Raw genomic sequence first — 56,145 nt, 5'->3', positions numbered from 1 at the left:
GAAGTCCGAGCCGTAGGCGGTGGCGCAGTCGGCCGCGGAGGTCACCGGAACCGACGCCTTGAGCAGCGTGTCGGAGGCGGAACCGCCCTCGGAGGTGGTGCCCCAGCCGAGCACGGTGGTGTCGGTGCCCGCCGCGTAGAGGTCCTCGTCACCGGGACCCGCCACGGCGATCGGGGGAGCGGACAGGTCGCTGCCCAGGGTCAGCACGGCGACGTCCGCGCTGATCGCCGGGTCGCTGTAGTCCGGGTGCACCCAGACGTCGGTCACCTCGGCGGTCTCGCCACCGGCGGCGGTCAGGTCGGTCAGCCCGGAGACGACCTCGATCTCCGACGGCGAGGTGCCCTCAACACAGTGCGCGGCGGTCACCACCTTGTCGGCCGCGGCGAGCGAGCCTCCGCAGAACTGGAAGCCGTCGGGCGTGGTGAGCGCGACGGTGTACGGGAAGTCGGCGATGTCGGCGGCCTCGCCGCCGACGACGTAGGGCGTGATGGGATCGGCCTGCGCGGTCGACACCGTCGCGGCGGCAGCCGCCGCGAGCACCGCTGCGGCAACCCCGATCAGGCGGGTGAACCGCCTTGCCTCAGCCATGGTCCTTCTCCTTCGTGCCGGTCGACCGGGAGGGCGTTCCCGGGCGTCCACCCATGGCTACCGGCCGGTCACGGTCAGACGACACCCGCGAAAGAACTGAGCCGATCGGGTGAAGGGGATGCCGAGGTGGCTGTCGACCTGGGCATCGAGGGTTCTGGACCGACCCGACTTTCGGATGGACTTCGCCGGGGAGGGGTCGATCGGCTGGGCACGGGCAGATCCCGCCGCGTTCTCAGGCGCGCGTGCCCCACAGCAGGAAAGTCGCCGTAGACGGCTGCAAACCGGTGGTGTCGTCGGGCAGCGCGAGGAGTTCGGCCACAGAGAGCTGGCACCCGCGCACCGCGTACCCGGCGTCGGCCAGCGCGCGCCGCGTGCCGCCCAGCCGGTCCGGTTCGGGCACCAGCACGACCACCCGCTCCGCGCCCGCCGCGGCGCAGGCGCGCACCACCTCCGGCTGCGAGGAGCCGACGAACACCGAGTCCGGCCGCGGCAGCGAGCCGAGGACCCTGGTGGGCTCCCCGTCGGCCAGCCGCACGTCCACCCCGTGCGCCCCGGCGTTGGCCACGATCCGCACGCACAGCCCGGAGTCGCGCTCCACCGCGATCACCGCCGCGCCCAGCCGGGCGGCCTCGATGCCCACCGCGCCCGACCCCGCGCACACGTCCCACACCAGCGCCCCCGGTCGGGGCGCGAGCCGGGCCAGCACCAGCGCCCGCACCTCCGGCGCCAGGCCGACCCCGGTCCGGGTGGCGAACGCGCTGTCCTCCAGCGCCCAGCCGCCCACCGGGGGCACCGGGTCGCCGCCCGCGATCCAGCCGTCCTGGCCGATGCTGTCCAGCGAGGCCAGGCACAGCACCAGGTTCGGCTCCCGCCAGACCCGCCGCTCGGCCTCGCTGACGTCCAAGATGGACAGTCGTTCGCCCGGGCTGCCGACGTGTTCGAGCACCGCGATGTTGCGCCGCCAGCCGTCCAGTTCGCGGGCCAGCTCGGCCGGACCGGCGCCCGGGGCGGTGAGCACGGCGACGGCCTTGCGGGCCCGGCAGACGTTGACCGCGTGCCGGAAGTCGCGGCCCCGGGCGCTGACCACGGCGATGTCGTCCCACGGCCGCTTCACCAGCGCGGCCATCCGCTGCACGTCGGTGACCGACGGCCAGGCGACCACGTCGAGCTTGCGCGCCCGCAGCGCCCGCAGGTCGCCGAAGTACCCGGCGTCGCCCGCCACCAGGACGGCGGTGGGGCCCTCGGCCACGGCGATGTCGTCGACCGGCAGGCCACCGCTGCTGTCGAGCGTCGCCCGGTCCGGCGGCACGTGCCGCTCCAGCAGGTGCCGGGGGCCGACCACCAGGCGCGCCTGCGCCAACACCGAACCGGCCCCCGGCGGCAGTCCCTGCCGGTCGAGTCCGATCACCGTCACCGTCATGCGCGGTATTCGACCACGCCGCCCCCGGGGTCGGGAACGCGCGGGCGGTCAGGCCTTCTTCGCCCCGCGCCGGGCCGGGGTGCGCGGGCTGCGGGCGGTGGGCTTCTTCGCCGCCGCCTTGGTGCCGCGCTTGACCGCGACCGCCTTCTCCTCCGCCTGCACCGCTTCCGCACCCTGCTGCTCGACCACCGGCTCCGCCTGCTGCGCCTCGGGTTCGGCGGTGGACCCGCCGCGGCGGGTCCAGGTCTGCCGGGCCTCGCCCGCCACCTTCGGCCTGCGGGCGCGGGCGGTCCAGCGGGCGGGCTGGTCGCCCTCGACGACCCGGTAACCCGGGCGGGGGCGGGCGCGGGTGGTGTCGCCGACGAGGAAGTGCGCGTGCCGCCAGAGGTTGGCCTTCTTCACCTCCGCCGCCAGCTCGGCGACGGTCGTGCGCAGCACCGCCTCCGACGGCCAGGTGACCTTGTAGGCCACCGTCACCGGCACGTCGCCCTCCAGGCCCGCGGCGAGCAGCGCCTCGGCCAGGTCGGCGGCGCGGGCGGCGGGGGCGTGCACGACCAGGGTCCGCCCCGGCGACGCCAGCTCGCGCACCGACTCGACGCCCTCGACGCTCACCACGGTGTCGGCCCCGGGTTCGACCAGGGTGGTGCCGGTGGACGCGGCGGCGGCCGAGACCGGGGAGACCCCGGGGACGACCTCGACGTCGAGCCCGAGCTTCTCGCAGGTCTCGCGCTGCTCGCGCAGGTCCGGCACCAGGGCCGGGTCACCGGCCAGCAGGCGCACCACGCGGCCGAGCCTGCTGCCCACCGTGCGGTAGACCTCCAGCAGCTCGTCGGCGCCGAGGCGGGTCACGTCGACCAGCTCCGCGTCGGCGCGCGCCTGCTCGCGCAACCAGGTCGGGTCGACCGCCGCGGGGGAGAACAGCACCACGTCGGCGGCACCGATCCGGGCCGCCCCGCGCAGGGTGATCAGGTCGGCCGCTCCGGGCCCGGCTCCCACGAAACTCACCACGGCACGCATGCGGTGACCGTATCGCCTGCCCGGGTGCCCGCCCGCCACCGGCCCGGTGCCAGACTCGCACGCGTGAACCCCGACGGACCCATCCCGGGCGAGCAGGCGCTGTCCTGGCTCGACGCGCACGCCGAGGACCGCAAGCGCGCGGGCCTGAGCAGGCAGCTCCGGCCGCGGCGGCCGGACTCGGACCTGCTGGACCTCGCGGGCAACGACTACCTGGGGCTGGCCAGGGACAAGCGGGTCGGCGGGGCCGCCGCGGCGGCGGCGCTGCGCTGGGGCACCGGGTCGACCGGGTCGCGGCTGGTCACCGGCAGCACCGAGCTGCACAGCGAGCTGGAGTTCGAGCTGGCCCGGTTCTGCGGCACCCAGGCGGCGCTGGTGTTCTCCTCCGGGTTCACCGCCAACCTCGCCGCGGTGACCGCGCTGACGGGCAAGAACTGCTCGATCGTGACCGACGCCAACATCCACGCGTCCCTGATCGACGGGTGCAGGCTCTCCCACGCCCAGGTGGCCGTGGTGGGCCACTGCGACGTGGCCGCCGCGACGCGGGCGCTGGCGACCAAGCAGACCGAGCGCGCGGTGTACGTGACCGACTCGGTGTTCAGCGTGGACGGCGACCTGGCCCCGTTGGCGGAGCTGGCGGGCGCCTGCCGTGAGCACGGCGCGGCGCTGCTGGTCGACGACGCGCACGGCCTCGGGGTGCTCGGCGAGGGCGGTCGCGGCGCGGTGCACGCCGCCGGGCTGGCAGGCGCGCCGGACGTGGTGACCACGGTGACGCTGTCGAAGGCGCTGGGCTCGCAGGGCGGTGCGGTGCTGGGGCCGCGCAAGGTGATCCGGCACCTGGTGGAGAACGCGCGCAGCTTCATCTTCGACACCGGGCTGGCCCCGGGCAGCGCGGCGGCGGCGCTGAGCGCGCTCACGACGCTCAAGGACGAGCCCGAGCGCGCCGAGCGGGTGCTGACCAACGCGATGACGCTGGCGGTGCGGCTGCGCGAGGCCGGGCTCACCGTCAGCGACCCGGCCTCGGCCGTGGTGTCGGTGCGGGCGCCGTCGGCGGACGCGGCGCTGCGCTGGTCGGAGGACTGCCGCGCGGCCGGGGTGTGGGTCGGCTGCTTCCGGCCGCCGTCGGTGCCGGACTCGGTCTCCCGGCTGCGGCTGACCGCGCGCGCCGACCTGACCGAACCGGAGCTGGAGCGCGCGGTGGACGTGATCACCCGCACGGCGCCGAAGCCCTGAGCGACCTGGAGCGGTTCCCGGGCCACGGGCGTTCCGGCGCGGTCAGGACACCCTGAACGGCTTCGAGCATCGGGACGGTGATTCCCCGGTGTGGACCTCCTACCGCGGCACCGGGGCAGTCCTCCGGGTGCGGGAGCCTGGTGCGGCCGACCAGGGGTCCGCCGAGGCAGGGGAGCCGGTTCCGCCGCTGCACCCGCTCGCTACCGCGGGATCGCGGGGCGGCGCATGTGGACGTGCGTGATGCCGTCTTCGTCGTAGGGCTCGCCCTCGGGCGCGTAGCCGAAGCGCGCGTAGAGGCCCTGGGCGGTGACCTGGGCGTGCAGTTCGCTCTCGTCGCCGCCGATGTGCTCCAGGGCGGCGGCCATCAGCCTGCCGCCCAGACCGGTGCCGCGCGCCGCCTCGGCGGTGCAGACCCGGCCGATCCGGCGGACCGCGCCGGGCGCACCGAGGACCCGCAGGCAGGCCAGTGGTTCCGCGCCGGGCTGCCACCACAGGTGCAGGGTGTCGGGGTCGAGGTCGAGGCCGTCGACCTCGGGGTACGGGCACCGCTGCTCCACGACGAACACGTCGCACCGGAGCCTGAGGAGTCCGTGCAGTTCGGCGGCGGTCAGCTCGGGGCCTGCCGCGACGCGCAGTTCAGTCACCCCGCCTGGGTATCACAACTGCGCGGTGATCACGGGGATGAAGTCGGCGACCCTGGCGTAGACCCCCGGCCTGCCCGGTTCGGCGCAGCCCACACCCCAGGACGAGACGCCCGCGAGCCTGCCCCTGATCACCAGCGGACCGCCCGAGTCGCCCTGGCAGGTGTCGACACCGCCCTCCGGCAGACCCGCGCAGACCATGGTGGCGGCGTCGTAGTCGGTGTAGGCGCCCGCGCAGGTGGTGTCGGAGGTCAGCGGGACCTGCGCGCCCATCAGGTAGCGGGAGGTGGCGCCGCCCTCGGAGGTGCGCCCCCAGCCCAGGACCGTGGCCTTGGTGCCCGCGGCGTAGCCGTCGGGGTCGGTGGCCAGCGGGAGCGGGGTGCTGGGCACCTTCTTCGCCAGGGTGAGCACGGCCACGTCGTTGCCCTCGGTGACCTTGGTGAACTGGGGGTGCACCCAGAGCTTGCTGATCGGGGAGACGACGCCCTCGGTGCTGTTCTTGTCCTCCCGGCCGGACACCACGCGCAGGTTCTCCGCCGAGCGGGCGGCCACGCAGTGCGCGGCGGTGAGCACCTTGTCCTGGGCGACGAGGGTGCCGCCGCAGAACTGGAAGCCGTCGGCGGTGGTCAGGTAGACGGCGTACTGGTGGTCGGCGATGCCGACCCGCTGGCCGCCGACGATCTGCTGGCCCGCGTCGGCCGTGAACGGCCCGAGCAGGGCGGCGGCGGCGGTGGCCAGGACGGCGACCGCGGCGACGACGCCGAACACCCGGCGCGTGGAGGATCGCATCTCGACTCCTGTGCGTGAGAGTGGGCGACTTTGCGTGACAGCCTAGGCCGTCGCGCCCCCGAATGGTTCCTCCGCGCTGTCACCCGACCGGGTGGACTCGGCAGGTGGTGCATCCTGGTCCCGTGTTCCGCCGATCGCTCGACCGCCTGATCACCGCCCTGTCGGTCGCCCTGGTCCTGGGCGCCTGCACCACACCGGAGGAGCAGGGGCGAGCGGCCGCGGCTTCCCCCGACCCACCCGCTCCGACCGCCGCGGCAGCGCCGACCACCGCCGCGCCGCCGTCGGCGACCGGCGCGCCCCGGACTTCGGCTCCCCCACCGCCGACCACCACCGCCGCGCCGGCGTGGGTGGTCGGTGCGACACCGCTGCCGTTGCGGCCGGACGGCTTCGGCCAGGTGCTGCCGACCCCCGCCGTGCTGGCCGACCGGGCGCTGCCGACCGCCGACCTGCTCCCACCGCCCGTGGACGGCCGGTTCGCGGTGACGGTGGCGCCGGTTCCGGAGGCGGTGGTGGCGCGCAGCACCTGGCAGCCGGGGTGCCCGGTGGCACTGGCGCAGCTTCGGTACCTGACGATGTCGTTCTGGGGGTTCGACGGCAAGGCGCACACCGGGGAGATGATCGTGAACGCCTCGGCCGCCGAGGGGGTGGCGGGGGTGTTCCGGGCGCTGTACGCGGAGCGCTTCCCGATCGAGGAGATGCGGGTGACGGCCGCGCCGGAGCTGGACCTGGCGCCGACCGGGGACGGGAACAACACCGGGGCGTTCGTCTGCCGCAAGGGCAGGAAGCTGTCGTCGTGGTCGGCGCACGCCTACGGGTTGGCGTTGGACGTCAACCCGTTCTGCAACCCCTACATCCAGGGGGACCTGGTGCTGCCGGAACTGGCATCGTCCTATGTGGACCGAAAGAACCGCCGACCCGGCATGGTGTTCGCCGGGGACACGGCCGTGCGGGCCTTCGCCGCGATCGGGTGGTCGTGGGGCGGGGAGTGGTCGTCGCCGAAGGACATCCAGCACTTCTCCGCACTGGGGCGGTGACAGCGTGACGGTGGTGAAGTCGGTGCTGCTGTTCGTGTTGGCGGCGGTGGCGGAGATCGGCGGGGCGTGGCTGGTGTGGCAGGGCATCCGGGAGAACCGGGGCTGGGTGTGGGTGCTCGGCGGGGTGGTGGCGCTGGGGGCGTACGGGTTCGTGGCGACGTTGCAGCCCGACGCGGCGTTCGGGCGGGTGCTGGCCGCCTACGGCGGGGTCTTCGTGGTGGGGTCGCTGCTGTGGGCGGTGGTGGCGGACGGGTTCCGACCGGATCGGTGGGACGTGCTGGGGGCGTCGGTGTGCCTGGTGGGGGTCGTGCTGATCATGTACGCGCCGCGCTGACGCGGCGCGGGCCACGACGACGCCGTGCCCGCACCGCGCGGCAGCGGCGGGCCCGCGGTCCTGCGGGCCCGCCCCCACAACCCGGTCAGCTCTTCGGGGTCGGCTCCTGCTCGGCGGTGGTGTCGCCGTTGCCGCCGTTGCCGCCGAAGCCGCGGAAGACCTTGCCCGCGGCGTTGGAGAGGGTGCCGCCCACGTCGTTGAGGATCTTCACCAGGGGGTCGGTGGAGTTGTTGAAGGAATCCTTGTAGGACTTGGCCGCCGACTTCATGTCGTCGCCCAGGTTGCTGGTGGGGGCGTCGTCGTCGCGGCGGGGGTACTCGCCCGCGAGGATGGCCCGGTACTCCGCCGAGGCGGCCCAGCGCTGGAGCTGGGCGGCGCGGACGACGGCGAACGGGTGGCTCATGCCCTCGACGTTGCGCAGCTTGTGGATGCTGTCGCGGATGTCGTCGACCTCCTCGTACTCGCGCGCCTGCTGAAGGAACGAGGGGATGTCGATCTGGGTCAGGTCGGTGCCGCCCGCGAGGTAGACGTGCGTGCGGAGGGCGGCGGCCGGGTCCTGGGCGCACAGCAGGCCCGCGCGGTCGCAGGTCAGCTCCGCCTTGCGGAACCACTCGCGCAGGGCGGCGATGACCGCGCGCAGCGCGAGGGCGCCCGCGGGCAGGAAGGCGATGGTCAACTGCAGGTGCAGCAGGCGCATCAGCAGGGTGCGCAGCACCGCGTGCCCGGAGAGGACGTGGCCCATCTCGTGGCCGATGACGAACCGCAGGCTCTCGGTGTCCAGCGCCTCGACCAGGCCGGTGGTGAGCACGATGAACGGCTCGTCGATGCCCACCGTCATGGCGTTGGCCACCGGGTTGCGCTCGACGAAGAGCTTGGGGACGACGTCGAGGTCGAGGGTTTCCGCGCACTCGTTGCGCAGGCGGTCGAGCTTCGGGTACTGGTTCTCCCCCACCCGGATCGCCGAGGCCAGGGCCATCAGCCGCTCGCCGCGCTCGGAGAACAGGCCCGCGGCGCCCTTGAGCACCTCGGAGACACCGGGGACCGCGCGCAGCGTGGCCATCGCGCCCCGGTCCACCGGGTGCTCGTACGCGCGCGGGCTGATGCGCGCGAAGCGCACCCGCGTCGACGACTGCGAGACCTCGTTCACGTCGTTGACACCGTTGTCCGGACTGTCGGTCACTGTGTTCCCCGTTTCTCCCCTTGGATTCGCCACCACAGTAGGCCGGTTCGGGGAATCGGGGGGCGATTTGTCCACAACCCCGGGGGGATATCGGGGATGACCCTGAGCCCCGGCCGAGTTGTCCACAGGCGGCGGTCGCGACCACGCGGGCGTCGCCCGGCGCGACTAGATTCGCGGTCGGCGGGTCAGCCGGACCCGCCGACCGGACCAGCCAGGAAGAAGGAGCGCATGAGCCTCGACCGCCCGGTCGCGCCCGACCCGTACGAGCTGCTGCCCGCCGTGGCCTCGTTCACCGTCACCTCCGACGACGTGGCCGACGGCGCGAAGCTCGACCTCGCGCACGTGCACGACTCCGCGAACGGCGCGAACACCTCCCCCGCGCTGTCGTGGAGCGGCGCCCCCGAGGGCACCAGGAGCTACGTCGTCACCTGCTTCGACCCGGACGCCCCGATCCCCGGCGGGTTCTGGCACTGGGTCGCGGTGAACATCCCCGCCGAGACCACCTCCCTGCCGCGGGGCGCGGGCGCCGACGACGCGTCGCTGCCCGGGGACGCGTTCCACGTGGCCAACGACATGGGCGCGCACGGGTACGCGGGGGCCGCGCCGCCGCAGGGCGACCAGGACCACCGCTACTACTTCGTGGTGCACGCGGTCGACGTGGACGCCCTGGAGGTCGACGGCTCGACCAGCCCGGCGGTGGTCAGCTTCAACCTGGCCTTCCACACCCTGGGGCGGGCCGTGCTGACCCCGACCTACCGGCACTGACGGCGGGGAATGCCGGAGCCGGTCGATGGGGTTGGATGAGGCGTGCGCTTCGATCTGGTGATCATCGGGACCGGCTCCGGCAACTCGCTCCTCGACCCGCGGTTCGCGGGTCTGAAGGTGGCGTTGGTGGAACGCGGGGTGTTCGGCGGGACCTGCCTCAACGTGGGCTGCATCCCGACCAAGATGTTCGTCCACACCGCGGACATCGCGCTGATGCCGTCGTCGTCGTCGAAGCTGGGGGTCGACGAGACGCTGGACGCGGTGCACTGGCCGCAGATCCGCGACCGGGTCTTCGGCCGGATCGACCCGATCGCCGCGGGCGGCCGGGAGTACCGGACCGACCACCCGGACAACGCCAACGTGACGGTGTTCGCGGGTGAGGCCCGGTTCACCGGTGACCGCACGCTGGAGATCACCCCGAACGACGGGTCGGACCCGGTGACCATCTCCGGTGAGCGCGTGGTGCTCGCCGCGGGCGGGCGGGCGGTGGTCCCGGACATCCCCGGCATCGACGAGGTCGAGTACCACACCAGCGACACGGTGATGCGCCTGGAGAAGCTGCCCGCTCGGATGGTCGTGATTGGGGGCGGGTTCATCGCCGCCGAGTTCGCGCACGTGTTCTCCGCCTACGGCGTCGAGGTCACCGTGGTCGCCCGCGGCGGGGTGCTGCTGCGCCAAGAGGACCGCGACATCAGCGAGCGGTTCACCGAGCTGGCCCGGCAGCGCTGGGACCTGCGGCTGGGCCGCCAGGTCCGCCGGGTCGCCAAGACCGACACCGGGGTCCTGGTGGAGCTGGACGACGGCACGACCGCAGAGGGCGAGGTGCTGCTGCTGGCCACCGGCCGCACGCCCAACTCCGACCGGCTCGACGTCGACAGGGGCGGCATCGAGGTCACCGGGTCCGGGCACGTGGTGGTCGACGAGTACCAGCGGACCACCGCCGAGGGCGTCTGGGCGCTGGGCGACATCAGCTCCCCGTGGGAGCTCAAGCACGTGGCCAACCACGAGGCGCGGGTCGTGCAGCACAACCTGCTGCACCCCGACGACCTGGTGGCCGCCGACCACCGCTTCGTCCCGCACGCGGTGTTCACCGCACCGCAGATCGCCTCGGTCGGCCTCACCGAGCAGCAGGCGCTCGACCGGGGCGTCCGGTACGTGACCGCGACCCAGGACTACGCGGGCATCGCCTACGGCTGGGCCATGGAGAACACCACCGGCTTCGCCAAGCTCCTGGCCGACCCGGCGACCGGGCAGTTGCTCGGCGCGCACATCCTCGGCCCGCAGGCACCCACCCTGATCCAGCCGCTGATCCAGGCCATGAGCTTCGGCCTGGACGCCAGGTCGATGGCCAGGGGGCAGTACTGGGTCCACCCGGCGATGCCCGAGCTGATCGAGAACGCCCTGCTCAACCTGCCGCTGGACTGATCCCGCCCCGACCGGTCCGGCAGCGGACCGGCCGGGGGCGGTCAGACGGTGCGGGTCCGGCCCGCGGCGTGACCCACCACCGCCTGGACCGCGATGACGGCCAGGATCAGCACCAGTGACGCGGTCCAGCCGCCGGTCAGCGAGTGCAGGGAGCCGAACGCGAACGGGCCGAGGGCGCCGATCAGGTAGCCGAGGCTCTGCGCCATGGCCGAGAGCGTGGCGGTGTCGGCGGCGTTGCCGGTGCGCAGTGAGATGACCATCACCGCCAGCGAGAACACGCTCATGCCCACCCCGACGAGGACCGCCCAGAGCAGCGGCGCCGCGGCGGGCGCCAGCCACAGGCCCAGCACGCCCACCCCGCCGATGAGGGTCATGCCGACGATCCAGGCCGACTGGTCGCGGGCGCGGGCGGCCAGCGGCGGCACCAGCAGGCTCACCGGGACCCCGATGAGGCTGGTGATCGCCAGCATCAGCCCCGCCGTGTCGCGGTGCAGGCCCGCGTCGACGAACAGCTCGGGCATCCACCCCATCACGGTGTAGGCGACGAGGGCCTGCAGGCCGAAGAACGCCGTCACCGTCCACGCCAGCCGGTTGCGCAGCAGCGACCGGCCCACGACCGCCGCCGCGGCGACGTCGGCCTCGGTGTCGGAGTGGCGGGCGCCCGCCGACCACACCAGCAGCGCCCCGGCACCGAGCAGCGCCCACGCCGCCAGCGCGCCGCGCCAGCCGCCCAGGGCGGTCGAGAGCGGGGAGGTCAGGGCCGCTCCGAGGCCGCCGCCCGCGGCCAGCGCCGCCGTGTACACACCGGTCACCACGCCCACCCGCCGCGGGAAAGCGGACTTGATCACGACCGGGATCAGCACGTTGCCCACCGCGATCCCGGCGCAGGCGACCAGCGTGCCCGCCAAGACCACCCACGGGCCATCGAGGACGCGCAGCAGCAGGCCCAGGGTCAGCACCGCCATCGCCGCGCCGATCGCGCGGGCCACGCCCAGCGACCGGCCGACCTTGGGGGCGAGCACGCCCGCGGCGCCGAAGCAGACCGCGGGGACGGCCGTGAGCAGGCCCGCCCAGGTCTCCCCGGCGCCCACCGAGACCCGGACCTCCTCCAGCACCGAGGCCAGGCTGGTGACGGCGGGGCGCAGGTTCGCCGCCGCGCAGGCCACGCCCGCGACCAGCAGCGGAGTGCCGACCAGCGCGGTGTTGCGACGTCCCGCCCCGAGCTTGCGTCCTGATGGCCCACTGTGCGACAGGGTGTCCATGGCACTCTTGACGTTCCCGGCGACCTGGGCACCCGTGGGCGACTGCGGGCAGCGCTGGACCGTCATGGACCGAGTATGACAAACGTAGGATGTTTGACCGAGAGGATGGCGCTGTGCCGCTGGCCACTACCCGGCGATCGGGCCTCGTCGACCAGGTGATCGAACAGATGCGTTCGGCCATCGCAGGCGGGGAGTGGAAGGTCGGGGAGCGCATCCCGACCGAGCCCGAACTCGTCGCCGCCCTCGGCGTGGGCCGCAACACCGTGCGCGAGGCGGTCCGCGCCCTCTCGCACGCCGGTCTCCTGGAGGTCCGCCAGGGCGACGGCACCTTCGTCCGGGCGACCAGCGAGTTCTCCGGCGCGGTGCGCAGGCTCGCGGGCACCGAGCTGCGCGACGTGCTCCAGGTCCGGCGCATCCTGGAGGTCGAGGGCGCCCGGATGGCCGCCGAGCACCGCACCGACGCCGACCTGACCGAGCTGACCGAACTGCTCGCCCGGCGCGACCGGTCGATGGTCGCCAAGGACTACGAGGCGGGCGTCGACCAGGACGCGGCCTTCCACATCGCCGTGGTGCGCTGCTCGCACAACGCCCTGCTCGCCGAGCTGTACTCCGGCCTCACCGAGATCGTCCGCGCCTCGGTCGCCAGCACGGTCGACGCCACCCCGCGCAACGCCGACATCGACCACGGCGGCCTGCTCACCGCCATCCGCGAGCGCGACGCCGACCGCGCGGCCGCTGAGGCGGGCGGCTTCCTCGACGAACTGATCGCGGGCATCGAGGCCGACTGAGCACCCGCCGCCGGGACATCGGTGGCGGTGCCCGGTGGTCTAGGGCGCGCCCGGCGGCACGAACGGCAGCCCGGGGGTCGCTCCCCGGTCGAGCAGGCGCAGCACCGCGTCGGTGTCGAGGTGCTCGGCGACCAGGTCGCCGAGCAGGTCGAGCTGGGCGGCTCGGGCGGCGGTGAAGGAGACGTCGTCGGCCCCGAGGAAACCGTCGCGGCCGGACCAGGCGGCGACGCGGCGCAGCAGGGCGCGGCGCACGCCGTCGTCCTCCAGCAGGCCGTGCCAGTGGGTGCCCAGGACCGCGCCGGACACCGCGCCCTCCCCGGTTCCGTCGGGGAGGGTCAACAGGCCGGGCAGGGTGGTGCGCACGACCCGGCCGTGGTGGATCTCGTAACCGGTCGCCGGGACGCCGAACGCGGTCCCGGTCGGGCGGGTCAGGGTCTTCTCCTCGGCGAACTCGAAGTCGACGTCGAGCAGGCCCAGCCCGTCGACCACGCCCGCGCCGGACTCCACCCGGTCCTCGATGCGCGCGCCGAGCATCTGGAAGCCGCCGCAGATCCCCAGCACCGGCAGCCCCTTGGCGGCGTGCGCAGCGACCGCGTCGGCCAGCCCGGTCGAGCGCAGCCAGGCCAGGTCGGCCACGGTGGACTTCGACCCGGGCAGCACCACCAGGTCGGCGTCGGCCAGCCGCGACGGCTCGGTGACGAACCGCACCGACACCCCCGGCTCGCAGGCCAGCGCCTCGACGTCGGTGGCGTTGGAGATGCGCGGCAGCCGCACCACCGCGACCCGCAGCCACTGCGAGCCCAGCGCGGGCGCGGGCCTGCCGACGACCCCGTCAGCGGTGTAGGACAGCGAGTCCTCCGCGTCGAGCCACAGCTCCTCCCGCCACGGCAGCACCCCCAGCACCGGGCGGCCGGTCAGCCCGCGCAACTGGACCAACCCGGGGTCGAGCAGCGCCGGGTCGCCGCGGAACTTGTTGACCACGAACCCGCTGACCAGCGCCTGGTCGGCGGCGTCGAGCAGGGCCAGGGTGCCGAACAGGTGCGCGAACACCCCGCCGCGGTCGATGTCGCCGACCACCAGCACCGGCAGCCCGGCGGCGCGCGCCAAGCCCATGTTGGCGATGTCGGTGGCGCGCAGGTTGATCTCGGTCGGCGACCCGGCGCCCTCGCACACCACCGCCTCGTAGTCCGCGCGCAACCCGGCGAGGGTGTCCAGCACGGTCGTCATCAGCTCGGCCTTGCGCTCCCGGTAGGACACGGCGCTCGCCACCCCCACCGGCCTGCCCAGCACCACGACCTGCGAGCTGCGGTCGGACCCGGGCTTGAGCAGCACCGGGTTGAACCGCACCGACGGTTCCAGGCCGCACGCGGCGGCCTGCACCGCCTGCGCCCGGCCGATCTCACCGCCGTCCGGGGTGACCATCGAGTTGTTCGACATGTTCTGCGCCTTGAACGGCGCCACCCGCACCCCGCGGCGGGCCAACCAGCGGCAGAGACCGGCGACGAGGACGCTCTTGCCCGCGTCCGACGTCGTGCCCGCGACCAGCAGTGCTCCGACCATCCGCGCGTTGCCTCCCCGCTCGTCGTACCCGGCTGCCATCATCCCGGTCATGCCCGCCGCATCGGTCACCGCCGTCCTGGTGCACAGCCCCTACCTGGGTCCGGCGACCCTGCGCCCGCTCGCGGACGCGCTCGCCGGGTCCGGCCACCCCGCGTTCCTGCTGGACCTGCTGCCCAGCGTGGTGGCGCCGCCGGTGCACCAGCGGCTGATCGGGGCGTTCGCCGACGCGGTGTCCGAGGCCGGGCTGGCCGGGCCGCTGGCCCTGGTCGGGCACGGCGGGGCCGGGCCGCTGCTGCCCGCGTTCGCCGACGAGCTGGCCGACGCCGGGGGGCTGGACGTGGCCGCGCTGGTCTACCTCGACGCCGAGCTGCCCACGCCGGGGCTGAGCCTGCGCGAGCTGGACCCCGCCCGGTACGCGGCGATGCGCGCCGACGAGGGCCGGTGGGGCGAGGGCGCGGCCGGGCTGGTGGCCGAGCCGGGACTGCGGGCGGCGATCGTCGACGAGCTGCCCGAGGTGCCGCACGCCTACCTCAAGGAGGCCCGGCCGAGCGTGCCGTGGACCGGCCCGACCGGGTACGTCGGCCTGTCACACCCGGCCGACCTGGTCGAGGCGCGGGCGAACGGGTGGCCGACCCGGGACCTGGACCTGCACCACCTGGCGTGCGCGACCACACCGGGGCCGGTCGCGCGCGCCGTGCTGGAGGTGTTCGCCGACCTCGGGATCGGCCCGGTCACGGCAGGGTGAGGATCTCCGCGCCGGAGTCGGTGACCAGGACCGTGTGCTCGAACTGGGCGGTCCAGCTCTTATCCTTGGTGGTGACGGTCCAGTTGTCGTCCCACATGTCCCACTCGATGCCGCCGAGGGTGATCATCGGCTCGATGGTGAAGGTCATGCCCGGCTCGATCTCGGTGCGCACGTTCGTGTCCTCGTAGTGCAGGACGACCAGGCCGCTGTGGAACGAGCGGCCGATGCCGTGGCCGGTGAAGTCGCGGACCACGCCGTAGCCGAAGCGGCGGGCGTAGGCCTCGATCACCCGGCCGACCACGTTGAGCTGGCGGCCGGGCCGGACCGCCTTGATCGCGCGCATGGTGGCCTCGTGCGTGCGCTCCACCAGCAGCCGGTTCTCCTCGGCGACCTCGCCCGCGAGGAAGGTGGCGTTCGTGTCGCCGTGCACGCCGCCGATGAACGCGGTGACGTCGATGTTGACGATGTCGCCGTCCTCGATCACCGTCGAGTCCGGGATGCCGTGGCAGATGACCTCGTTGAGCGAGACGCAGCAGGACTTGGGGAAGCGCCGGTAGCCCAGGGTCGAGGGGTAGGCGTGGTGGTCGAGCAGGAACTCGTGCACCACCGCGTCGATGTCGTCGGTGGTCGCCCCCGGCTTGACCGCCTCGCCACCGGCCCGCAGGGCCCGCGCGGCGATCCGCCCGGCCACCCGCATCGCCTCGACGACCTCGGGCGGCTGCACGTGCGGGTCGGTGTTCTTGCGCGGCGCGGGCTTGTCCACGTACTCCGGCCGCACGATCGACGACGGCACGGCACGGCGCGGGGCCTGCACTCCTGGGCTCAACGGGGTACGCACGGACATGGTCACCACATTACGACCACCCCCGATCGGGGTGTCACCCGACGGCGGCGAGGAACCGGCCGGTCGCGGCGACCGCGGTGCCGGACTGGCCGACGTCGGTGAGCAGCACGGCGAACGCCAGGTCACCGCGGTAGCCGACGAACCAGCCGTGCGAGCGCGTGCCGTCGCCGAACTGGGCGGTGCCGGTCTTGCCGCGCACGTCGCCGTAGGGGGCCAGCGCGCCCGCGGTGCCGCCCGCCACGACCTCGCGCATCATGCCGCGCACCTGCTCCAGCACGGCGGCGGGCAGCGGCTCCTGCTGCTCGTCGACCTGGGTCTCGGCCCCGCGCACCAGCACCGGCTTGGGCACCGACCCGGACGCCACGGTGGCGGTGACCACCGCCATGCCGAACGGGCTGGCCACGACCTTGCCCTGGCCGAAGCCGTCCTCGGCGCGCTCGTTGACGTCCGAGGCCGCGGGCACGGAACCGGTGATGGTGGTGATCCCGGGCACCACGTAGTCCAGGCCCAGGCCCAGCTTCTTCGCCATGGCGGTCAGGTCGCCCGCGCCCATCCTGGTGGCCAGGTCGGCGAAGGTGGTGTTGCAGGAGAAGGCGAAGGCGCTGCGCAGCGGGACGACACCCTTGTCGAACCTGCCGCTGTTGGGGATCTCCCGGCCGTTGACCACGATCGCGGGCGGGCAGCCCAGGGGCGTCTCACCGGTGACCGTGCCCGCCGCGATGGCCTGCGCGGCGGTGACGATCTTGAAGGTGGAGCCCGGCGGGTAGCGGCCGGTGAGCGCGAGCTGGCCCGCCGCGTCGGCCGGGGCGTTCTGCGCCACGGCGAGCAGGTCGCCGGTGGAGGGCTGGATGGCCACGAGCATCGACGGGGTGGCCTCGCCCGCGATCGCGGCCTGCGCGGCCTGCTGCACCCGGGTGCTCAGCGCCAGGCTGACCGCCTTGGCAGGCTCGGCGGGCTTGTCGTGCAGCACCTGGCTCTCGTTGCCCGCGCTGTCGACGGTGTAGACCCGCCACCCGGCCTTGCCCTGCACCTGGTCCTCGATCACCTTGCGGACGGCGGGCATCAGGGTGGGCGCGAGGGCGCGGTCGGCGGGCAGCAGCCGCGACTCGGCGGGGAAGCGGACGCCGGGCAGGTCGTAGATGAGCGACTTGACCTTCTGGTAGTCGGCGTCGCGCAGCGCCACCACCTGGTAGCCGCCCGCGCCCGCCGCCTTGGCGCCGTCGAGGATGCTCTGCGCGGTGATCGTCGGGTCGATCCCGGACAACGCCTGCGCCAGTTGACCGGCGATGGCGTTCGCGTCCCCCGCCTCGGCCTGGTCGAACAGCACCGAGACGACCCGCTCCGGGTTCAGCACCGGGGTGCCGTCGCGGTCGAGCACCGGCGCCAGGGTCGCCTCGGAGTCCTCCACGGCGAGGCTCTGCTGCGCGCCCAACTCCGGGTGCAGCACCGTCGGCGCCCACCGGACCTTCCACGCGTCGTCGCCGCCGATGAGGTCGAAGGAGCTGTCGTAGGTCCACCGCCGGTTGCGGCCGAGGTCCCAGGTGATCTCGAAGGCGGCCCTGGCCGTGCCCTGGCCGGTGTCGACCTTGTCCACCCTGGCGATCACGGTCGAGGGCTTGAGCGCGGTCCGCACCTTGTCCATCAGCGCCCGCGCCGACTCCGGCGAGTCGGTCTGCTGCGAGGCCGTCGCCGAGTCACCCCCGGCGAAGGCGGCCAGGAATTGCTGGGCGGCCTGCTCCGGGCCGGTCTCGGAACCGAACACCCCGCACGCGGACAGCGGCAGGGCGACGAGCAGGGCGGTGAGCAGGGCCGCGGGACGGCGGAGGGAGGCGCGCACGGCGACGAGTATGCCCGCACCCACGTCAGGGTCGGGTCAGAACAGCACCGTGGCGTACTGCCCGACCTGGGTGAACCCGACCCGGTCGTAGACGGCGCGGGCCGGGGTGTTGTAGGCGTTGACGTAGAGGCTGGCGGTGCGCCCCATGGTCGTGACCAGCCGGTTGACCACCGCGGCGGTCCCACCACCGGCCAGCCCCTCACCGCGCCGGTCGGGGTGCACCCACACGCCCTGGATCTGCCCGACGGCACCGGACAGCGCCCCGATCTCGGCCTTGAACACCACGTCGCGGCCGTCGAACCTGGCGAACGCCCGCCCGGCCGCGATCAGCTCGGCGACCCGGGCCCGGTAGCCCGCCCCGCCGTCACCGACCCGGGGGTCGATGCCGACCTCCTCGATGAACATGGCGATCGCCGCGGGCAGGTACCGCTCCAGCTCCTCCGGCCGCACCGGCCGCACCAGCGGGTCGGGCGCGACCCGGGGCGGCTCGGAGATGGCCATCAGCGGCTGGTCCGCCCGCACCTCGCGGGCCGGGCCCCAGTCGTTCTCCAACTCCGCCCACAGCCCCAGGACCTGCTCGGCGGGTCCGACCATCGACGAGCACATCCGCCGCCTGCGCACCGCCCGGTCGGCGAACGCCCGCAGCGCCGACCGCTTGCCCCGCAACGGGATCAGGTTCGGCCCGGCGAAGCACAGCGCGTCGAGCCGCCCACCCCCGCGCAGCCCGCGCGGGTCGCACCCCCACACCTCGCCACCGAGGCGCCACGGGTCCAACCCGACCGATTCCACCCGCGACGCGACCATGCAGGACGCCACGGGATCGGCGGTCAGCACGGCGCGCACCGCCTGGTCATCCCGTTCGTCGAGCAGCCTCGCTCCTGCCAGCCGCAACACCCCTCAAGACTGCCAGACAATCCCCGGGTCCGAAATCCGAGGATCACCCAACCCCGGCCGAGCCCCGTCACCGGTGCCCGAACCGGGGCTTCGGCGGGCTAGCCGACGCTGACGACCGGTGCGCCGGTCTCGCCGTCGACCGGTTCGCCCATCTCCTCGGCGATGCGCATTGCCTCTTCGATCAGCGTCTCCACGATCTGGGCCTCCGGCACGGTCTTGATGACCTCGCCGCGCACGAAGATCTGGCCCTTGCCGTTGCCCGAGGCGACGCCGAGGTCGGCCTCGCGGGCCTCGCCGGGGCCGTTGACGACGCAGCCCATGACCGCGACGCGCAGCGGGACCTCCAGGCCCTCCAGCCCGGCGGTGACCTGCTCGGCGAGGGTGTAGACGTCGACCTGGGCCCGCCCGCAGGACGGGCACGACACGATCTCCAGTTTGCGCTGCTTGAGGTTGAGCGATTGCAGGATCTGGATGCCGACCTTGACCTCTTCGACCGGCGGCGCGGACAGCGAGACCCGGATGGTGTCGCCGATGCCCTGGCGCAGCAGCGCGCCGAAGGCCACCGCCGACTTGATCGTGCCCTGGAACGCCGGGCCCGCCTCGGTCACGCCGAGGTGCAGCGGGTAGTCGCACTGCTCGGCCAGCAGCTCGTAGGCCCGGATCATCACGACCGGGTCGTTGTGCTTGACCGAGATCTTGAGGTCGTGGAAGTCGTGCTCGGCGAACAGCGACGCCTCCCACAGCGCCGACTCGGCCAGGGCCTCCGGGGTGGCCTTGCCGTGCTTCTGCAGCAGGCGGGGGTCCAGGGACCCGGCGTTGACGCCGATGCGGATCGGGGTGCCGTGGTCCTTGGCCGCCTGCGCGATCTCCTTGACCTGGTCGTCGAACTTGCGGATGTTGCCCGGGTTGACCCGGACCGCCGCGCACCCGGCCTCGATCGCGGCGAAGACGTACTTGGGCTGGAAGTGGATGTCGGCGATGACCGGGATCTGCGACTTGGCCGCGATCGCGGGCAGGGCCGCCGCGTCGTCCTGCGACGGGCAGGCGACCCGGACGATGTCGCACCCGGCGGCGGTCAGCTCGGCGATCTGCTGCAGCGTCGCGTTGACGTCCGAGGTCAGGGTGGTGGTCATCGACTGCACCGAGATCGGGTGCTCGCTGCCCACGCCCACCGACCCCACCTGCAACTGCCGGGTCTTGCGGCGCTCCGACAACACCGGGGGCGGCATGGGCGGCATGCCGAGCATCACGTCGGACATCGTCTCTTCTGACCTCTCTGCGAACAGCTACTGGGGTAGTCGGATCGGGTTGATCACGTCGGCGGTCACCGTCAGCAGCACGACCGCGCCGCCGAGGATGACGAAGACCATGGTGACCCCCGCGAGCTTGTTGTAGTCGACCGGGCCGCCCGGCGCCTTGCCGCGCAGCTTGCGCAGGGCGTCGCGCACCCGCTCGTAGAGCACCACCGCGATGTGCCCGCCGTCGAGCGGCAGCAGCGGCAGCAGGTTGAACACGCCGACGAAGAAGTTCAGCGCCGCGAGCATCAGCACGAAGATCGACCAGATGCCCTGCTCGGCGGCGTCGGCGCCGATGACGCTGGCGCCGACCACGCTGACCGGCCGCTCCGGGTCGTCCTCGCCGCCGATGGCCCGGACGACCGCGGGGATCTTCTTCGGGAAGTTCATCAGACCTTCCCAGGTCTTGGCGAACATGTCCCCGGTGAACACCAGCGTCCCCCCCAGGGCGGCGCCCCCGCTGTAGGGGACGCTGTCGCTGAGCGAGATACCGACGGCACCGACGCGTTCCAACCTGTTGTCCTGGCTGCCCTTGGTCGCTTCCACCTGGGCCCGCTGGACGGTGGCCACGTCCATCGTCACGGTACGCCGCTCGCCGTCGCGGACGACGTCGAACCGGTTCGGGCCGCTCAGGCCGCGCACCTTGGCGACCATGTCCTTCCAGGTGGAGACGGTCTCGCCGTTGACGGCGACGATCTCGTCACCCTCCTGGATGCCCGCGGCCGCGGCGGGCGAGGGGTCGTTCGGACCGCACTCGGGCAGCGTCAACTCGACCCGGTCCTGAGTCGGCACGGCGCACGCCGTGGCGCCGACGATCGGTCGCAGGTCGGTGTTGGGCAGACCCATGGTGACGGCCATCAAGTACAAGATGATGAAGCCCAGGACGAAGTGCGTCAGCGAACCCGCGGACATCACCACCACGCGCTTCCACGTGGAGTAGCGCCACATCGCCCGGGGCGCCTCTTCGGGTGTCACCGGGTCGAGCGCCGTCATGCCCGCGATGTCACAGAAACCACCACCGGGGATGATCTTCAAGCCGTACTCGGTCTCCCCCCGGCGGAAAGAGAACACCTTCGGGCCGAATCCGATGAAGTACCGGCGCACCTTCATGCCGAAGGCCTTGGCGGTCAGCATGTGACCCGCCTCGTGCAGCGCCACCGACAGCCCGATGCCCAGCGCGAACAGCACCAGCCCCAGCAGCCAAACCACCACGGTCAGTTCCCTCCCTGCCCGGAGACCGGGCCGGCTATCGCGGCGAGCAGTTCGCGCGCCCGGACACGGGCCCAGTGCTCGGCGGCGAGCACCTCGTCCACGTCGCGCGGCGCGCTCGTCCAGGCGCTGGCGTCGTCGAGAACCCTCGACACAGTGTCCACAATTACTGTGAAGGTGGTGTCGCCTCGCAGGAAGGCGGCCACGGCCTCCTCGTTCGCCGCGTTGAACACCGCGGGCAGGCACCCGCCCGCGGTCCCGATCTCGCGGGCGATCCGCACCGCCGGGAAGGTCTCGTCGTCGAGCGGCTCGAAGGTCCACTCGCTCGCGGTGGACCAGTCGCAGGCCCTGGCCGCCCCGGGCACCCGGTCCGGCCAGGCCAGCGCCAGGGCGATCGGCAGCCGCATGTCCGGCGGGCTGGCCTGCGCCAGCGTGGAGCCGTCGGTGAAGGTGACCATGGAGTGCACGATCGACTGCGGGTGCACGACCACGTCGATCCGGTCGTAGGGCACCCCGAACAGCAGGTGCGCCTCGATCAGCTCCAGCGCCTTGTTGACCAGGGTCGCCGAGTTGACCGTGATGACCGGGCCCATCGCCCAGGTCGGGTGCGCCAGCGCCTGCTCGGCGGTGACCCCGGCCAGCTCGGCGCGCTTGCGCCCGCGGAACGGCCCGCCGGATGCGGTGAGCACGAGCCGGTCGACCTCCTCGGCCCGACCGCCGCGCAGCGCCTGCGCCATCGCCGAGTGCTCGGAGTCGACCGGGATGAGCTGCCCGGGCTCGGCCGCGGCCAGCACCAGGGAGCCGCCCGCGATCAGCGACTCCTTGTTCGCCAGGGCCAGCCGGGCGCCGGTGGCCAGCGCCGCCAGCGTGGGGGCCAGGCCGCGGGAGCCGGTGACGCCGTTGAGCACCACGTCCGCGGGCTCGGCGCCGATCAGCTCCAGCAGCGCGTCCGGGCCCGCGTGCACCCGGACGCCGTGCGGTCGGAGCAGGTCGCGCACCTGCTCGGCCGCGCCCGGGTCGGGGACCGCGACGGCGGGGACGCGGTGGCGGACCGCCTGCTCGGCGAGCAGCGCCGGGTCGGAACCACCGGCGGCCAGGCCCGCGACGGTGAACCGGTCGGGGTTGGCCGCGACCACGTCGAGCGCCTGGGTGCCGATGGACCCGGTCGAGCCCAGGAGCAGCACGGAGCGCGGGTCGTCGTCACCGCGCGCGGGGGGAAGTGTCATCCCGGTCATTGTTCCCGACGCCCGGCCTGTCCCCGCACACACGGTCCGCGACCGGGGTGCCCCCGTGCGCGCCCCGGGATACGACCGTTCGGCGCAACCCCGAAAAAAGTTCCCGATCCGCGCTTAGACCGAACGGGATATGGGCATCTCACCGTCAGCACGGAAAGACTTCGGCGAGAACGCCCGAGGTCATGAGGAAGGAGCTTCGATGGGCATCATCGGCTGGATTGTTCTCGGTTTGCTGGCCGGTCTCATCGCCAAGGCCATCATGCCTGGTAAGGACCCGGGTGGCATCATCATCACGATGATCCTCGGCGTTGTCGGCGCCATTATCGGCGGGTTCATCGGGAATGCGATCTTCGGTGGTGGGCTCTCCACCTTCTTCTCGATCCGCACCTGGCTGCTCGCCATTCTCGGCTCGATCATCCTGCTGGGCATCTACCGCCTGGTCACCGGGAACCGGGCACGCGCGTAAGACCCCTGTCACACCCGAGGGCGCCACGGACACCGTGGCGCCCTCGGCGCGTCCCGGTGTGGGACGATTGCGGTGCAGGACGACAGTTCATCGTTGGAGGGTGACGTGGCGGGCACTGGGCTGGAGAAGCGGAAGTCGACCGAGGCCGCGAACACGGTGAGCCCGGTGGACGAGCCGTCCGCCGCGTGGGGCTGGCACGGCGGTTTCCCCAAGGGCACCCTGATCTCGGGGGTGTTCGTCGGCTTGGCCATGTTCGCCATGCTGATCGGCAACCACGAGTCGCACACCGAGGACATCTGGCTGATCGGCACCGGCGTGCTGATCCTCGCGGGCATCGGCTGGAAGATCCACAAGAGCCGCACCGCCTGGCGCCGCTGAGGCTTGTACCGCAGCACCCCCGGCCCGGCCACCGGGCGGGGGCGCCCGACCACGTGCTGGGCACCCGTTGCCACATGCGCATGAGCGCAGTTGTGTCTGACCTGTCACCGCAACGACAGGAAGGCACCCCATGTCCGTCACGGACGAACTGCTCGCCAACAACGCCACCTACGCCGCGTCCTTCTCCGGGCCGCTGCCGCTGCCGCCCGCCAAGGGCGTCGCCGTGCTGGCCTGCATGGACGCCCGGCTCAACGTCTACGGCGCGCTCGGCCTCGCCGAGGGCGAGGCGCACGTGATCCGCAACGCGGGCGGCGTGGTCACCGAGGACGAGATCCGCTCGCTGGCCATCAGCCAGCGGCTGCTGGGCACCCGGGAGATCATCCTCATCCACCACACCGACTGCGGGATGCTCACCTTCACCGACCAGGACTTCCGCGACAGCATCCAGGAGGACACGGGCGTGCGCCCCACCTGGTCGGCGGAGGCGTTCGGCGACCTCGAAGGCGACGTCCGCCAGTCCGTCGCCCGGATCAAGGCCAGCCCGTTCGTCCCGCACACCGACCAGGTCCGCGGCTTCGTCTTCGACGTGGCGACGGGCAAGCTCAACGAGGTCTCCTGACCCCGGTCGGGACCACCAGGGCCCCGCCTGCGGCTGCGGCTCACCGTCAGTGCCGCGGTGAGCCGCCCCGGTCAGCCCGCCACGGCCCGAGCGCCCCGCGCTCCCGCCGCCTGCTCCACAACACCCCGTCGTCGGTCACCGCGTAGTAGTCGACGACGTCCCCCTCCGGGCTCGCCACCGACACGTCCCGGGCCCGACCGGGCAGCTCCAGGTCCACCCACGCCGACCACCGGCCCCCGACCAGGAACGCGGCCAGGACCCCACCGCCCGCGTCGGCCACGACCGCCGCCGTCCCGGTGTCGGTCCGCACGCTCGCCATGGCCCGGGGCCCGCGGTCGCGCAACCGCCCCGCGCCCCGCACCGCCCCGACCACGGCCGCGACCAGGTGCCGGGACACACCCGGCGATGTCCGAAACCCCGACTCGATCAGCACTCCCCCAGCGTCGCACCCACCCGCTGAGGCGTTACTCAGCCCTCGGCGGCGAGCTGGCCGCAGGCGGCGGCGATCTCCTGGCCGCGGGTGTCGCGGACCGTGCAGGACACGCCCTGGGCGTTGACCCGGCGGACGAACTCGCGCTCGACCGGCTTGGGGCTGGCGTCCCACTTGCTGCCCGGGGTCGGGTTGAGCGGGATGACGTTGACGTGCGCCAGCGGGCCGAGGTGCTTGTGCAGCAGCCTGCCCAGCAGGTCGGCGCGCCACGGCTGGTCGTTCACGTCGCGGATGAGGGCGTACTCGATGGACACGCGGCGGCCGGTGCGGTCGGCGTAGAGGCGGGCGGCGTCGAGGACCTCGGCGACCTTCCAGCGGGTGTTGACCGGGACCAGGGTGTCGCGCAGCTCGTCGTCCGGGGTGTGCAGGGAGACGGCGAGGCGGACGCTGAGGCCCTCCTCGGCGAGCTTGCGGATGGCCGGGACCAGGCCGACCGTGGAGACGGTGACCGAGCGCTGGGAGATGCCCAGGCCCGCGGGCGCGGGGTCGCAGATGCGGTGCACGGCGTCGATGACCCGGCGGTAGTTGGCCAGCGGTTCGCCCATGCCCATGAACACGATGTTCGACAGCCGACCCGGTTCGCCCAGTTCGCCGTCGCGCATCGCGGCCGCGGCGGCGCGGACCTGGTCGACGATCTCGGCCGTGGACAGGTTGCGCTGCAGGCCGCCCTGGCCGGTGGCGCAGAACGGGCAGGCCATGCCGCACCCGGCCTGGCTGGACACGCACAGCGTCACCCGGTCCGGGTAGCGCATGAGGACGCTCTCGACCAGCGTGCCGTCGTGCGCGCGCCACAGCGTCTTGCGGGTGGTGTTGTCGTCGCAGGCCACGTGCCGGACGACGCTGAGCAGCGGGGGCAGCAGCTCGTCGGCGAGCCGGTCGCGGCTGGCGGCCGGGATGTCGGTCATCGCGTCGCGGTCGGCGGTGAGCCTGGCGAAGTAGTGGGTGGAGAGCTGGTTCGCCCGGAACGCCTTCTCCCCCAGGTCGGTGACCGCGTCGCGCCGCTGCTCGGTGGACAGGTCGGCGAGGTGGCGCGGCGGCAGGCCGCGCTTGGGGGCGTCGAAGACGAGCGGGAGTGAGGTCATAACCAGTCCATTCTCCCACGCCCGCGGGTGTGCTCTCACCGGGTCGTCGGAGGGACCGCCTCGCCCTGCTCGCAGTTCTCGGTGGCGGCGGCCGCGTCCCTGAGCCGGTCCGGCAGGTCGATGTTGTCCACGGCGGTGAGCGCGGCTTCGAAGCCGCGCAGGCCGGTGCCGAAGCGGTCGATGGCGGAGCCGTACACCTCGGGGGTCAGCGGCTCCGCTGCGGTCACCTCGTCGCGGGCGGTGGCCACGGCGCTGCGGCCCTGGGCCAGGCCGTCGATGAGCTTGCCGAGGTTGGGGTCGATTTCCGGGGCGGGCGAGGGCACCAGCGAGCGGTAGTCGGCCAGCGCCGCGTCGAGCACGCCGATGAACCTGCCGGTCGTGTCGAGGAACTGCTTCTTGAGCACGGCGGGGTCGCTGGAGCTCGTCGGCTGCTGGGTGGTCTCCGCGGCGGTGACCAGCAGCTTGCCGGTGCCGCAGAACTTCTCCATCCAGCGCACGTCGTCCGGGTCGGCCTCGGGCGGGGCCGACGTGGTGGCCGTCGGGTCGGCCTCCCGCACCGCGACCGCGGTCCCCGAGGTCGGCCGGGCGCAGCCTGCGGCCAGCAGCGCGGCGCAGAGCACCGCCGCCATTCCCACCCTCATGCCGCCTCCGACGCGTCCGCCCCGAGCGGGGTTCCCCCGAGTATGACAGCGGTCACCGATACTCATCGTTGCATCACGATAGCTTCCGATATATCGTTGACCTATCGCGAGCTACCGCTGGCGACAACCACAACACACAGCCAGAACCCAGGAGTGAACAATGCGAACCACCGACCACCGGCGCGGACCCTGGCGCCGACACGACCACCACGGCCACCCCTTCGCGGGCCACGGCCCCCACTTCGACCCGGAGGCCGAGATGACCCCGCCGCCCTTCCCCCCGTTCCCGCCCGGTGCCCCCTTCCCGCCCTTCGGCGGGCACGGCGGCCGGGACGGGCGCGGTGGCCCATTTCCCGGCGGCCGAGACGGGCGCGGCGGCCCGTTCCCCGGCAGCCGGGGCGGGCACCGGCGCGGCCGGGGCGACGTGCGCGCCGCCCTGCTGGCGCTGCTGACCGAACGGCCGATGCACGGCTACGAGATGATCCAGGAGATCGCCGCCCGCAGCGGCGGCTACTGGAAGCCCAGCCCCGGCTCCGTCTACCCCACCCTGCAACTGCTCGCCGACGAAGGCCTCGTCCGCGGCGTCGACAGCGAGGGCGGCAAGCGCCTGTTCGAGTTGACCGAGGAGGGCGCCGCCGCCGCGGCCAGGCTCGGCGACACCCCGCCGTGGGAGCAGGTCAACCAGGGCGTCGACCCCGTCGAGCACACCCTGCGCAACTCCCTGGGCCAGATCATGGGCGCGGCGCAAGCCGTGGCGCAGGCCGCCTCGGCGGAGCAGAAGTCCCGCGCGGTCGAGATCCTCGACAACGCCCGCCGAGACCTCTACGCCCTCCTCGGCGAGTCCGATTCGACCCCGACCGCGGAGTGATCACCGGGTCCGCGGGGTCCGGCGGGTGACCGCCGGACCCCGCTGCCGGAGGGCTCAGCGGAGGATGAGACCGGTGGGCTTGCGGCGGGTCAGGACCCGGTAGCCGACCGGGATCTCCAGGCCGGGGGTCTCGGCGATGGCCCGGGCGGCGACCGGCTGGGAGAACTCGATGCGCAGCACCGCCTCCAGGGTCTTGCGGTCCGCGAAGCGCCACGTCGTGCTCACGCGGTAGCGGGTGAACCCCTCGATCTCGAAGAAGCGGTCGACCTCGACCGGGTCGTAGGTGGGCAGGTCCGCGCGCAGCCAGCGCCCGTACGGGGCGTACAGGCCGTCCAGGTCGACGATGACCAGGGTGCCGCCGGGGCGCAGTGCCCGGTCCGCCTCGCGCAGGCCCTGCTCGCAGCCCGGGCCGAAGAAGTACGCCGTGCGCGCGTGCGCGACGTCGAAGGACCCGTCGGCGACCGGCAGGTCCTGGGCGGACCCCAGGACGGCGGCGACGCCGGTCCGGCCCGCGATCCTGGTCACCGCCCGCTCCACGAGCGGGGGGTGCGGCTCCACGCCCAGCACGCTGCGTGCGCGTTCGGCGAACCTGGGCAGGTGGAAACCGTCACCGCAGCCGATGTCGAGAACGTCACCATTCCACGGGCACAGGCTGTCCAGGAGTGACCAAATCGAACCGTCGACGTCCTGGGCGCGGTTCTCGGCCTCGTAGAGGTCCGGCCAGTGCCAGATGTTGGGGCTGGGCAGCACCGACCCCGCCCGCAGCGACGTGACGATGCGTGACATCAACCCCATGGCGACAGCAAAGCACACCGCGTGCTTTCGGCGGCTGACTAGACCACTCGATCGGGTTAACGTCGGCGGCCAGGAGGTCGTCATCATGTCGATGGACGCGATCAGCGCACTCGAAGAGATCCCGGACGGTATGCCCGGCAAGCCCTGCTGGGTGGAGCTGGCCACACCGGACCCGCGCACGGCGTCGGAGTTCTACGCGGGCCTGTTCGGCTGGGCGTTCCGCGTGGGCGAGGACGGCTACGTCATGGCCTACGTCGACGACGTGCCGGTGGCGGGCCTGCACGTGCCGCTGGGCGAGCAGCCGAACCGGTGGACGCTGTACCTGTCCGTCGGCGACACCGCGAACACCGCCGAGCGGGTCGTGCAGCTCGGCGGCGCGGTGCTCAGCGAACCGACCGAGGTCCCCGGCCAGGGCGGGCTGCTGGTGGCCGCCGATCCCAGCGGGGCCGCCATCGGCTTCTGGCGCCGGGACCGCGACCTGCGGCTGGGCACCGGGTTCCCCGGCGCGTTCACCTGGGCCGAGCTGAACACCTGGGACGGGGCGGCGGCGGACGCGTTCTACAGCGCCCTGTTCGACTACGAGGTCGTCCAGATGGGCGACGGGCAGGCCTTCGACTACACGAGCTGGGTCGTGCGCGGCGAGGAGGTGCTCGGCAGGCTGCGGATGGGGTCGGAGTTCCCGCCGGAGCAGGAGCCGCACTGGATGGTCTTCTTCGAGGTCGACCCGCTCTCGGGCACCGACCGGGTGGCGAGCCGGGCCCAGCAGCTCGGCGGCCGGGTCGTGGTGCCGCCGTTCGACTCCCCGTTCGGCCGGGCCGCCGTGCTCGCCGACACCACGGGCGCGGAGTTCACCGTGCTCGACCGCACCGACGCGCTGCCGGTCGTGGTCGAGGACGAGATCGGCGCCCCGGTGGACTACGACGACTGAGGGTCAGGCGGGTACGAAGAGGCCGAGCAGCAGCCAGGACACCACGGCCGAGGGCAGCAGGGAGTCCATCCGGTCCATCAGGCCGCCGTGACCGGGCAGCAGCGTGCCCATGTCCTTCACGCCCAGGTCGCGCTTGATCACCGACTCCACCAGGTCGCCCAGCGTCGCGGTGGGGACCAGCGCCATGCCGAACAGCACGCCCTGCCACCACTGCCCGTCGAGCAGCAGCGTCACCGTCAGCGCGCCCGCGGCGATCCCGGCGACCATGGACCCGGCGAAGCCCTCCCAGGACTTCTTCGGGCTGATCACCGGGGCCATCGGGTGCCTGCCGAACAGCACGCCCGCGATGTAGCCGCCGGTGTCGGAGCTGACCACCAGGATGAGGAAGCACACCACCCGGTAGATGCCGTCATCGGGCAGGACGAGCATCGCCGCGAACGAGGCGAACAGCGGCACGTACGCCAGTGCGAACACCGCCGCGCTGGTGTCGCGCAGGTAGCCGTCGACGCCGCCGCGCAACCGCCACAGCAGGCACACCAGGACGGTGACGGCGAACGCGGCGAACACCCCGGCCCGCCCGAACGGCCAGGCCAGCCACACCATCGCCTGGCCGCCCAGCAGCACCGGCCACAGCGGCACGGCGATGCCCGCGCCGCGCTTGAGCGCGCCCGCCAGCTCCCAGGTCGACACGGCGACGGCGAGCGCCACGACGCCGATGAACACGTGCCGGACCAGGAACAGCGAGAGCAGCACCACCGCCCCGAGCGTCACCCCGACCCCGATCGCGGCGGGCAGGTTGCGCCCCGCCCGCGAGGCCTTCGGCGCCCCCTCGGCGGCCGTCGAGGTCACCGGGACACCCCCCGCGACCTCTTCGAGTGATCCATGCTCCAGCTCTCCCACCGGTCCGGCCATCGCGCTCTCCCCTCCGCACCCCCGAGGGGGTCAGACCTCGAGGAGGTCGGCTTCCTTGCGCTTGACGATCTCGTCGATCTGCGCGACGTACTTGTCGGTGAGGTTCTGCAGTTCCTTCTCGGCCCTGGTGACGTCGTCCTCGCCGGACTCGCCGTCCTTGACCAGGCGGTCGAGTTCGTCCTTGGCCTTGCGCCGCACGCCGCGGATGGAGACCTTGGCGTCCTCGCCCTTGCCGCGGGCGATCTTGACCATGTCCCGGCGGCGCTCCTCGGAGAGCTGCGGGATCACGATCCGGATGATCGTGCCGTCGTTGGACGGGTTCACGCCCAGGTCGGAGTCGCGGATGGCCTTCTCGATCGGTCCGAGCTGGCTGGCGTCGAACGGCTTGACCACGGCCATCCTGGCCTCGGGGATCGCGATGCTCGCGAGCTGGTTGAGCGGGGTCATCGCGCCGTAGTACTCCACCACGATCCGGGAGAACATGTTCGGGTTCGCCCGGCCGGTCCGGATCGAGGCCAGCTCGTTCTGGGCCACGGAGACCGTGGACTCCATCTTCTCCTCGGCTTCGAAGAGTGTGTCGTCGATCAAGGGGGGCTCCTCGTTACTCACGCGGTGGGCGTACTGACCAGCGTGCCGATCCTCTCACCACGCACCGCGCGGGCGATGTTCCCCTCCGTCAGGAGGTTGAACACGATGATCGGCATGTTGTTGTCCATGCACAGGCTGAACGCGGTGGCGTCGGCGACCTTGAGGTCGCGTTCGAGCACCTCGCGGTGGGTGATCTCGGTGAACATCTTCGCGCCGGGGGTGGTCCTGGGGTCGGCGTCGAACACCCCGTCGACGGCCTTGGCCATCAGCACGGCTTCGCAGCCGATCTCCAGGGCGCGCTGGGCGGCGGCGGTGTCGGTGGAGAAGTAGGGCATGCCGACCCCGCAGCCGAAGATCACCACTCGGCCCTTCTCCAGGTGCCGCTCGGCCCGGCGCGGGATGTAGGGCTCGGCGACCTGGCCCATGGTGATGGCGGTCTGCACCCTGGTGTCGATGCCTTCCTTCTCCAGGAAGTCCTGCAGCGCCAGGCAGTTCATCACGGTGCCCAGCATCGCCATGTAGTCGGCCCGGTCGCGGTCCATGCCGCGCTGGCTGAGCTCGGCGCCGCGGAAGAAGTTGCCGCCGCCGATGACGATCGAGGTCTGCACCCCGCCGCGCACCACGTCGGCGATCTGGCGGGCGACGGTGAGGACCACGTCGGGGTCGACCCCGATGCTGCCACCGCCGAACATCTCGCCGCCGAGCTTGAGCAGCACCCGCTTGAAGCCGCCGTCGCGGATCGCGCCGTCGTTGGCAGTCACGTCAACACCCTCCTCGTGACTCTGCCCCGCCCTCGGGGTCCGGGGGCGGGGCAGAGCGTCGGTCACGTCGTGGCCCTCGGTCAGGACTGGCCGACCTCGAACCGGGCGAAGCGGGTCACGGTGACGCCCGCCTCCTCCAGCACGGCCTTGACGGTCTTCTTCGAGTCCAGCACGGAGGACTGCTCCAGCAGGACGACGTCCTTGTAGAAGCCGTTGACCCGACCCTCGACGATCTTGGGCAGGGCCCCCTCGGGCTTGCCCTCCTCGCGGGCGGTCTCCTCGGCGATGCGGCGCTCGCTGGCCACCAGGTCGGCGGGGACCTCGTCGCGGGTGACGAAGCGGGGCTTCATCGCCGCGATCTGCATGGCGGCGGCGCGGGCCGCCTCCTCGCCCCCACCGGTGTACTCGACCAGCACGCCCACGGCGGGCGGCAGGTCGGAGGAGCGGCGGTGCAGGTAGGTGCTGACGGTGCCGGTGAAGGCGGCCGCGCGGCGCAGCTCCAGCTTCTCGCCGATCTTGGCCGAGAGGGCCTGCACGGCCTCCTCGACGGTGCCCTCGCCGAGCGGGGCGGCCTTGAGCGAGTCGAGGTCGGCGGCACCGGCGGTCTTGCCCGCGGCGACGATCCGGTCGGCCAGCTCGATGAACTCGTCGTTCTTGGCGACGAAGTCGGTCTCGCAGTTCAGCTCGACGATGACCCCGTCGGCTGCGGCGACCAGGCCCTGGGCGGTGGCGCGCTCGGCGCGCTTGCCCACGTCCTTGGCGCCCTTGATGCGCAGGATCTCGATGGCCTTGTCGAAGTCGCCGTCCGTCTCGGTCAGCGCCTTCTTGCAGTCCATCATCCCGGCGCCGGTCAGGTCCCGGAGCCTCTTGACGTCGGCCGCGGTGAAGTTCGACATCGCGTCTTTTCCGTCCTTCTTATTTCTGACTTGCGCGCGTGGAGGTGCTGGTGGGGCGGGGACCCGTCGCCGGGCCCCCGCCCCATCGGGATCAGGACTCGGTCGGGGCGGGGGCCTCGGCCGGAGCGGCGTCCGGGGTCGCGGCGTCGACGGCGGCGACGGCCTGCTGACCGTCGGCCGCGGCGGTCTCGGCGCCGACGAGCAGCTCCTTCTCCCACTCGGCCAGCGGCTCGGAACCGGCTTCCGGCTTGTCCGAACCGCCACCGCGGGCACCGGAGCGGGCCATCAGACCGGCGGCGGCGGCCTCGGCCACGACCTTGGTCAGCAGCGCGGCGGAGCGGATCGCGTCGTCGTTGCCCGGGATCGGGTAGTCGACCTCGTCCGGGTCGCAGTTCGTGTCGAGGATCGCCACGATCGGGATGTTGAGCTTGCGCGCCTCGCCGACGGCGATGTGCTCCTTCTTGGTGTCCACGATCCAGATGGCGGAGGGGACCTTCGCCATGTCGCGGATACCGCCGAGGGTGCGCTCCAGCTTGTCCTTCTCACGGGTGAGCATCAGGATCTCCTTCTTGGTGAGACCCTGGAAGCCACCCGTCTGCTCCATCGACTCCAGCTCCTTGAGGCGCTGGAGGCGCTTGTGCACGGTGGTGAAGTTGGTGAGCATGCCACCCAGCCAGCGCTGGTTCACGTAGGGCATGCCGACGCGGAGCGCCTCGTTGGCGATGGCCTCCTGCGCCTGCTTCTTCGTGCCGACGAACAGGATGTGGCCGCCGTGGGCGACCGTCTCCTTGACGAACTCGTACGCGCGGTCGATGTAGGTCAGCGTCTGCCGCAGGTCGATGATGTAGATACCGTTGCGGTCGGTGAGGATGTAGCGCTTCATCTTCGGGTTCCAGCGTCGGGTCTGGTGCCCGAAGTGCACGCCGGAGTCCAGCAGCTGCTTCATGGTGACGACGGCCATGGCCGGGTTCGCACCTCTTCGTTCCGGGCACGACGGGGCCGAGGGGCCCTGTCGCGCGTTCTCGGTTGTCGCCGTGGACCGGTGGTCCACCGCCCTGGTGCGGTGCGGGACGACCGGACCCGCCGGCTGCTCGGATCGAGCACCCACCGGGACCGCCGGACGTCCGTGTTCGCGGCCCTGAGTCGACCGCGGAGCGCACTGCACGCGAAGTCATCCAGTGTCGCCACCGGATGCGCTCGGAAGTGTACGCCGGGACACGGTCAGCCGAAGAATCGGAGCCCGGGTTGTCCCCAACCCGCTGAGTTGTCCACAGGCCCGCGCCGGGGGCTGACACCGCGCCCGGCGCCCGCCAGCCTGGTCCCATGACCGCTGACCCGCGCTCCCGGACCCTGCTGCCGGTGCTGCCCGTCGCGTTGCTGGTGGCGCTGTTCGTGGTGGCGCTGTTCGCGGTGCCGCCCGCTTCCGGCACCGCCCCGCGCGCGGGGCCGCCGACCGCCCGCTTCGGCTGGCCGCTGGCACCGCCGCCGGTGGTGGCGCGACCGTTCGAGCCGCCCGCCTCGCCGTACGGCCCCGGCCACCGCGGCGTCGACCTGCCGGGCACCCCCGGCCAGGCGGTGCTGGCGGCGGGGGCCGGGGTGGTCGCGTTCGCCGGGCAGGTCGCCGGGCGCGGGGTGGTGTCGGTGGACCACGACCCGGACCTGCGCACCACCTACGAACCGGTGGGCGCGGCGGTCGCCGCCGGGGTCCGGGTCCGCCTCGGCGACCCCCTCGGCGTCCTGCTGCCGGGCCACGGCGGCTGCCCGGCGGCACCGGCGTGCCTGCACTGGGGCCTGCGGCGGGGCGCGGGGTACCTGGACCCGCTGCTGCTGGTCCGGCCCGCCCGGGTCCGGCTGCTGCCGGTGCCCCGCTCAGACGTCGGCGGTCTCCAGGAGCTTGGCGCGCAGGCGCAGCACGGCCCGGGTGTGCAACTGGCAGACCCGCGACTCGGTGACGCCGAGGACGCGGCCGATCTCGGCCAGGGTGAGGTTCTCGAAGTAGTACAGCGTCACCACCACCCGGTCGCGCTCCACCAGCAGGCCGATGGCCTCGGCGAGGGCGCGGCGGTTGTCCTGGTCGACCAGCAGCGCCACCGGGTCCTCGGCGGTCTCGTCCTCGAGGATGTCGGCCAGCGAGTTCGCGCCCCGCCCGGCGGCGGCCAGCTCGTCGAGCGCGACCACGCTGGTGAGCTGGAGCTGGGCGTAGACGTCGTGCAGCTCGTCGACGGTGAGGCCGAGTTCGCCCGCCAGCTCGTGGTCGTTCGGGGTGCGCTGGAGCTTGGCGCCGAGCCGCTCGATGCCGCGCTCGACCTCGCGGGCCCGGCCGCGCACGGTGCGGGGCACCCAGTCCTGGGCGCGCAGGTCGTCGAGGATCGCGCCGCGGATGCGCTGCATGGCGTAGGTCTCGAACTTGAGGCCGCGCTCGGGCTCGAACTTCTCGATCGCGTCGACCAGGCCGAAGATGCCGGACTGGATCAGGTCGGAGACCTCGACGTGCGCGGGCAGGCCGGTGCCGACCCGGCCCGCGACGTACTTGACCAGCGGGGCGTAGTGCAGCACCAGCCGGTCGCGCAGGGCGTGGTCGCGGTGCTGCCCGTAGGCCCGCCAGAGCGCGACGATGCCCGCTTCGACGTCGTCTGCCGTCCGGTTGTCCCCGGGGAGGACACCGGCCGCCACGCCTTCCCCGAAGAGGGCATGGCCGTTCACCTGGTTCTGCGCGCCCGCGGGCGGATTCGCCCCCGGCGCCCCAGATCCGTCCCCCGGCTCAGCCGGAACGAGGGTGGGTTCGGTCATGGATCGCCTTCAGCCGTTCGACGGTCACGTGGGTGTAGAGCTGCGTGGTTGCGAGCGTAGCGTGACCGAGTAGCTCCTGGACGCTACGAAGGTCGGCGCCTCCTTCGAGCAAGTGTGTTGCCGCAGAGTGACGAAGCCCGTGCGGGCCCATGTCCGGAGCCCCGTCCACGGCCCCCACGGCGAGGTGCACGATACGCCGTACGGCGGTGCTGTGGAGGCGTCCGCCCCGCGCGCCCAACCACAGTGCCGGTGGTGAATCCGCCCGCGCCAGGGACGGACGCCCCTGGCGCAGCCAGGCCTCGAGCGCCGCGGCGGCGGGGGCGCCGAAGGGCACCGCCCGCTCCTTCGACCCCTTGCCCAGCACCCGGGCCAGCCGGTCGCCGAGATCGATGTCGTCGACGTCGAGCCCGCACAGCTCCGACACCCGCACACCGGTCGCGTACAGCACTTCCACGAGGGCGTGATCACGCAACGCCACCGGATCAAGTTCCCGCGCGCCCGCCGCGGAGGCCGCCATGAGCCCCTCCGCCTGGTCCTGCCGCAGCACCGCGGGCAGGGTCCGGTGCCGCTTCGGCGCCACCAGGCGCAGCCCCGGGTCCGCCGCCAGGTGTCCCCGCCGGTGCGCCCACGCGGTGAACGTCCGGGCCGCCGCCGCCCGCCGCGCCAGCGTCGTCCGACCGGCCCCCGCGGCCCGCTGGGCGGCGAGCCAGCCGCGCAGCGCGGTCAGGTCCAGCCCCACCCCGCCGAGGTCCGCCCGCACCGGCCGACGGCCTCGGTCACTCGATTCAGCAAGGCCGGTTTTCCCCTCTTCTCCCTCATCCACCGGTGACAAAACATCACCCGTTCGGGGTGTCGTATGCGCAGAAGTTGAATCGAGCACACCCAGCGTGAACCCCATCAGGAGCACCACGTCCCCCAGGTAGGCGCGGACCGTGTGCGCGGACAACCCGCGCTCCAGCGCCAGGTGCCGTTCGTACTGGTCCAACACCGCCCGGACCGGCTCGGGCAGCGCGCCCCGAACCCGTCCCAGATCCACTCGCGACCGACCGGGAGCACCCACCCCGCCAACGCTGTGCCACCTCACCCCGCGCGTCAAGCACCGCCACGCCCGTAGCACGCGGGACCGACGGGAACGGTGCCCGGGAGATCGACACCGGCCAGGTTGTCCACAACCCCGGAATCCCTCCACAGGTCCGCGGCACCCCTGGGCACCGCCGCGCCGCGGGGGCACCGTCGACAGCAGCACCCGATCCGACAGGAGAGCACCATGCAGGCACCGCACATCGCCCTCGGCAGGCGCGGCGAGGACATCGCCGCCCGGTACCTGGCCACCACCGGCCTGGTCGTGCTGGACCGCAACTGGCGCTGCGACCTCGGCGAACTCGACGTCGTCTGCGCCAACGGCGACGGGCTCGTCTTCTGCGAGGTCAAGACCCGGTCCGGCACCGGCTTCGGCACCCCGGCCGAGGCGGTCGACGACGCCAAGGCCGCGCGCGTGCGCGACCTCGCGGTCCGCTGGCGGGTCGAGCACGGGATCAGACCGTGCCCGACCCGGTTCGACATCGTCTCGGTGCTGCTGCGCCCGGAGCGCACGGCCGAGGTGCGGCACCTGCGCGGGGCCTTCTGATGGTGCTGGCGAAGGTGTGGTCGGTGGCCCTGCACGGCGCCGACGGGGTCACCGTGGAGGTCGAGGCCGACATCGGCGGCGGCAAGCCCGGCATCCACATCGTCGGGCTGCCCGACGCGGCGCTGAACGAGGCGAAGGACCGGGTGCGGGCGGCGGTGCGCAACAGCGGGCTGCGCTGGCCCGACCAGCTCGTCACCCTCGCGCTGTCCCCCGCCGACCTGCACAAGTCCGGTTCCGGCTACGACCTCGCGCTGGCGGTGTCGGTGCTGATCGCCGACGGCCGGGCGCCCGCCGAGCGGTTCGCGGGCACGGTCCTGCTCGGCGAGCTGGCCCTCGACGGCAGGCTGCGCAGCGTCCGCGGCGTGCTGCCCCGGCTGCTGACCGCCCGCCGTGGCGGGCACACCCGGGCCATCGTCCCCCGGTCCGCGCTCGCCGAGGCGTCCCTGGTCGACGACCTGGAGATCCTCGGCGCGGACCGGCTCACCGACGTCGTCGCCTGGGCCACCGGCACGGCCGACGCCCTCAGCGCGCCCGAGCCGGGCGCCGAGCGGGCGGGCGACCCGCCACCGGACCTGGCCGACGTGGTCGGCCAGCCGGACGCCCGCTGGGCGCTGGAGGTCGCGGCGGCGGGCGGGCACCACCTGCTGCTCACGGGCCCGCCCGGCACCGGCAAGACGATGCTCGCCCGCCGCCTCCCCGGCCTGCTCCCCCGGCTGCCCCGCGAACAGGCGCTGGAGGTGACCGCCGTGCACTCGGTGGCGGGGGCGCTGGCCGCCGACTCCCCGCTGGTGACGGTGCCCCCGTTCATCGCCCCGCACCACAGCGCCTCCACCCCCGCCCTCGTCGGCGGCGGGGTCGGTCTCGCGAAACCCGGCGCCATCAGCAGGGCCCACAACGGGGTCCTCTTCCTCGACGAGGCCTGCGAGTTCGCGGCCGACCGGTTGGAGGCCCTGCGCACCGCCCTGGAGGAGGGGGAGGTCCGGCTCGCCCGCCGCGACGGGGTGGTGCGCTACCCGGCGCGCTTCCAGCTGGTGTTGGCGACGAACACCTGTCCCTGCGCGCCGCCGAGGGAAGCGGACTGCACCTGTTCGCCGCACGCCAGGCGGAGGTACCTCGCGCGGCTCTCCGGGCCGCTGCTGGACCGCGTGGACGTGCGGGTGCGGATGCGGCCCAGCACCGCGGTGGCCCAGGCACCCGACCAGGTCACCGAACCGACGGAGGTGGTCCGGGCGCGGGTCCAGGAGGCCAGGGCGCGGGCGGCGCACCGGTGGGCCGCGCACGGGTGGCGCACCAACGCCGAGGTCCCCGGACCGGCGCTGCGGCGCCACTTCCCGCTGCCGCGGGAGTCGACGGCGCTGCTGGAGGCGGGCCTGGCCCGGGGCGTGCTCACCGCGCGGGGTGCCGACCGGTGCGCCCGGCTCGCCTGGACCGTCGCCGACCTGGCGGGCGCCGCACCACCGACAGCCCAGCACGTCGCCACCGCCCTGCACTTCCGCGGCCACCACACCCCGACGGCCTGACCCGGCCGGAACGCACCGAGGAATCGGAGGAACCATGAGAACCGTTGCGCCACCGGCGATCGCCGCGCTGCTGCCCAGGGCGGTGCCGCTCACCGCCGCGGTCCGCGGGGCGTGCCCCACCGGTGCCCGACCGCGCGGGGCGCCGCCCACACGGCGACTGCCCGACCGGGCGGCGGTGCGCCGTGGATGACATCCGGCTGGCCCGGGCCTTCCTGCTCCGGGTCGCCGAACCGCCCGCGGGCGCGCTGGGCGGGTTCGTCGACTCGGTGGGGCCGGTCGCCGCGGCGGCGGCGATCCGCGCGGGCGAGGTGCCCGACGGGGTGCGGGAGGAAACCGTGGCGCGCAAGGACTTCGAGCAGGCGGAGGCGGACCTGGTGGCCGCGCGGCACTGCGGGGCGCGGTTGGTCGTCCCGGAGGACGACGAGTGGCCGGGGTGGCCGCTGCTGGCGCTGGCCAACGCCTTGCGCGGCGGGAAGCGGTGGGCCGCGCCGCCGGTCGCGCTGTGGGTCCGCGGACCGGCCCGGCTCGACGAGGCGCTGCACCGGGCCGTCGCCGTGGTGGGCGCGCGGTCGGCGACCTCCTACGGGGAGCACGTGGCGACCGAGTTCGGCCACGGGCTCGCCGGGGCCGGGATCACCGTCGTCTCCGGAGCGGCGTTCGGGATCGACGGCGCCGCCCACCGGGGCGCGTTGCACGCCGGGGGCACGACCGTTGCGGTGCTCGCGTGCGGGGTCGACCGGTTCTACCCGGCCGGGCACAGCGCGATGCTGGGCCGGATCGCCGCGACCGGCGCGGTCCTGAGCGAGTACCCACCGGGAACACCCCCGGCGAAGCACCGTTTCCTCGTGCGCAACCGGCTGATCGCGGCGCTGGCGTCGGGGACCGTGGTGGTCGAGGCGGGCATCCGCAGCGGTGCCCGCAACACCGCGTCGTCCACGGCACAGCTGGGCAAGCCGCTGGTGGCGGTGCCGGGGCCGGTCACGTCCGCGATGTCCCTGGGCTGCCACGACCTGCTGCGCGCGGGCACGGCCACCCTCGCCTCCACCCTCGACGAGGTCATGGAGGCGGTCGGGCAGATCGGCGACCTCGCACCCCGACCGGAGAGCCCGACCAGGCCGACCGACGGGCTCGGCGACCAGGCGCTGCGGGTGCACGAGGCACTCGACCCCCGCCGGTTCCGGGAAGCGGAGGTGGTCTCGGCGGGAGCGGGCGTGCCGCTGGAACGCGTGCGCGCCCTGCTCACCGAACTGGAACTGCTGGGTCTGGCCGCCAGCGGCGAGGAGGGGTGGCGACGATGCGCGCGGGGTTAGCCGTTGAAGGGGCCGTCCTCGGGCAGGCGCAGCTCCGGCTTGTCGAGTTCTTCGACGTTGACGTCCTTGAACGTGATGACGCGGACGTTCTTGACGAACCGGGCCGGGCGGTACATGTCCCACACCCAGGCGTCGGACATGCGGACCTCGAAGTAGACCTCGCCGTCGGCGTCGCGTACTTGCACGTCGACCCCGTTGGCGAGGTAGAACCTTCGTTCGGTCTCCACGACGTAGGCGAACTGGCCCACGATGTCGCGGTACTCCCGGTAGAGCTGCAGCTCCATCTCGGTCTCGTACTTCTCGAGATCCTCCGCGCTCATGTGCCGCGCGCCCCTCCTGGTCGTGGCGTTGCATCCCCGTCGACCGGCGGGGAGCCCCCATTCTGGACCACAGCGGCCGCCGCCACACTCAGCGCCACCCGGTGTGGCGCGCGCAGGCCGTGTGCCAGACCCGCGGCGGCGACGTTGGCGTAGGACCAACGGTGTTCGCCGCTGGGCCCGTGGTCGCGCAGCGCGCGGGAGTGCAGGCCGGTGCAGTAGCCCTTGTGCACGTCGAAGCGGTAGAGCGGCAGGGTCTCGTGCAGCTCGGCCATGATCCGGTCGCGGGTGACCTTGGCCAGGACCGAGGCGGCGGCGACGCAGGCGGCGGCCTGGTCGCCCTTGATCACCGGCATGCTCGGGGCGGTGAGGCCGGGGACGCGGAAGCCGTCGGTGAGCACGTAGCCGGGGTGGGTGGCCAGGCGGGCGACCGCGCGGCGCATCCCCTCGATGTTGGACACGTGCACGCCCTTGAGGTCGACCTCGGCGGGCGGGACGACCACCACGGCGTGGTCCAGCGCGCGTTCCCGGACCAGGTCGAACATCCGGTCGCGGGCCGCGGCGGTCATCAGCTTGGAGTCGGTGAGGCCGTCGAGGCGGACCGCGTCGCCGGGGCGCAGCACGCAGGAGGCGATGACCAGCGGGCCCGCGCACGCGCCGCGGCCCGCTTCGTCGACGCCTGCGACCGGGCCGAGGCCGCGGCGGTGCAGGGCGGTCTGCAGGCTCCAGTTGCCGGTGTCGCGGCGGACCACGACGCGCGGCGGGCGGATCAGCTCCGCGGTCACGGGGTCACCTCCGGTGCTCGGTCGGACTCGCGGCGCGCTGCCGGGCGCAGCAGCGCGGACGCGCGCCTGCCCAGCCACAGCACGGGCCACGCGGCGGCCAACCCGACGCCCGCCGGGATGCCGGACTGCCAGGCGGGGGCCGACAGCGCCTGCGGGTCGTGGTCGCCGACGCCCCGCCACCGCGACGGCGGCAGGATGATCGCCCGCGCCTTGCCGATGACGTTGTCGACCGGCACCAGGCCGTTCGCGCCGCCACCGCCCTGGGTGCGGGAGTCGCCGGAGTTGTTGCGGTTGTCGCCCATCACGAACAGCATCCCCTGGGGCACCGATACCGGGTCGAACCGCTCCTGGCCGGTGGGGCCCACCTCGGGGTCGTAGTGGATGTAGGGCTCGTCCAGCGGTGCGCCGTCGACGGTGACCCGGTTGCGGTCGTCGCAGCACTGCACGGTCTGCCCGCCGACGGCGACGACCCGCTTGACCACGTCGTCCTCGTCCGGGGTGGCGAGGCCGAACACCGAACCGACGTCCTGCAGCAGGCGGACGACGGCGTTGTCGGACCGGTCGGCGGTGAACTCCGAGCGGTTCCAGGTGCCCGGGCGCTCGAACACGACCACGTCACCGGGGCCGGGGTCGCGGAAGTAGTACACGACCCGGTCGACCACCACCCGGTCGCCGGTGCAGCCGGGGCAGCCGTGCAGCGTGGCCTCCATCGACTCCGACGGAATCACGAACACGCGCGCGACGAACGACTGCACGAGGAAGGTGAGCACCAGGGCGATGGCCACCAGGATCGGCAGCTCCACCCAGAACGACAGCTTCTTCTTCGCGCGGGCGGGCCGGTCGGCGCCGGACCCGCCGTCGTCATCGGTGGTCTCGGGGTCGTCGGGGGTGTCGGGACCGTCTGGCACTCGGGCAGCCTACCGGGGGCCGTTCCTGTCGCCTCGGGTCAGCAATCCGCGCGCGCGGCGGCCCAGCCACAGCGTCGGCCAGGCCGCGGCCAACCCGATCCCGGCCGGGATGCCGGTCTGCCACGCGGGCGCCGACAGCGCGGCGGCCTGCGGGTCGTGGTCGCCGACGCCCTGCCAGCGCGACGGGGGCAGGATGATCGCCCGCGCCTTGCCGATGACGTCGTCGATCGGGACGAAGCCGTTCTCCCCGCCGCCGCCCTGCGAGCGCGAGTCCCGGGAGTTGTTGCGGTTGTCGCCCATCACGAACAGCTTGCCCGGCGGCACGGTGATCCGGGGGAAGCCCTCCTGCCGGTCACCGGGGTAGAGGTGGTGGCGGTAGGGCTCGTCGAGCGGCTTGCCGTCCACGGACACCCGGTTCTGCTGGTCGCAGCACACCACGGTCTGGCCGGGTCCGGCGATGACCCGCTTGACCACGTCCTCCTCGCTGGGGGTGGCCAGGCCGAACTGCGCGGCGAGGTCCTGGAACCAGGCGAACACCGGGTTCGGGTTCTCGTCGCCGAGGCCGGTCTGGTCCCAGGTGTCGGGGCGCTCGAACACGACCACGTCACCGGGCTCGGGGTCGCGGAAGTAGTACACGACCCGGTCGACCAGCACCCGGTCGCCGGTGCAGCCCGCGCACCCGTGCAGCGTCTGCTCCATCGACTCCGACGGGATCACGAAGACCCGCGCGATGAACGACTGGATGATCACCGTGAGGACCAGGGCGATCGCGATCAGGATGGGCAGTTCCACCCAGAACGGGCGCTTCGGCTTCTTCTTCTTCTCGGCCTTCGCCGCCTCGCGGTCGGAGACGTCGAGTTCTTCGGCGCCGCGTCCATCCCCCGGCACGGCGCCGTCGTCGTCGGACAAACTAGTCAGCCTTCCTCGGTGTGAGGGGCAGCAGGGCGCTCTTGGCCCGCCTGGTCAGCATGAGCACCGGCCAGGCGGCGGCGAACCCGATCCCCAGCGGGAGCCGCTCCTGCCACCCCGCCGCAGACAGCTCTGGACCCGCCTGCGGGTTGTGGTCGCCCACGCCGCGCCAGCGCGACGGCGGGAGCACGATGTAGCGCACCTTGCCGATGACCTTGCCGAGCGGGACGACCCCGCGGATGCCACCGCCGCCCTGGAAGCGGGAGTCCGAGGAGTTCCCCCGGTTGTCACCCATCACCCAGAGTGTGCCCTCGGGCACCGTAACCCTGCCGAACTTCTGGCGCTCGTCGGGGCCACCGAACTCCCAGTAGATGTAGGGCTCGTCGAGCGGCTTCCCGTCGACGAGCACCCGGTTCTGGTCGTCGCAGCACTCCACGGTCTGCCCGCCGACGGCGATGACCCGCTTGACGAAGTCCCGCTCGTCCGGCGGGGCGATGCCGATGAACGACCCGACCTGGCGCAGCGACTTCAACACCGGGTTGGTCGTCTCGTCGGTCTTGACGTCGTGCTCGGTCCAGGTGTTCGGCCCCTCGAAGACCACGACGTCACCGGGGCTGGGATCGCGGAAGTCGTAGATCATCTTGTCCACGAACACCCGGTCGCCGTCGCACTCGGGGCAGCCGTGCAGCGTCTGCTCCATCGACCCGGACGGGATCGAGTACACCCGGCCGATGAACTGCTGGATGAGGAACGTCAGCATCAGCGCCACACCGACCAGCACCAAGACCTCGCGCCACAGCGGCTGCCTGCGCGGCGCGCGGCGGTGCTTGCCGCGCTTGCCGTTGGGCCGCTCCTCGTCGTCGTCCGACCGGGTGCGGGGCCTGCTGACCGGCGCCACCCTCTCCGTCGGCGCCTCGGCGGCCTTGCGCTCGGACCGGCGGATGGGCCGCTCGGGGGCGACGGTGCCCGCCGCGTGGTCGACGGGCTTGACGGAGCGGTGCGTGCCGGTGCGGGTCTGCTCACCGGGCTTGGCGGCGCGGTGGGTGCGCGGCTCGGTGGTGGTCCGGCCCTGGTCACCCGCCTTGCCCGGCCGCCGTTCCCGCGCCTGCCCATCGGTACCGGGTTCGGCCGCGCGGCGGGAGTCGGGCGCGGCGCCCGGCCGGGCGCCGCGCCGGGGACCGGGCCCCGCGTCCGGCGTGCCGAGGCTGTCGCCACCGGGCTCGAACGCCACAGCACCACCCGAAGCGGAGCCGACAGCACGCCTGCCCCCGGTGGCCTCACGCCCGGAGCCCGCCGCACGACGAGTGCCGGTGGCTTCCCGTCCGGCTCCCGGACCTGCGGCGCGGCGGGTGGCTTCGCCGCCGGAGCCCCGGTTGGCGGCCCGGCGGGCACCCGTGGTTTCACCGCCGGAGTTCGGATCGGCGGCCCGACGGCTGCCCGTGGCTTCGCCACCCGAGTTCGGATCGGCGACCCGGCGACTGCCCGTGGCTTCGCCACCCGAGTTCGGGTCAGCGGGGCGGCGGCGGGTGCCCGTGGCTTCGCCACCCGAGTTCAGGTCAGTGGGGCGGCGGGTGCCGGTGGCATCGCGGCCGGCGTCCGGGTCAGCGGGATCGTGGGTGCCGGTGGCATCGCGGCCGGGGTCGAGGGCAGCGGCGCTGTCGGAATCGGCCGGGATCGGCCCGTGAGTACCGGTGGGCGACTCGTCGACACGGCCCGGGCCTGCGGCAGCTTGACCCGGATCGGGTGAAGTTGTGTACCCGATCGGGGTGATGCGGCCGGAGTCCGAGGCGGCGGTGCGGCCCTGGTCGGGCGGGGGCGTGCCGGTGGGATCGGCGTGGCCGGGGTCGGCGGCAGTGGTGCGGCCCGAGTCGGAGGTGCCCCGGCGGCGGGTGCCGGTGGACCTGCCCGCGCGGCCCGGGTCGGAGCCCGGGGCGCGGCGGGCACCGGTGGCGGCCTCGGAGTCGTGACCTGGGTCGAGAGCGGCGGCGCGGGTCGGATCGGAACTCGGGGCGCGGGAGCCGGGCTCGGACCGGGTCGGGTCCTGGGTGGAGCGCGTCGAGGCGCCGGACTCGGCGACGCGGCGCCCCTGGGCACCGGACTCGGTCACGCGGCCGGACTCCCGGACGCGGCGAGGCGAGGCGCCGGATTCCCCGGCGCGGTGGCCCTGCGCGCCGGACTCGGCCGTGGGGCGGGACGCGGCATCGGACTCACCGGCGCGGTGAACCTGCGCGTCAGACTCGGCCGCGCGGCGGGACGAGGCGTCGGAATCCCCGACGCGACGGGCCTGGGAACCGGGTTCAGCCTGCTGGCGGAGCGAGGTGTCGGGCTGACCGGCGCGGCGGACCTGCGCGCCGGACTCGGCCGCGCGGCGAGATGAGGCGTCGGACTCACCGACGCGACGGACCTGGGAACCGGGCTCAGCCGGGCGGCGGGACGAGGCGTCGGACTCACCGGCGCGGCGGACCTGGGAACCGGGTTCAGCCGGGCGGCGGGGCGAGGCGTCGGACTCACCGGTGCGGCGGGTCTGGGGGTCGGACTCGGTGGGCTTGACCGTGCGGTGGGAGCCGGTGGAGCGGCCGCGGGTCGTCCCGGGGGTTGACGGGTCGGCGGGCTTGGTCGGCTTCCGCTTGTCGTCGGCGGGGACCTTGGGCAGCAGGACGGTCGACTCGGCGTCGTTCTCGGGTGGCAGGGGGCGCTTGCGGCGCGGGATCGGCTGGGTGAGGTGCCGGGTCGGGTCGACGTCGATGCGGGCCGCGGGTGGGGTGACCCGGCGCGGGCGGGACAGGGGGACGTCGTCGAGTGACTCCGCGTGCGCCGGGATCGGCGGGATGGAGGAGGTCGTGCCTGCCCTGGTGGTGCCCGCGGTCGTGGTGGCCGCCCTGGTGATCTCGGCGGAGGTCGGCGGGGCGGGTCGGTCCTGCTCGCTGCCCGACTCCGGGGCGGAACCCGCGCGGCGGGTGGGGTCGGCGGCCTCGGCCCGCCGAGGACGGGAGGACGAACCGGTTCGCTGCTCGGATTCGGTGCGCTGAGCGGATCGGGCGCCCCCGGGGCGTTCGGCCTGCCGGTCGGACTCGGCGGAGCCGGGTCGCCGGGCGGGTCGCTTGGGGAGCTGGGCCCGTTGGGTGGATTCGTCTTCCGGGGTGGTGAAGTCGGCACGAGAGGCCGAGTCACCCCGCTGGGTGGGCTCGACCTGACGGGGGGCATCAGCACGCGAGGCCGGATCACCTCGTCGACCGGTCTCGGCGGGCTGGGACTCGGCGCGCTCGGACGAGTCGGCCCGCTGGGCGCGGCCCGCCTGCCGGACGGACTCCGCCTGCGCCGAAGAGCCGGCACCCTGGACGGACCGGGCCCGCCGGGCGGACTCCACGCCCTGCGCCAAGTCAGCACGCTGGGTGGGCTCGGCACTCTGGGGGGAGTCGGCACTTCGGCCGGACTCGGCGTACCTGCCCGACTCCGGGTGCTGAGCGGACCCGGACCGTTGAGCGGACTGGGCGCGCTGGGACGCATCCGCGCTCCGGCCGGGCTCGGCAGGACCACCGGACTCCGGGTGCTGGGCGGACTCGGACCACTGGGCGGACTGGGCACGCTGGTCGGACTCGGTGACCTGCGCGGAGCCGGCGCGCTGAGCCGGGTTTGTGCTCCGCCCGGACTCAGTGGGGCTGCTGGGCTCCGGGCGCTGGGCGGATTCGGGGCGGTCGGCCTGCCGGGTCGGGGAGTCGGCGGTGGGCTTCGGGCGGCTGACCGGGCGCATGCCGGGGCTGGAGGAGACGTCGGGCCGTAGCTGCGAGTTGAAGGAGGAGTCGAAGAAGGACGGGGGCAGGGGGGCGCGGGAGCGCGTCTTCTCCGGCTCGTCGGCCGCGGTGGCGTCGGAGGGGTGCCTGCGGACCTCTTCGGTGGGGTGGGCGTACTGGTCGAGGTCGCGGCGGGACACCTCGGTGGTCGGCTGCGCCCCGTCCGCGGATCGCGGACGGCGGGACACCTCGGTGGTCGGTTGGGCCGCTTCCGCCGATCGGGCGCGGGCGGGTGGTGTGCCGGGGTCCGCGGGGGCGGGTGCCTGCTCGTCCGCGGTGCGGGAACGGTGGGACAGCTCCGAGTCCGGCGAAGTGGGCTCCTGGGCTTCGGTCGACCTCGATCGGCGAGGGACCTGGGTGGTGGGCTGCGCGGCCTGGTCAGCGCCCTCCGGCAGGTGGGGAGCCTCCCCCACCTCCGCCGCTCGGGAACGGCGAGAAATCTGGGTGGTCGGCTGCACCGCCTGATCAGCGCCCTCCGACAAATGGGGAGCCTCCCCCACCTCCGCCGCTCGGGAACGGCGAGAGGCCTGGGTGGTGGGGTGCGCGGCCTGATCAGCACCTTCCGGCAGGTGGGGGGCCTCCCCTGCTTCGGCGGTGGTGTCCGCCGGGCGGGAACGGCGGGACAGCCGGGTGGTCGGGTCCGACAGGGTGGGCTCCTCGGCCTCGGTCGACCGCGGGCTGCGGGACGTGGGCGGCATCGCCTCGGGAGGCTCGGCGGGGGGTTCCTGGCGGCGCAGCCGGGGGGCCTCGAGCTGCGGGGTGCGCCTCGGTTCCCCGTCCTGGGCGCCGCGGGCTTCGTCGGCTGCGTGGGCGGCGCTGGCGGGGAACCAGTCCGAGGGTTCCGGGGTGACGGGCCTGTCGGACGTGGTGGGGCGGTCGGCGGGGATGTTGGGCCACTCGCCGGTGGGGCTCAGGGGGTCGACTTCCAGGGGGGCGCCGAACCAGAACTCGGGTTCCACCGGGTCGAGTCGGGGCAGCTCGGGGACCTCGGGGACGAACTCACTGTGAGGGGGTGTCCCGGTCGTGCGGGTGCCGGAGTCGTCTGCGGACGCGGAGTCGGGCGCGGAGTCGCCACCAACAGCGGAGCCGCCGCCTGTGGAGCCGCTTCCAGAGTCACTGCCAGGGGCGGAGGTACCGCCAGGGGCGCCCGCTGCGGAGGCGCCGGCTGCCGTGGGACCACGGCCTGCGGGAGCGCTGGGGTCTACGGGCGGGTGGTCGCCGTTGCGGTGGGGGGTGCCGTTCGAGTGGCCGCCGTTGCCGGGGTGGGCACCGCGTGCGGGGGGAGCGCCGCCCGTGGACGCTGTGGCGTCGCGGGGGGTGCTGCCGTTCCCGGTGGGGCCGTGGCTGCCGGGGGCGTCGGCCGTGGTGCTGTGGCCGTTCTTCGCGGGGGCTTCCGGCCCGTGGCCGTTGGACCGGCCGTTACGGTCGGAAAACGACTCGTGGCCGACCGTCTTCCGTCGGGGCGGTCCCGGAGCTGTTTCGGCTTCCGGGGGCGCGCTGCGAGGAGGACGGTCGACCACGCATGTCAGGGTACGTGAGTCGGTGTGCTACCCGTGTCAGGAGGACGCGGGGAACGGCTCGCGCTTCTCCTTGATCTTGGCGGCCTTGCCGCGCAGCTCGCGGAGGTAGTACAGCTTCGCCCGGCGGACATCGCCGCGCTTGGCGATCTCGATCTTGGCGATGTTGGGGGTGTGCACCGGGAAGGTGCGCTCCACGCCCACGCCGAACGACACCTTGCGCACGGTGAAGGTCTCGCGGATGCCACCGCCCTGGCGGCGGATCACGACACCCTGGAACACCTGCTCCCGGGAGCGGGTGCCCTCGATGACCCGAACGTGGACCTTCAGCGTGTCACCCGGGCGAAAGGCCGGGATGTCGGAACGCAGCGACTGGGCGTCCAGGGCATCCAGGGTGTTCATCGGTAGTCCGTCCTCGTCCTTGGAGATGTTCTTCGTACGTCCCGGCCGGGGACGGCGTCACGCCGAACAGTCCAGCCTGGGAGGGGGCTTGTGCGCGCGCACTCGGACAACTGCCGGACGCGTCAACTGGGAAAGTATGTCAGACGGGGTCGCCGGGGGGGAAATCGGCCCCCGCGAGACGGGTCAGGACGGCCCGGTCGTGCTTGTCGAACGCCTCCGGCGGCAGGGCCGCGAGCAGGTCGGGCCTGCGCGCCCTGGTGCGCTCCAGCGCCTGGTCGCGGCGCCAGCGGGTGATCGCGGCGTGGTTGCCCGAGCGCAGCACGTCGGGCACCGGGCGGTCGCGCCAGACCTCGGGGCGGGTGTAGCTGGGGCCTTCGAGCAGGCCGTCGGAGAACGAGTCCTGCTGGTGCGACGCCGGGTTGCCCAGGACGCCGGGCAGCAGCCGGGCGACGGCCTCGACGATGACCAGCACCGCCACCTCGCCGCCGACGAGCACGTAGTCGCCGATGGACACCTCGTCGACCCGCACCCGGGTGGCGGCGTCGTCGACGACGCGCTGGTCGATGCCCTCGTAGCGGCCGCAGGCGAAGACCAGGCGCTCCTCGGCGGCGTACTCGTGCGCCACGGCCTGGGTGAACGGGCGCCCGGCCGGGGTGGGCACGACCAGGCGGGGCACGACGTCCCCGGCGCACACCTCGTCCAGGGCCTCGCCCCACACCTGCGGCTTCATCACCATGCCGGGGCCGCCGCCGTACGGGCTGTCGTCGACGGCCTTGTGCACGTCGTAGGTCCACTTCCGCAGGTCGTGGACGTCGAGGGAGAGCAGTCCCCGGTCGATGGCCCGGCCGAGCAGCGCGGCGCGCAGCGGCTCCAGGTACTCCGGGAAGATCGTGACAACGTCGATTCGCACGGTCAATCCGCTGTTCTCATGGGCTGAGGAGGCCCTCGGGCGGATCGAGCACGACCCGCTGACCGGCGATGTCCACGGCGGTGACGATGGCCTTGACGAACGGGACCAGCACCTCGCGGCCCTCGACGTCGAGGACCAGCAGTTCCCCGCCGAGGCCGTGGGTCACCTCGCGGACGGTGCCGACCCGGGTGCCGTCGGCCAGCTCGGCGGCCAGGCCCTCCAGCTCGTGGTCGTAGAACTCGTCCGGGTCGTCGGACCTGGGCAGGTCGGCGGTGTCCACCAGGAGCATCGCGCCGCGCAGGTCCTCGGCGGCGGTGCGGTCGGGCACCTCCTCGAAGCGCACCAGCAACCGCCCGGTGTGCGACCGGACGGTGGCGACGGTGAGGGTGCGCTCGGGGGCACCCTTCGGCCGGGCGGTCATGACGCTCCCGAGCGCGAAGCGCTGCTCGGGGTGGTCGGTGCGCGGGTCCACGGCGAGTTCGCCGTGGATTCCGTGCGCCTTGGCCACCCGGCCGATGGCGACCAGATTCTGCTGAGCCATGTCAGTGGTCGGTGTCCACCACGTCCACGCGGATTCCGCGACCGCCGACGCCGGCCATCACGGTCCGCAGCGCGGTCGCGGTGCGGCCACCCCGGCCGATCACCTTGCCGAGGTCCTCCGGGTTGACGTGCACCTCGAGCGTGCGGCCACGACGGTTCGTGACCAGCTCGACCTGCACGTCGTCCGGGTTGTCGACGATGCCGCGCACCAGGTGCTCGAGGGCGTCCGCGAGGGCACTCACTCGGCCGCGGCCTCCGCCTCGGCGGGCTTGTCGTCGGCCTTCTTCGGCGCCGACTTCTTCTTCGGGGTCGTCGCCTCGGTGCCGGGCTCCTCGCCCGCCGACTTCAGCGCGGCCTCGAACAGCTCCTGCTTCGACGGCTTGGGCTCCTTGACCCGCAGGGTGCCCTCGGCACCCGGCAGGCCCTTGAACTTCTGCCAGTCGCCGGTGATCTTCAGCAGCGCGAGGACCGAGTCGGTCGGCTGCGCGCCGACGCCCAGCCAGTGCTGGGCCCGCTCGGAGTCGACCTCGATGAGGCTCGGCTCCTCCTTCGGGCTGTAGCGGCCGATGGTCTCGATGGCCTTGCCGTCGCGGCGGGTGCGCGCGTCGGCCACGATGATGCGGTAGAACGGCGCACGGATCTTGCCGAGGCGCTGCAGCTTGATCTTGACAGCCACGGTTGCGGGTACTCCTCAAAGCTCTCGGGTGCAGACGGTGCGGATGTCGCGGCCCGAGTGGGGATTCGGGTGCGGCGTCCGGGAGGTTCAGGCGTCGAGGCACGGCGAGAGGGTCCGGCCACGACGGACAGCCGCCAATTGTGCCAGACGCGGTCCCGGGGTCCGAATCGGCGGGGGTCTAGCGCGCGAACGGGGTCGGCTCGACGCCCGCGCCGGTGAGCGCGGCGCGGACGGCGCGGGCGTGCCCGACGGCCCCCGGGGTGTCCCCGTGCAGGCAGAGCGAGCGGGCCTCGGTGCGCAGGACGGTGCCGTCGACGGCCACGATCTCGCCGCGCTCGGCCAGCCGCAGCGCCCTGGCCACGACGGCGTCGGTGTCCGGGAGCAGGGCACCGGGTTCGCGGCGGGGCACGAGGGTGCCCCGGGGGGTGTAGCCGCGGTCGGCGAAGGCCTCCGGGACGCCCGAGTCCCCGGCGGCGCGCAGGAGCCGGGAGCCGGGCAGGCCGAGGATCGGCAGGTCGGCGAAGGCGCGGACGCCGTCGACCACGGCGGCGGCCTGGGCCTCGTGGTGGACGGTGGCGTTGTAGAGGGCGCCGTGCGGTTTGACGTGGGACACCCGCGTCCCGGCCGCGCGGGCGCAGGCCTCCAGGGCGCCGATCTGGTAGAGCACCTCGTCGGCCAACTGGGCGGGGTCGACGTCGATGAACCGGCGGCCGAAGCCCGCGAGGTCGCGGTAGGAGACCTGGGCGCCGACGGCGACCCCGCGCCCGGCGGCGGCGGCGCAGACCGCGCGCATGGTGGAGGCGTCCCCGGCGTGGAAGCCGCAGGCGACGTTGGCGGAGGTGACGACGGCCAGCAGGGCGTCGTCGTCGCCCAGGGTCCAGACGCCGAAGCCCTCGCCGAGGTCGGCGTTGAGGTCCAGTGCGGCGGTCATGAGCTGGGCAGCACCCCCAGGCTGATCAGCAGCACCGACAGCGCGGGCAGGAAGTTGTTGACCTGGTGGGTGACCACGCTGGCGCCGAGCCGGTCGGTGAACAGCCGGGCCAGGCCGATGGGGATGCCGATGACCAGCAGCAACGAGGTGCGCAGCGGCTCGAGGTGGCTCACCGCGAAGATCATCGTGGTGAGCGCGAAGACCGCCCACCGGCCCCAGCGCAGCCGCTCCAGGGCGCCCCAGAGCAGCCCGCGGTACATGATCTCCTCGCACAGCGGCCCGAGCAGCCACACGTAGACGAAGAGGGTGACGGCGGCGGCGACCGGCATGGCCTGGTTGTCGACCAGCGAGCCGATCGCGGAGGTGGCGTTGCCCTCGCCGACGACCCTGGTCCAGATGGCCGCGGCGATCGTGGTGCAGACCAGGCCGATGAGGCCGAACTTGAGCCCGACGCGGAAGTCGTCGCGGTTGTAGGAGAACTTGAGGTCGATCTTGGGGCCGTTGCCGCGCAGCCGGGTGATCAGCAGGGTGACCCCGGTGGCCAGGAACGTCGGGACCATGGTGCCGACCAGGATCACCGCGATCGGGTCCTCGGCCGGGGTGGCCAGGCCCATCAGCGCGCCGATCACCACCGCCGACAGCACGAACACGGCGAAGACCAGCAGGAAGGCGCCGAACCCCCAGCGGTGCTCGGGTGGCGGTTCGTCCTCGGCGACCGGGCCCGGTCCGCCGGGAAGCGGTGACGGCACGACCCTCCCCCCAGCCCGTGTTTCAGGTGTGGAATCCAGCCTAGCCCCGGTGGGCTACCCCACGACGCGCCCTCTCAGCATGATCCGGGTGGGCGCGCGCAGCACGTCGAGGTCGAGGCGGGGGTCGGCGTCGAAGGCGAGCAGGTCGGCCGGTGAGCCCTCGTCGAGGCCGGAGAAGCCGAGCCAGCCGCGCGCGCCCCAGGAGCCCGCGGCGAGCGCCTGCTCGGTGGTCATGCCGGCCCTGTGTAGGGCCACGACCTCGTCGACCAGGCGCCCGTGCATGATGCCGCCGCCCGCGTCGGTGCCCGCGTAGACCGGCACGCCCGCCTCGACGGCCTCGGCGACCATGGCGCCCGCGCGGGCGTGCAGGTCGCGCATGTGCGCGGCGTAGGCGGGGAACTTGGTGGCGCGCTCGGCGATGCCGGGGAAGTTCTCGATGTTGATCAGCGTCGGCACCAGGGCGGTGCCGCGGCGGGCCATCTCGGCGATCACGTCGGAGGACAGGCCGGTGCCGTGCTCGATGCAGTCGATGCCCGCGCCAACCAGGCCGGGCAGCGCGTCCTCGCCGAAGACGTGCGCGGTGACCCTGGCGCCCGCCGCGTGCGCGGTGGCGATGGCCTCGGCGAGCACGTCGTCGGGCCACAGCGGGGCCAGGTCGCCGCGATCGCGGTCGATCCAGTCGCCGACCAGCTTGACCCAGCCGTCGCCGTACTCGGCCTGCTCGGCGACCGCGGCGGGCAGCAGCGACGGGTCTTCCAGGTCGGCGCCGAGCATCGGGATGTAGCGCTTGGGCCGGGACAGGTGCCTGCCCGAGCGGATGATCCTGGGCAGGTCGAGGCGCTCCTGCAGCGGCCGGGTGTCGATCGGCGACCCGCAGTCGCGGATGAGCAGGGTGCCCGCGTCGCGGTCGGTCTCGGCCTGCTCGGCGGCGACCTCCAGGGTCACCGGGCCGCGCGGGCCGATGCCGACGTGGCAGTGCGCGTCGACCAGGCCGGGCAGCAGGAAACCGCCGTCGACCACGGTCCGCGCCCCCGGAACCGGCCTGGTGCGGACCCGGCCGTTGACCACCCACAGGTCGCGTTCGTCGTCGCCGGGGAGCACGACGCCGCGCAGGTGCAGGGCGGTCACTTGCCCTTGGGGAACTTGAGCCTGGACGGGTCGAAGCCCGGGGGGAGCTGGTCGAGGCCGGGGGGCATGCCGGTCAGGTCCGGCAGGCCGGGCATCCCACCGCCGGGCGGGAAGCCGGGCATCCCGCCGGGGAAGCCGCCGCGCACCTTGGGCGGTGTGGGGCCGCGGCCCTTGCCCTTCTTCCCCTTCTTGCCCTTGCGGTTGGTGGCCCGGTTGCCGCCGCCGCCCGGCATCCCGAAGCGGCCCGCCATCTGCTGCATCATCTTGCGCGCGTCGAAGAACCGGTTGACCAGGTCGTTGACGTCGCGCACCTCGACACCGGAGCCCTTGGCGATGCGCAGCCGCCGCGAGGCGTTGATCATCTTCGGGTCCTGGCGCTCGGCCGGGGTCATGCCCCGGATGATCGCCTGGAGCCGATCGATGTGCTTCTCGTCGACCTGGGCCAGCGCGTCCTTCATCTGCCCGGCGCCGGGCAGCATCCCGAGCAGGTTGGCGATCGGGCCCATCTTGCGCACGGCCAGCATCTGCTCGAGGAAGTCCTCCAGCGTCAGCTCGCCGGTGCCGATCTTGGCCGCGGCCTTCTCCGCCTGCGCCTGGTCGAAGTGCTGCTCGGCCTGCTCGATCAGGGTCAGCACGTCGCCCATGCCGAGGATGCGCGAGGCCATCCGGTCGGGGTGGAAGGCGTCGAAGTCGGCCAGGCCCTCGCCGTTGGAGGCGAACATGATCGGCGCGCCGGTGACCTCGCGGACCGACAGCGCGGCACCACCGCGGGCGTCGCCGTCGAGCTTGGTCAGCACCACACCGGTGAAGCCGACGCCGTCGCGGAACGCCTCGGCGGTGGACACCGCGTCCTGGCCGATCATGGCGTCGACCACGAACAGGACCTCGTCGGCGCCGATGGCGGCCTTGATGTCCGCGGCCTGGCGCATCAGCTCCTCGTCGACGCCCAACCGGCCCGCGGTGTCGACGATCACGATGTCGTGCTGGGTGCGGCGGGCTTCCTCGATGGAGCGGCGGGCCACGTCCACCGGGTCGCCGACGCCGTTGCCCGGTTCGGGGGCGAACACGTCGACCTCGGCGCGCTGCCCGACGACCTGGAGTTGGGTGACCGCGTTGGGCCGCTGGAGGTCGCAGGCCACCAGCATCGGGGTGTGGTTCTGCCCCTTGAGCCACTTGGCCAGCTTGCCGGCCAGGGTGGTCTTACCGGCACCTTGCAGACCCGCCAGCATGATCACCGTGGGCGCGGTCTTGGCCAGGTTCAGCCGCCGGGTCTCGCCGCCGAGGATGCCGACGAGCTCCTCGTTGACGATCTTGACGACCTGCTGCGCCGGGTTCAGCGCCGCGGACACCTCGGCGCCCTTGGCCCGTTCCTTGATCTTGGCGATGAACGTGCGCACGACCGACAGCGCGACGTCGGCCTCCAGCAGCGCGATGCGGATCTCGCGCGCGGTGGCATCGATGTCGGCTTCGGTGAGCCGCCCCTTGCCCCGCAGGTTCTGCAGGACGGAGGTGAGGCGGTCGGAGAGGGTGTCGAACACGGGAGCGGCACTCCAGCTTGTCAGTCGGGAGCTGGTCGGTCGGGCTGTCGCCCCAGGGTAGTCCCACCGGCGCGCGGCTTGGGGACACATCCCGGGCGATCGCGGCGATGATCCGCTGGACGATTCGAAAATCATGGGGGGCGGAAGATGGGCGCACGGAGTGCGGGCCGGTTGGCGGCCTGCGGCGCGGCGGTGCTGGGGACCGCGCTGGCGCTGGTCTGGGGGCTGCCCGGGCGGGCGGCGGTCGAGGGGGCGTGGGCGGCCTGGTCGCTGCTGTTCGGGCTGGTCGCGGCGGCGGGCGCGGTGCTCGTGCGGCTCGGGACGCGGCTCGCGCCACGCGGGACCGGCGCGGCGGGCGGGAGGCTCGGGACGGACCAGGAGACCGGCACGGGGGCAGGCGGCGGAACACCCGGGGCGGAGCACGGACCGCGCCAGGCCGAAGCCGCGGCAGTCGGCGAGACGCCCGCCACGGGACACCAGCCGTGGGCGGACGCCGCGGCACCCGGCGGGACGCCCACGGCGGAGCACGGGCAGTGGCAGGCCGACAACGCGGCAGTCGACGCGACACCCGGAACGGAAGGCGGACCACACCGGACCGACCCCACGGCACCCGGCGGAACACCCACGGCGGAGCACGGGCAGTGGCAGATCGACGCCGCGGCAGTCGACGCGACACCCGGAACGGAAGGCGGACCACACCGGACCGACCCCACGGCACCCGGCGGAACACCCACGGCGGAGCACGGGTCGCGGGAGGCCGGAGCCGCGGTGGTGGGCGGGGTAGCGGAGCAGGGTCGGGTGCTGCGCGGGGTCGGGGGCGCCGCGGTGGTGCTGGCCGCCTGGTCGGCGGCGGGGGTGCTGGTCGCGGGGCTGGTGCCCGTGCCGGGGGGTGCGCTGGCGCGGGGGGTGGCGCCGGGGGCGGGCGGCGCCGGGGCGGTGCTGCTCACCGCGGTGCCGCTGCTGCTGGCCCTGGCGGGGCTGGCAGCGGTCGGGATGCGCGCGGCGGCGACCGGGCTCGGCTTCGTCGTGGCCAACACCGCCGCCCAGTTGACCGCGGCGGACCCGCTGCCCGTGCTGACGATCGCCCTGGCCGCGGCCGGGGTCCTCCTCGCGTGGGGCGCGGCCGGGCCGGTGCGGGCGGCGTTCGGCACCGCGCTCGGCGCCTCGGCGGTGCTCACCGGGCTGGTGGGTGGGCAGGACCTGCTCCGGCCGGTGGCGGTGGCCCCGACCGCACCGGGCCTGCCCGGCCGCGGGTCGGGCGCGGCGACCGGGACCGTGACCGCGGCCGACCCGGCGTACCTGGTGCTGGGGCTGCTGCTGGCGGTGGTGTTCACCTGGATGGCCTGGCGGCGCCGCGACGTCGCGGGCACGGTGTTGGCGGTGCTGCCGCTGCTCATCACCCCGGCCGTCGGTGCGGCGCTCGTCCCGGACCCGGACCGGGGGGCGGTGCGGTGGTTGGTCGTGCTGGTGCCCGCGGTGGTGGCGCTGGGTGCGGTGGCCGCCGCGTGGGACCCGGGGGTGCGGCCGAGGTCGGCTCGGGGGGTTCCGGTGTCACGCGCCGGGATGGTGGCGCTGGCGGCGGTTGCGGGGACCGTCGCACTGGTGAAGCTGCTGCCGCTGGTGCTGCCGGAGGCCGACGACGTGCGCTGGACCTACGCGACCGTGCTGCTGGTGGCCTTCGCGGCGCTGGGGCTGGCGGCGGTGTTCACCGCCGGGCGGCCGGGGGCGCTGCTCGCCGCGGCGGGAATGGTGGCCCAGCCGCTGACGTCGGTGTGGGTGGTGTTGACGTTCTCCGACCGGGAGGCCGGGCAGGCCGTGCTGGTCAGCGTGGTGGGCGCGGTCGTGGCGACGGCGTGGGCGCTGCTGGTGCTGCGGCACCGGGTTCCGCTGGTCGCGGTCGCGGCGGCGTTCCTGCTGTTCCACCAGTACGACACCCTGGTGCGGGTGGTCAGCGGGGTGTCCGGGGCGTCCACGACGAGCGGGGCGGCGGGGGTGATCCCGGTGCTGGTGCTGGGGGTGCCCGCGGCCGTGTTCGCGCTGCGCGGCAGCAGGTGCGCGGTGGCGGCGCTGGCCACCACCCTCGCCTTGGCCGCGGTGAGCGCGGTGCAGCTCGCGGGGCTGCGGCCCTCCGGGCTGCTCGGGGAGGTGCTGTCGAGCACCCTGGTGCTCTCCGGTGCGGCCCTGCGCCACGACGTGACCGGGACGGTGGTGTGGGTGCTCGCCCTGGCGGCCCTGCTGGTGGCCGTGGCCGCGGCGGCGGGGCACGGCGGGGCGGGGCACG

At 73.6% G+C, this 56,145-nt stretch carries 56 protein-coding genes and 1 pseudogene (1 of these 57 only partly in view); 18 read left to right on the top strand and 39 right to left on the bottom strand.

Translation table 11 applies throughout. From position 1 onward, the window contains the following. The 3 genes from UO65_RS09790 to UO65_RS09780 form a co-directional block, all read right to left on the bottom strand. Window positions 1–588: the 5' portion of a S1 family peptidase gene (locus UO65_RS09790; protein ID WP_035280875.1), read on the bottom strand. It extends 201 nt beyond the left edge of the window; 588 of the gene's 789 nt are visible here — the first part of the coding sequence; it begins with the start codon at window positions 586–588; the stop codon falls past the left edge of the window. A gap of 232 nt (window positions 589–820) precedes the next feature. Next, window positions 821–2,008: a bifunctional cobalt-precorrin-7 (C(5))-methyltransferase/cobalt-precorrin-6B (C(15))-methyltransferase gene (locus UO65_RS09785; RefSeq protein WP_035280873.1), complete on the bottom strand. Its 1,188-nt coding sequence runs from the start codon at window positions 2,006–2,008 to the stop codon at window positions 821–823. A gap of 48 nt (window positions 2,009–2,056) precedes the next feature. Next, a complete protein-coding gene (locus tag UO65_RS09780; protein WP_084175428.1) occupies window positions 2,057–3,025 on the bottom strand; it encodes a cobalt-precorrin-4/precorrin-4 C(11)-methyltransferase in 969 nt (322 codons plus the stop codon). 63 nt (window positions 3,026–3,088) lie between these two features. On the opposite strand from UO65_RS09780, the gene UO65_RS09775 reads away from it, so the two are divergent. Next, window positions 3,089–4,255: an 8-amino-7-oxononanoate synthase gene (locus UO65_RS09775; RefSeq protein WP_035280871.1), complete on the top strand. Its 1,167-nt coding sequence runs from the start codon at window positions 3,089–3,091 to the stop codon at window positions 4,253–4,255. 200 nt (window positions 4,256–4,455) lie between these two features. Here the strand turns inward: UO65_RS09775 and UO65_RS09770 are convergent, their stop codons facing one another. Next, window positions 4,456–4,899 carry a GNAT family N-acetyltransferase gene (locus tag UO65_RS09770; protein ID WP_035280869.1) on the bottom strand — a complete coding sequence of 148 codons (444 nt, stop codon included), beginning with the start codon at window positions 4,897–4,899 and terminating at the stop codon, window positions 4,456–4,458. 12 nt (window positions 4,900–4,911) lie between these two features. Next, window positions 4,912–5,685 (bottom strand): S1 family peptidase, encoded by a 774-nt coding sequence (locus UO65_RS09765; RefSeq protein ID WP_035280867.1) that lies wholly within the window; start codon window positions 5,683–5,685, stop codon window positions 4,912–4,914. Between the two features lie 122 nt (window positions 5,686–5,807). Here UO65_RS09765 and UO65_RS09760 point away from each other — a divergent pair, with 122 nt between their 5' ends. After that, window positions 5,808–6,719 carry a M15 family metallopeptidase gene (locus UO65_RS09760; RefSeq protein ID WP_233427510.1) on the top strand — a complete coding sequence of 304 codons (912 nt, stop codon included), beginning with the start codon at window positions 5,808–5,810 and terminating at the stop codon, window positions 6,717–6,719. A 4-nt stretch (window positions 6,720–6,723) separates the two neighbouring features. Then, complete coding sequence (locus UO65_RS09755) at window positions 6,724–7,053, top strand: YnfA family protein (RefSeq protein ID WP_035280865.1); 330 nt, start codon at window positions 6,724–6,726, stop codon at window positions 7,051–7,053. Between the two features lie 85 nt (window positions 7,054–7,138). Here UO65_RS09755 and UO65_RS09750 read toward each other — a convergent pair whose 3' ends face one another. Beyond that, window positions 7,139–8,233: a M48 family metallopeptidase gene (locus UO65_RS09750; protein WP_035280863.1), complete on the bottom strand. Its 1,095-nt coding sequence runs from the start codon at window positions 8,231–8,233 to the stop codon at window positions 7,139–7,141. Window positions 8,234–8,461: 228 nt separating this feature from the next. On the opposite strand from UO65_RS09750, the gene UO65_RS09745 reads away from it, so the two are divergent. Continuing rightward, a complete protein-coding gene (locus UO65_RS09745) occupies window positions 8,462–8,998 on the top strand; it encodes a YbhB/YbcL family Raf kinase inhibitor-like protein (protein WP_035280860.1) in 537 nt (178 codons plus the stop codon). A 42-nt stretch (window positions 8,999–9,040) separates the two neighbouring features. Then, on the top strand, window positions 9,041–10,423 hold the full coding sequence (locus UO65_RS09740; RefSeq protein WP_035280858.1) for a mycothione reductase: 1,383 nt from the start codon (window positions 9,041–9,043) through the stop codon (window positions 10,421–10,423). Between the two features lie 41 nt (window positions 10,424–10,464). On the opposite strand, the gene UO65_RS09735 is transcribed toward UO65_RS09740, so the two are convergent. Continuing rightward, complete coding sequence (locus UO65_RS09735) at window positions 10,465–11,685, bottom strand: MFS transporter (protein ID WP_052020957.1); 1,221 nt, start codon at window positions 11,683–11,685, stop codon at window positions 10,465–10,467. Window positions 11,686–11,798: 113 nt separating this feature from the next. Here UO65_RS09735 and UO65_RS09730 point away from each other — a divergent pair, with 113 nt between their 5' ends. Beyond that, entirely contained in the window at window positions 11,799–12,473 is a 675-nt protein-coding gene (locus UO65_RS09730) for a FadR/GntR family transcriptional regulator (protein WP_181400183.1), read from the top strand. Window positions 12,474–12,512: 39 nt separating this feature from the next. On the opposite strand, the gene UO65_RS09725 is transcribed toward UO65_RS09730, so the two are convergent. Beyond that, window positions 12,513–14,033 carry a cobyric acid synthase gene (locus UO65_RS09725; RefSeq protein WP_035281020.1) on the bottom strand — a complete coding sequence of 507 codons (1,521 nt, stop codon included), beginning with the start codon at window positions 14,031–14,033 and terminating at the stop codon, window positions 12,513–12,515. A gap of 49 nt (window positions 14,034–14,082) precedes the next feature. On the opposite strand from UO65_RS09725, the gene UO65_RS09720 reads away from it, so the two are divergent. Continuing rightward, entirely contained in the window at window positions 14,083–14,778 is a 696-nt protein-coding gene (locus UO65_RS09720; RefSeq protein WP_035280856.1) for a hypothetical protein, read from the top strand. On the opposite strand, the gene map is transcribed toward UO65_RS09720, so the two are convergent. The 6 genes from map to dxr all read right to left on the bottom strand — a co-directional run bounded on the left by map (window position 14,765) and on the right by dxr (window position 22,092). Further along, on the bottom strand, window positions 14,765–15,622 hold the full coding sequence (gene map, locus UO65_RS09715) for a type I methionyl aminopeptidase (protein ID WP_035281018.1): 858 nt from the start codon (window positions 15,620–15,622) through the stop codon (window positions 14,765–14,767). The two genes, UO65_RS09720 and map, sit on opposite strands and share 14 nt — an antisense overlap. 34 nt (window positions 15,623–15,656) lie before the next feature. After that, complete coding sequence (locus tag UO65_RS09710; RefSeq protein ID WP_035281016.1) at window positions 15,657–17,459, bottom strand: penicillin-binding transpeptidase domain-containing protein; 1,803 nt, start codon at window positions 17,457–17,459, stop codon at window positions 15,657–15,659. 36 nt (window positions 17,460–17,495) lie between these two features. Further along, a complete protein-coding gene (locus tag UO65_RS09705) occupies window positions 17,496–18,353 on the bottom strand; it encodes a GNAT family N-acetyltransferase (RefSeq protein ID WP_035280854.1) in 858 nt (285 codons plus the stop codon). 98 nt (window positions 18,354–18,451) lie between these two features. Beyond that, window positions 18,452–19,591, bottom strand: coding sequence for a flavodoxin-dependent (E)-4-hydroxy-3-methylbut-2-enyl-diphosphate synthase (ispG, locus tag UO65_RS09700; protein WP_035281014.1), 1,140 nt, complete (start codon window positions 19,589–19,591; stop codon window positions 18,452–18,454). A 48-nt stretch (window positions 19,592–19,639) separates the two neighbouring features. After that, window positions 19,640–20,860 carry a M50 family metallopeptidase gene (locus tag UO65_RS09695; RefSeq protein WP_035280852.1) on the bottom strand — a complete coding sequence of 407 codons (1,221 nt, stop codon included), beginning with the start codon at window positions 20,858–20,860 and terminating at the stop codon, window positions 19,640–19,642. Window positions 20,861–20,862: 2 nt separating this feature from the next. Further along, on the bottom strand, window positions 20,863–22,092 hold the full coding sequence (gene dxr, locus UO65_RS09690) for a 1-deoxy-D-xylulose-5-phosphate reductoisomerase (RefSeq protein WP_035280850.1): 1,230 nt from the start codon (window positions 22,090–22,092) through the stop codon (window positions 20,863–20,865). A 199-nt stretch (window positions 22,093–22,291) separates the two neighbouring features. Between dxr and UO65_RS09685 the strand changes: the two genes are divergently transcribed. From UO65_RS09685 to UO65_RS09675, 3 genes are all read left to right on the top strand, one after another. Continuing rightward, window positions 22,292–22,558 (top strand): GlsB/YeaQ/YmgE family stress response membrane protein, encoded by a 267-nt coding sequence (locus tag UO65_RS09685; RefSeq protein WP_035280849.1) that lies wholly within the window; start codon window positions 22,292–22,294, stop codon window positions 22,556–22,558. Between the two features lie 105 nt (window positions 22,559–22,663). Next, window positions 22,664–22,936, top strand: coding sequence for a DUF2631 domain-containing protein (locus UO65_RS09680; protein WP_035281011.1), 273 nt, complete (start codon window positions 22,664–22,666; stop codon window positions 22,934–22,936). 130 nt (window positions 22,937–23,066) lie between these two features. After that, window positions 23,067–23,555 carry a beta-class carbonic anhydrase gene (locus UO65_RS09675; protein ID WP_035280846.1) on the top strand — a complete coding sequence of 163 codons (489 nt, stop codon included), beginning with the start codon at window positions 23,067–23,069 and terminating at the stop codon, window positions 23,553–23,555. 46 nt (window positions 23,556–23,601) lie between these two features. Here the strand turns inward: UO65_RS09675 and UO65_RS09670 are convergent, their stop codons facing one another. From UO65_RS09670 to UO65_RS09660, 3 genes are all read right to left on the bottom strand, one after another. Then, on the bottom strand, window positions 23,602–23,952 hold the full coding sequence (locus UO65_RS09670) for a hypothetical protein (RefSeq protein WP_035280844.1): 351 nt from the start codon (window positions 23,950–23,952) through the stop codon (window positions 23,602–23,604). Window positions 23,953–24,023: 71 nt separating this feature from the next. Then, window positions 24,024–25,127: a dual-specificity RNA methyltransferase RlmN gene (rlmN, locus tag UO65_RS09665; RefSeq protein ID WP_035280842.1), complete on the bottom strand. Its 1,104-nt coding sequence runs from the start codon at window positions 25,125–25,127 to the stop codon at window positions 24,024–24,026. A 35-nt stretch (window positions 25,128–25,162) separates the two neighbouring features. Then, a complete protein-coding gene (locus UO65_RS09660; RefSeq protein WP_152552039.1) occupies window positions 25,163–25,768 on the bottom strand; it encodes a hypothetical protein in 606 nt (201 codons plus the stop codon). A 160-nt stretch (window positions 25,769–25,928) separates the two neighbouring features. On the opposite strand from UO65_RS09660, the gene UO65_RS09655 reads away from it, so the two are divergent. Then, complete coding sequence (locus UO65_RS09655; RefSeq protein ID WP_233427507.1) at window positions 25,929–26,636, top strand: PadR family transcriptional regulator; 708 nt, start codon at window positions 25,929–25,931, stop codon at window positions 26,634–26,636. A 54-nt stretch (window positions 26,637–26,690) separates the two neighbouring features. Here UO65_RS09655 and UO65_RS09650 read toward each other — a convergent pair whose 3' ends face one another. Further along, window positions 26,691–27,431: a class I SAM-dependent methyltransferase gene (locus UO65_RS09650; RefSeq protein WP_110082010.1), complete on the bottom strand. Its 741-nt coding sequence runs from the start codon at window positions 27,429–27,431 to the stop codon at window positions 26,691–26,693. 85 nt (window positions 27,432–27,516) lie between these two features. Between UO65_RS09650 and UO65_RS09645 the strand changes: the two genes are divergently transcribed. Continuing rightward, window positions 27,517–28,359 carry a VOC family protein gene (locus tag UO65_RS09645; protein ID WP_035280839.1) on the top strand — a complete coding sequence of 281 codons (843 nt, stop codon included), beginning with the start codon at window positions 27,517–27,519 and terminating at the stop codon, window positions 28,357–28,359. A 3-nt stretch (window positions 28,360–28,362) separates the two neighbouring features. On the opposite strand, the gene UO65_RS09640 is transcribed toward UO65_RS09645, so the two are convergent. The 5 genes from UO65_RS09640 to rpsB form a co-directional block, all read right to left on the bottom strand. Further along, entirely contained in the window at window positions 28,363–29,271 is a 909-nt protein-coding gene (locus UO65_RS09640) for a phosphatidate cytidylyltransferase (protein WP_084175425.1), read from the bottom strand. Window positions 29,272–29,301: 30 nt separating this feature from the next. Beyond that, complete coding sequence (gene frr / locus UO65_RS09635) at window positions 29,302–29,859, bottom strand: ribosome recycling factor (RefSeq protein ID WP_035280835.1); 558 nt, start codon at window positions 29,857–29,859, stop codon at window positions 29,302–29,304. Between the two features lie 17 nt (window positions 29,860–29,876). After that, window positions 29,877–30,620 (bottom strand): UMP kinase, encoded by a 744-nt coding sequence (gene pyrH, locus UO65_RS09630; protein ID WP_110082011.1) that lies wholly within the window; start codon window positions 30,618–30,620, stop codon window positions 29,877–29,879. Window positions 30,621–30,700: 80 nt separating this feature from the next. Further along, entirely contained in the window at window positions 30,701–31,516 is an 816-nt protein-coding gene (gene tsf / locus UO65_RS09625) for a translation elongation factor Ts (RefSeq protein ID WP_035280833.1), read from the bottom strand. Window positions 31,517–31,607: 91 nt separating this feature from the next. Beyond that, window positions 31,608–32,477 carry a 30S ribosomal protein S2 gene (gene rpsB / locus UO65_RS09620; RefSeq protein ID WP_035280831.1) on the bottom strand — a complete coding sequence of 290 codons (870 nt, stop codon included), beginning with the start codon at window positions 32,475–32,477 and terminating at the stop codon, window positions 31,608–31,610. A 362-nt stretch (window positions 32,478–32,839) separates the two neighbouring features. On the opposite strand from rpsB, the pseudogene UO65_RS34500 reads away from it, so the two are divergent. Further along, window positions 32,840–33,325 (top strand): annotated as a pseudogene (locus UO65_RS34500) (peptidoglycan DD-metalloendopeptidase family protein); the annotation flags it as partial. 60 nt (window positions 33,326–33,385) lie between these two features. Here UO65_RS34500 and UO65_RS09615 read toward each other — a convergent pair. Both UO65_RS09615 and UO65_RS09610 read right to left on the bottom strand, forming a co-directional pair. Continuing rightward, complete coding sequence (locus UO65_RS09615; RefSeq protein ID WP_084175424.1) at window positions 33,386–34,306, bottom strand: FliA/WhiG family RNA polymerase sigma factor; 921 nt, start codon at window positions 34,304–34,306, stop codon at window positions 33,386–33,388. Next, the gene (locus UO65_RS09610; protein WP_035281004.1) at window positions 34,278–35,336 is read right to left on the bottom strand and encodes a tyrosine-type recombinase/integrase; all 1,059 of its coding nucleotides are present in this window, start codon (window positions 35,334–35,336) and stop codon (window positions 34,278–34,280) included. Before UO65_RS09610 ends, UO65_RS09615 begins: the two co-directional genes overlap by 29 nt. 237 nt (window positions 35,337–35,573) lie before the next feature. On the opposite strand from UO65_RS09610, the gene UO65_RS09605 reads away from it, so the two are divergent. From UO65_RS09605 to dprA, 4 genes are read left to right on the top strand one after another with little or no spacing between them, the layout of a single operon-like run. Beyond that, window positions 35,574–35,933 carry a YraN family protein gene (locus UO65_RS09605; protein WP_035280826.1) on the top strand — a complete coding sequence of 120 codons (360 nt, stop codon included), beginning with the start codon at window positions 35,574–35,576 and terminating at the stop codon, window positions 35,931–35,933. Continuing rightward, window positions 35,933–37,453: a YifB family Mg chelatase-like AAA ATPase gene (locus UO65_RS09600; RefSeq protein ID WP_035280824.1), complete on the top strand. Its 1,521-nt coding sequence runs from the start codon at window positions 35,933–35,935 to the stop codon at window positions 37,451–37,453. Before UO65_RS09605 ends, UO65_RS09600 begins: the two co-directional genes overlap by 1 nt. 34 nt (window positions 37,454–37,487) lie before the next feature. Then, window positions 37,488–37,643 carry a hypothetical protein gene (locus tag UO65_RS36680; RefSeq protein ID WP_161784446.1) on the top strand — a complete coding sequence of 52 codons (156 nt, stop codon included), beginning with the start codon at window positions 37,488–37,490 and terminating at the stop codon, window positions 37,641–37,643. Next, window positions 37,636–38,763, top strand: a complete 1,128-nt coding sequence (gene dprA, locus UO65_RS09595; RefSeq protein ID WP_035280822.1) for a DNA-processing protein DprA — start codon at window positions 37,636–37,638, stop codon at window positions 38,761–38,763. Before UO65_RS36680 ends, dprA begins: the two co-directional genes overlap by 8 nt. Here the strand turns inward: dprA and UO65_RS09590 are convergent. From UO65_RS09590 to ffh, 14 genes are all read right to left on the bottom strand, one after another. Continuing rightward, window positions 38,760–39,083 carry a DUF2469 domain-containing protein gene (locus UO65_RS09590; protein ID WP_035280820.1) on the bottom strand — a complete coding sequence of 108 codons (324 nt, stop codon included), beginning with the start codon at window positions 39,081–39,083 and terminating at the stop codon, window positions 38,760–38,762. The two genes, dprA and UO65_RS09590, sit on opposite strands and share 4 nt — an antisense overlap. Next, window positions 39,080–39,865, bottom strand: a complete 786-nt coding sequence (locus tag UO65_RS09585) for a ribonuclease HII (RefSeq protein WP_052020956.1) — start codon at window positions 39,863–39,865, stop codon at window positions 39,080–39,082. The genes UO65_RS09590 and UO65_RS09585 overlap by 4 nt, the downstream gene beginning before the upstream one ends. Continuing rightward, on the bottom strand, window positions 39,862–40,773 hold the full coding sequence (gene lepB / locus UO65_RS09580) for a signal peptidase I (RefSeq protein WP_035280818.1): 912 nt from the start codon (window positions 40,771–40,773) through the stop codon (window positions 39,862–39,864). The genes UO65_RS09585 and lepB (UO65_RS09580) overlap by 4 nt, the downstream gene beginning before the upstream one ends. Before the next feature lie 9 nt (window positions 40,774–40,782). Continuing rightward, window positions 40,783–41,682, bottom strand: coding sequence for a signal peptidase I (lepB, locus tag UO65_RS09575; protein ID WP_035280816.1), 900 nt, complete (start codon window positions 41,680–41,682; stop codon window positions 40,783–40,785). A gap of 1 nt (window position 41,683) precedes the next feature. Further along, window positions 41,684–46,432 carry a signal peptidase I gene (gene lepB, locus UO65_RS38945; protein WP_411431350.1) on the bottom strand — a complete coding sequence of 1,583 codons (4,749 nt, stop codon included), beginning with the start codon at window positions 46,430–46,432 and terminating at the stop codon, window positions 41,684–41,686. A 597-nt stretch (window positions 46,433–47,029) separates the two neighbouring features. Further along, on the bottom strand, window positions 47,030–47,392 hold the full coding sequence (gene rplS, locus UO65_RS09565) for a 50S ribosomal protein L19 (RefSeq protein ID WP_035280814.1): 363 nt from the start codon (window positions 47,390–47,392) through the stop codon (window positions 47,030–47,032). 139 nt (window positions 47,393–47,531) lie between these two features. Further along, window positions 47,532–48,302, bottom strand: a complete 771-nt coding sequence (gene trmD / locus UO65_RS09560; protein WP_035280999.1) for a tRNA (guanosine(37)-N1)-methyltransferase TrmD — start codon at window positions 48,300–48,302, stop codon at window positions 47,532–47,534. A gap of 16 nt (window positions 48,303–48,318) precedes the next feature. Beyond that, window positions 48,319–48,843: a ribosome maturation factor RimM gene (gene rimM, locus UO65_RS09555; RefSeq protein WP_035280811.1), complete on the bottom strand. Its 525-nt coding sequence runs from the start codon at window positions 48,841–48,843 to the stop codon at window positions 48,319–48,321. 1 nt (window position 48,844) lies between these two features. Beyond that, on the bottom strand, window positions 48,845–49,084 hold the full coding sequence (locus UO65_RS09550) for an RNA-binding protein (RefSeq protein WP_035280809.1): 240 nt from the start codon (window positions 49,082–49,084) through the stop codon (window positions 48,845–48,847). Further along, a complete protein-coding gene (rpsP, locus tag UO65_RS09545; RefSeq protein ID WP_035280808.1) occupies window positions 49,081–49,518 on the bottom strand; it encodes a 30S ribosomal protein S16 in 438 nt (145 codons plus the stop codon). The genes UO65_RS09550 and rpsP overlap by 4 nt, the downstream gene beginning before the upstream one ends. A 178-nt stretch (window positions 49,519–49,696) precedes the next feature. Further along, window positions 49,697–50,449, bottom strand: a complete 753-nt coding sequence (locus UO65_RS09540; protein WP_035280806.1) for a LamB/YcsF family protein — start codon at window positions 50,447–50,449, stop codon at window positions 49,697–49,699. Continuing rightward, a complete protein-coding gene (locus UO65_RS09535) occupies window positions 50,446–51,198 on the bottom strand; it encodes a CPBP family intramembrane glutamic endopeptidase (RefSeq protein WP_052020955.1) in 753 nt (250 codons plus the stop codon). Before UO65_RS09535 ends, UO65_RS09540 begins: the two co-directional genes overlap by 4 nt. A gap of 54 nt (window positions 51,199–51,252) precedes the next feature. Further along, window positions 51,253–52,326, bottom strand: coding sequence for an amidohydrolase family protein (locus tag UO65_RS09530; protein ID WP_200873349.1), 1,074 nt, complete (start codon window positions 52,324–52,326; stop codon window positions 51,253–51,255). Then, a complete protein-coding gene (gene ffh / locus UO65_RS09525; protein WP_035280804.1) occupies window positions 52,323–53,864 on the bottom strand; it encodes a signal recognition particle protein in 1,542 nt (513 codons plus the stop codon). Before ffh ends, UO65_RS09530 begins: the two co-directional genes overlap by 4 nt. A 147-nt stretch (window positions 53,865–54,011) precedes the next feature. On the opposite strand from ffh, the gene UO65_RS09520 reads away from it, so the two are divergent. Beyond that, a partial coding sequence (locus tag UO65_RS09520) for a hypothetical protein (protein ID WP_411431349.1) occupies window positions 54,012–56,145 on the top strand: 2,134 nt, incomplete at its 3' end.

This window comes from Actinokineospora spheciospongiae, assembly GCF_000564855.1.
Lineage (GTDB): Bacteria > Actinomycetota > Actinomycetes > Mycobacteriales > Pseudonocardiaceae > Actinokineospora > Actinokineospora spheciospongiae.
Note: the sequence above shows the minus strand (reverse complement) of the source record. Positions and strands in the feature narration are given on the sequence as shown.

What these genes read in the sequence shown, in the direction of transcription:
- UO65_RS09785 (WP_035280873.1), bottom strand. Translation starts at nt 2,008, where the DNA reads ATGACGGTGACGGTGATCGGACTCGACCGGCAGGGACTGCCGCCGGGG.
- UO65_RS09780 (WP_084175428.1), bottom strand. Translation starts at nt 3,025, where the DNA reads ATGCGTGCCGTGGTGAGTTTCGTGGGAGCCGGGCCCGGAGCGGCCGAC.
- UO65_RS09765 (WP_035280867.1), bottom strand. Translation starts at nt 5,685, where the DNA reads ATGCGATCCTCCACGCGCCGGGTGTTCGGCGTCGTCGCCGCGGTCGCC.
- UO65_RS09745 (WP_035280860.1), top strand. Translation starts at nt 8,462, where the DNA reads ATGAGCCTCGACCGCCCGGTCGCGCCCGACCCGTACGAGCTGCTGCCC.
- UO65_RS09735 (WP_052020957.1), bottom strand. Translation starts at nt 11,685, where the DNA reads ATGGACACCCTGTCGCACAGTGGGCCATCAGGACGCAAGCTCGGGGCG.
- UO65_RS09725 (WP_035281020.1), bottom strand. Translation starts at nt 14,033, where the DNA reads ATGGTCGGAGCACTGCTGGTCGCGGGCACGACGTCGGACGCGGGCAAG.
- UO65_RS09720 (WP_035280856.1), top strand. Translation starts at nt 14,083, where the DNA reads ATGCCCGCCGCATCGGTCACCGCCGTCCTGGTGCACAGCCCCTACCTG.
- map (WP_035281018.1), bottom strand. Translation starts at nt 15,622, where the DNA reads ATGTCCGTGCGTACCCCGTTGAGCCCAGGAGTGCAGGCCCCGCGCCGT.
- ispG (WP_035281014.1), bottom strand. Translation starts at nt 19,591, where the DNA reads ATGCCGCCCATGCCGCCCCCGGTGTTGTCGGAGCGCCGCAAGACCCGG.
- dxr (WP_035280850.1), bottom strand. Translation starts at nt 22,092, where the DNA reads ATGACCGGGATGACACTTCCCCCCGCGCGCGGTGACGACGACCCGCGC.
- UO65_RS09685 (WP_035280849.1), top strand. Translation starts at nt 22,292, where the DNA reads ATGGGCATCATCGGCTGGATTGTTCTCGGTTTGCTGGCCGGTCTCATC.
- UO65_RS09675 (WP_035280846.1), top strand. Translation starts at nt 23,067, where the DNA reads ATGTCCGTCACGGACGAACTGCTCGCCAACAACGCCACCTACGCCGCG.
- rlmN (WP_035280842.1), bottom strand. Translation starts at nt 25,127, where the DNA reads ATGACCTCACTCCCGCTCGTCTTCGACGCCCCCAAGCGCGGCCTGCCG.
- UO65_RS09660 (WP_152552039.1), bottom strand. Translation starts at nt 25,768, where the DNA reads ATGAGGGTGGGAATGGCGGCGGTGCTCTGCGCCGCGCTGCTGGCCGCA.
- UO65_RS09655 (WP_233427507.1), top strand. Translation starts at nt 25,929, where the DNA reads ATGCGAACCACCGACCACCGGCGCGGACCCTGGCGCCGACACGACCAC.
- UO65_RS09650 (WP_110082010.1), bottom strand. Translation starts at nt 27,431, where the DNA reads ATGGGGTTGATGTCACGCATCGTCACGTCGCTGCGGGCGGGGTCGGTG.
- UO65_RS09645 (WP_035280839.1), top strand. Translation starts at nt 27,517, where the DNA reads ATGTCGATGGACGCGATCAGCGCACTCGAAGAGATCCCGGACGGTATG.
- UO65_RS09640 (WP_084175425.1), bottom strand. Translation starts at nt 29,271, where the DNA reads ATGGCCGGACCGGTGGGAGAGCTGGAGCATGGATCACTCGAAGAGGTC.
- tsf (WP_035280833.1), bottom strand. Translation starts at nt 31,516, where the DNA reads ATGTCGAACTTCACCGCGGCCGACGTCAAGAGGCTCCGGGACCTGACC.
- rpsB (WP_035280831.1), bottom strand. Translation starts at nt 32,477, where the DNA reads ATGGCCGTCGTCACCATGAAGCAGCTGCTGGACTCCGGCGTGCACTTC.
- UO65_RS09615 (WP_084175424.1), bottom strand. Translation starts at nt 34,306, where the DNA reads ATGACCGAACCCACCCTCGTTCCGGCTGAGCCGGGGGACGGATCTGGG.
- UO65_RS09605 (WP_035280826.1), top strand. Translation starts at nt 35,574, where the DNA reads ATGCAGGCACCGCACATCGCCCTCGGCAGGCGCGGCGAGGACATCGCC.
- UO65_RS09600 (WP_035280824.1), top strand. Translation starts at nt 35,933, where the DNA reads ATGGTGCTGGCGAAGGTGTGGTCGGTGGCCCTGCACGGCGCCGACGGG.
- UO65_RS36680 (WP_161784446.1), top strand. Translation starts at nt 37,488, where the DNA reads ATGAGAACCGTTGCGCCACCGGCGATCGCCGCGCTGCTGCCCAGGGCG.
- UO65_RS09590 (WP_035280820.1), bottom strand. Translation starts at nt 39,083, where the DNA reads ATGAGCGCGGAGGATCTCGAGAAGTACGAGACCGAGATGGAGCTGCAG.
- rplS (WP_035280814.1), bottom strand. Translation starts at nt 47,392, where the DNA reads ATGAACACCCTGGATGCCCTGGACGCCCAGTCGCTGCGTTCCGACATC.
- rimM (WP_035280811.1), bottom strand. Translation starts at nt 48,843, where the DNA reads ATGGCTCAGCAGAATCTGGTCGCCATCGGCCGGGTGGCCAAGGCGCAC.
- UO65_RS09540 (WP_035280806.1), bottom strand. Translation starts at nt 50,449, where the DNA reads ATGACCGCCGCACTGGACCTCAACGCCGACCTCGGCGAGGGCTTCGGC.